At 39.5% G+C, this 57,671-nt stretch carries 59 protein-coding genes (2 of these 59 cut by a window edge); 31 read left to right on the top strand and 28 right to left on the bottom strand.

Annotation, left to right across the window (positions count from 1 at the left end):
• The 3 genes from A7A69_RS13925 to A7A69_RS13915 form a co-directional block, all read right to left on the bottom strand.
• Nucleotides 1-563: the 5' portion of a transporter gene (locus tag A7A69_RS13925; RefSeq protein ID WP_151979841.1), read on the bottom strand. Its footprint begins 205 nt before the window's first position; the window shows 563 of its 768 coding nt (coding positions 1-563); its start codon is at nucleotides 561-563; its stop codon lies off the left edge, out of view.
• A gap of 57 nt (nucleotides 564-620) precedes the next feature.
• Nucleotides 621-1,157, bottom strand: coding sequence for an ankyrin repeat domain-containing protein (locus A7A69_RS13920; RefSeq protein WP_120369859.1), 537 nt, complete (start codon nucleotides 1,155-1,157; stop codon nucleotides 621-623).
• A 151-nt stretch (nucleotides 1,158-1,308) separates the two neighbouring features.
• Nucleotides 1,309-1,659, bottom strand: coding sequence for an HPF/RaiA family ribosome-associated protein (locus A7A69_RS13915; protein WP_120369860.1), 351 nt, complete (start codon nucleotides 1,657-1,659; stop codon nucleotides 1,309-1,311).
• 260 nt (nucleotides 1,660-1,919) lie between these two features.
• Here A7A69_RS13915 and puuE point away from each other — a divergent pair, with 260 nt between their 5' ends.
• From puuE to A7A69_RS13890, 5 genes are all read left to right on the top strand, one after another.
• On the top strand, nucleotides 1,920-2,888 hold the full coding sequence (gene puuE / locus A7A69_RS13910; protein ID WP_187349233.1) for an allantoinase PuuE: 969 nt from the start codon (nucleotides 1,920-1,922) through the stop codon (nucleotides 2,886-2,888).
• A gap of 136 nt (nucleotides 2,889-3,024) precedes the next feature.
• Nucleotides 3,025-3,528, top strand: coding sequence for a 2-oxo-4-hydroxy-4-carboxy-5-ureidoimidazoline decarboxylase (gene uraD, locus A7A69_RS13905; RefSeq protein WP_171406747.1), 504 nt, complete (start codon nucleotides 3,025-3,027; stop codon nucleotides 3,526-3,528).
• Nucleotides 3,525-3,848, top strand: coding sequence for a hydroxyisourate hydrolase (gene uraH / locus A7A69_RS13900; protein WP_120369863.1), 324 nt, complete (start codon nucleotides 3,525-3,527; stop codon nucleotides 3,846-3,848). The genes uraD and uraH overlap by 4 nt, the downstream gene beginning before the upstream one ends.
• A gap of 215 nt (nucleotides 3,849-4,063) precedes the next feature.
• The gene (locus tag A7A69_RS13895) at nucleotides 4,064-4,786 is read left to right on the top strand and encodes an outer membrane protein OmpK (protein ID WP_120369864.1); all 723 of its coding nucleotides are present in this window, start codon (nucleotides 4,064-4,066) and stop codon (nucleotides 4,784-4,786) included.
• A 128-nt stretch (nucleotides 4,787-4,914) separates the two neighbouring features.
• Nucleotides 4,915-5,424: a GNAT family N-acetyltransferase gene (locus A7A69_RS13890; RefSeq protein WP_151979839.1), complete on the top strand. Its 510-nt coding sequence runs from the start codon at nucleotides 4,915-4,917 to the stop codon at nucleotides 5,422-5,424.
• Here the strand turns inward: A7A69_RS13890 and A7A69_RS13885 are convergent.
• Together A7A69_RS13885 and hpxO are read right to left on the bottom strand one after the other, a co-directional pair.
• The gene (locus tag A7A69_RS13885; protein WP_120369866.1) at nucleotides 5,406-5,939 is read right to left on the bottom strand and encodes a DUF1877 family protein; all 534 of its coding nucleotides are present in this window, start codon (nucleotides 5,937-5,939) and stop codon (nucleotides 5,406-5,408) included. The two genes, A7A69_RS13890 and A7A69_RS13885, sit on opposite strands and share 19 nt — an antisense overlap.
• Nucleotides 5,940-6,103: 164 nt before the next feature.
• On the bottom strand, nucleotides 6,104-7,261 hold the full coding sequence (hpxO, locus tag A7A69_RS13880) for an FAD-dependent urate hydroxylase HpxO (protein ID WP_152878162.1): 1,158 nt from the start codon (nucleotides 7,259-7,261) through the stop codon (nucleotides 6,104-6,106).
• 211 nt (nucleotides 7,262-7,472) lie between these two features.
• Here hpxO and alc point away from each other — a divergent pair, with 211 nt between their 5' ends.
• The 4 genes from alc (at nucleotide 7,473) to A7A69_RS13860 (ending at nucleotide 10,585) form a co-directional block, all read left to right on the top strand.
• Nucleotides 7,473-8,477, top strand: coding sequence for an allantoicase (alc, locus tag A7A69_RS13875; protein ID WP_152878160.1), 1,005 nt, complete (start codon nucleotides 7,473-7,475; stop codon nucleotides 8,475-8,477).
• Between the two features lie 12 nt (nucleotides 8,478-8,489).
• Complete coding sequence (locus A7A69_RS13870) at nucleotides 8,490-8,993, top strand: ureidoglycolate lyase (protein ID WP_152878158.1); 504 nt, start codon at nucleotides 8,490-8,492, stop codon at nucleotides 8,991-8,993.
• Between the two features lie 110 nt (nucleotides 8,994-9,103).
• Nucleotides 9,104-9,841 carry a hypothetical protein gene (locus tag A7A69_RS13865; RefSeq protein ID WP_120369870.1) on the top strand — a complete coding sequence of 246 codons (738 nt, stop codon included), beginning with the start codon at nucleotides 9,104-9,106 and terminating at the stop codon, nucleotides 9,839-9,841.
• Nucleotides 9,842-10,051: 210 nt separating this feature from the next.
• On the top strand, nucleotides 10,052-10,585 hold the full coding sequence (locus tag A7A69_RS13860) for a hypothetical protein (RefSeq protein ID WP_152878471.1): 534 nt from the start codon (nucleotides 10,052-10,054) through the stop codon (nucleotides 10,583-10,585).
• A gap of 50 nt (nucleotides 10,586-10,635) precedes the next feature.
• Here the strand turns inward: A7A69_RS13860 and parE are convergent, their stop codons facing one another.
• Nucleotides 10,636-12,516 carry a DNA topoisomerase IV subunit B gene (gene parE, locus A7A69_RS13855; protein WP_151979829.1) on the bottom strand — a complete coding sequence of 627 codons (1,881 nt, stop codon included), beginning with the start codon at nucleotides 12,514-12,516 and terminating at the stop codon, nucleotides 10,636-10,638.
• A gap of 14 nt (nucleotides 12,517-12,530) precedes the next feature.
• Nucleotides 12,531-13,118, bottom strand: a complete 588-nt coding sequence (locus A7A69_RS13850) for a YqiA/YcfP family alpha/beta fold hydrolase (protein ID WP_151979827.1) — start codon at nucleotides 13,116-13,118, stop codon at nucleotides 12,531-12,533.
• A gap of 218 nt (nucleotides 13,119-13,336) precedes the next feature.
• Between A7A69_RS13850 and A7A69_RS13845 the strand changes: the two genes are divergently transcribed.
• Complete coding sequence (locus tag A7A69_RS13845; RefSeq protein ID WP_120369873.1) at nucleotides 13,337-14,686, top strand: alpha/beta fold hydrolase; 1,350 nt, start codon at nucleotides 13,337-13,339, stop codon at nucleotides 14,684-14,686.
• Between the two features lie 56 nt (nucleotides 14,687-14,742).
• Here the strand turns inward: A7A69_RS13845 and A7A69_RS13840 are convergent, their stop codons facing one another.
• Together A7A69_RS13840 and gshA are read right to left on the bottom strand one after the other, a co-directional pair.
• Nucleotides 14,743-15,261, bottom strand: a complete 519-nt coding sequence (locus A7A69_RS13840) for a disulfide bond formation protein B (protein WP_120369874.1) — start codon at nucleotides 15,259-15,261, stop codon at nucleotides 14,743-14,745.
• Nucleotides 15,262-15,278: 17 nt separating this feature from the next.
• The gene (gene gshA, locus A7A69_RS13835; protein ID WP_152878156.1) at nucleotides 15,279-16,856 is read right to left on the bottom strand and encodes a glutamate--cysteine ligase; all 1,578 of its coding nucleotides are present in this window, start codon (nucleotides 16,854-16,856) and stop codon (nucleotides 15,279-15,281) included.
• 204 nt (nucleotides 16,857-17,060) lie between these two features.
• Here gshA and A7A69_RS13830 point away from each other — a divergent pair, with 204 nt between their 5' ends.
• The 5 genes from A7A69_RS13830 to A7A69_RS13810 all read left to right on the top strand — a co-directional run bounded on the left by A7A69_RS13830 (nucleotide 17,061) and on the right by A7A69_RS13810 (nucleotide 22,221).
• Nucleotides 17,061-17,600: a DUF924 family protein gene (locus A7A69_RS13830; protein ID WP_152878155.1), complete on the top strand. Its 540-nt coding sequence runs from the start codon at nucleotides 17,061-17,063 to the stop codon at nucleotides 17,598-17,600.
• A gap of 46 nt (nucleotides 17,601-17,646) precedes the next feature.
• Nucleotides 17,647-18,228: a CC0125/CC1285 family lipoprotein gene (locus A7A69_RS13825; protein ID WP_120369877.1), complete on the top strand. Its 582-nt coding sequence runs from the start codon at nucleotides 17,647-17,649 to the stop codon at nucleotides 18,226-18,228.
• Between the two features lie 14 nt (nucleotides 18,229-18,242).
• Nucleotides 18,243-19,550, top strand: coding sequence for a DUF445 domain-containing protein (locus A7A69_RS13820; RefSeq protein ID WP_120369878.1), 1,308 nt, complete (start codon nucleotides 18,243-18,245; stop codon nucleotides 19,548-19,550).
• A 32-nt stretch (nucleotides 19,551-19,582) separates the two neighbouring features.
• Entirely contained in the window at nucleotides 19,583-20,734 is a 1,152-nt protein-coding gene (locus A7A69_RS13815; protein WP_152878153.1) for a methionine aminotransferase, read from the top strand.
• A 119-nt stretch (nucleotides 20,735-20,853) separates the two neighbouring features.
• Nucleotides 20,854-22,221 carry an MATE family efflux transporter gene (locus tag A7A69_RS13810; RefSeq protein WP_151979818.1) on the top strand — a complete coding sequence of 456 codons (1,368 nt, stop codon included), beginning with the start codon at nucleotides 20,854-20,856 and terminating at the stop codon, nucleotides 22,219-22,221.
• 51 nt (nucleotides 22,222-22,272) lie between these two features.
• Here A7A69_RS13810 and A7A69_RS13805 read toward each other — a convergent pair whose 3' ends face one another.
• Nucleotides 22,273-23,109, bottom strand: coding sequence for an SDR family NAD(P)-dependent oxidoreductase (locus A7A69_RS13805; RefSeq protein ID WP_152878151.1), 837 nt, complete (start codon nucleotides 23,107-23,109; stop codon nucleotides 22,273-22,275).
• A 193-nt stretch (nucleotides 23,110-23,302) separates the two neighbouring features.
• Here A7A69_RS13805 and A7A69_RS13800 point away from each other — a divergent pair, with 193 nt between their 5' ends.
• From A7A69_RS13800 to A7A69_RS13780, 5 genes are all read left to right on the top strand, one after another.
• Nucleotides 23,303-23,989 carry a TetR/AcrR family transcriptional regulator gene (locus A7A69_RS13800; protein WP_152878149.1) on the top strand — a complete coding sequence of 229 codons (687 nt, stop codon included), beginning with the start codon at nucleotides 23,303-23,305 and terminating at the stop codon, nucleotides 23,987-23,989.
• Between the two features lie 200 nt (nucleotides 23,990-24,189).
• On the top strand, nucleotides 24,190-24,900 hold the full coding sequence (gene phoB / locus A7A69_RS13795; RefSeq protein WP_120369883.1) for a phosphate regulon transcriptional regulator PhoB: 711 nt from the start codon (nucleotides 24,190-24,192) through the stop codon (nucleotides 24,898-24,900).
• 10 nt (nucleotides 24,901-24,910) lie between these two features.
• Nucleotides 24,911-26,269 (top strand): phosphate regulon sensor histidine kinase PhoR, encoded by a 1,359-nt coding sequence (phoR, locus tag A7A69_RS13790; RefSeq protein ID WP_151979812.1) that lies wholly within the window; start codon nucleotides 24,911-24,913, stop codon nucleotides 26,267-26,269.
• A 154-nt stretch (nucleotides 26,270-26,423) separates the two neighbouring features.
• Entirely contained in the window at nucleotides 26,424-26,858 is a 435-nt protein-coding gene (locus tag A7A69_RS13785; protein ID WP_152878147.1) for a GlcG/HbpS family heme-binding protein, read from the top strand.
• 13 nt (nucleotides 26,859-26,871) lie between these two features.
• Nucleotides 26,872-27,723 (top strand): SDR family oxidoreductase, encoded by an 852-nt coding sequence (locus tag A7A69_RS13780; protein WP_152878145.1) that lies wholly within the window; start codon nucleotides 26,872-26,874, stop codon nucleotides 27,721-27,723.
• A gap of 89 nt (nucleotides 27,724-27,812) precedes the next feature.
• Here the strand turns inward: A7A69_RS13780 and asd are convergent, their stop codons facing one another.
• The 3 genes from asd to pncB all read right to left on the bottom strand — a co-directional run bounded on the left by asd (nucleotide 27,813) and on the right by pncB (nucleotide 30,823).
• The gene (gene asd / locus A7A69_RS13775) at nucleotides 27,813-28,664 is read right to left on the bottom strand and encodes an archaetidylserine decarboxylase (RefSeq protein ID WP_152878143.1); all 852 of its coding nucleotides are present in this window, start codon (nucleotides 28,662-28,664) and stop codon (nucleotides 27,813-27,815) included.
• Nucleotides 28,661-29,509 (bottom strand): sulfurtransferase, encoded by an 849-nt coding sequence (locus A7A69_RS13770; RefSeq protein WP_152878141.1) that lies wholly within the window; start codon nucleotides 29,507-29,509, stop codon nucleotides 28,661-28,663. Before A7A69_RS13770 ends, asd begins: the two co-directional genes overlap by 4 nt.
• A 105-nt stretch (nucleotides 29,510-29,614) precedes the next feature.
• Nucleotides 29,615-30,823, bottom strand: a complete 1,209-nt coding sequence (pncB, locus tag A7A69_RS13765; protein ID WP_151979805.1) for a nicotinate phosphoribosyltransferase — start codon at nucleotides 30,821-30,823, stop codon at nucleotides 29,615-29,617.
• A gap of 163 nt (nucleotides 30,824-30,986) precedes the next feature.
• Between pncB and dtd the strand changes: the two genes are divergently transcribed.
• Nucleotides 30,987-31,427, top strand: a complete 441-nt coding sequence (gene dtd, locus A7A69_RS13760; protein WP_152878139.1) for a D-aminoacyl-tRNA deacylase — start codon at nucleotides 30,987-30,989, stop codon at nucleotides 31,425-31,427.
• Nucleotides 31,428-31,476: 49 nt separating this feature from the next.
• Here dtd and A7A69_RS13755 read toward each other — a convergent pair whose 3' ends face one another.
• From A7A69_RS13755 to serB, 3 genes are all read right to left on the bottom strand, one after another.
• Nucleotides 31,477-31,956 carry an SCP-2 sterol transfer family protein gene (locus A7A69_RS13755; protein ID WP_152878137.1) on the bottom strand — a complete coding sequence of 160 codons (480 nt, stop codon included), beginning with the start codon at nucleotides 31,954-31,956 and terminating at the stop codon, nucleotides 31,477-31,479.
• Nucleotides 31,957-32,111: 155 nt separating this feature from the next.
• Complete coding sequence (aciT, locus tag A7A69_RS13750) at nucleotides 32,112-32,447, bottom strand: ciprofloxacin tolerance protein AciT (protein ID WP_004995642.1); 336 nt, start codon at nucleotides 32,445-32,447, stop codon at nucleotides 32,112-32,114.
• A gap of 427 nt (nucleotides 32,448-32,874) precedes the next feature.
• Entirely contained in the window at nucleotides 32,875-34,095 is a 1,221-nt protein-coding gene (gene serB / locus A7A69_RS13745; RefSeq protein WP_152878135.1) for a phosphoserine phosphatase SerB, read from the bottom strand.
• Nucleotides 34,096-34,154: 59 nt separating this feature from the next.
• Here serB and A7A69_RS13740 point away from each other — a divergent pair, with 59 nt between their 5' ends.
• From A7A69_RS13740 to glmS, 8 genes are all read left to right on the top strand, one after another.
• The gene (locus A7A69_RS13740; protein WP_120369893.1) at nucleotides 34,155-35,462 is read left to right on the top strand and encodes a hypothetical protein; all 1,308 of its coding nucleotides are present in this window, start codon (nucleotides 34,155-34,157) and stop codon (nucleotides 35,460-35,462) included.
• A gap of 298 nt (nucleotides 35,463-35,760) precedes the next feature.
• Nucleotides 35,761-36,882, top strand: coding sequence for a bifunctional 3,4-dihydroxy-2-butanone-4-phosphate synthase/GTP cyclohydrolase II (gene ribBA, locus A7A69_RS13735; RefSeq protein WP_120369894.1), 1,122 nt, complete (start codon nucleotides 35,761-35,763; stop codon nucleotides 36,880-36,882).
• 11 nt (nucleotides 36,883-36,893) lie between these two features.
• Complete coding sequence (gene ribH / locus A7A69_RS13730) at nucleotides 36,894-37,364, top strand: 6,7-dimethyl-8-ribityllumazine synthase (RefSeq protein ID WP_004986034.1); 471 nt, start codon at nucleotides 36,894-36,896, stop codon at nucleotides 37,362-37,364.
• A gap of 3 nt (nucleotides 37,365-37,367) precedes the next feature.
• Entirely contained in the window at nucleotides 37,368-37,817 is a 450-nt protein-coding gene (gene nusB, locus A7A69_RS13725; RefSeq protein ID WP_152878133.1) for a transcription antitermination factor NusB, read from the top strand.
• Nucleotides 37,818-37,831: 14 nt separating this feature from the next.
• Nucleotides 37,832-38,749, top strand: a complete 918-nt coding sequence (gene thiL, locus A7A69_RS13720; RefSeq protein WP_152878131.1) for a thiamine-phosphate kinase — start codon at nucleotides 37,832-37,834, stop codon at nucleotides 38,747-38,749.
• Nucleotides 38,727-39,251 carry a phosphatidylglycerophosphatase A family protein gene (locus A7A69_RS13715; RefSeq protein WP_152878129.1) on the top strand — a complete coding sequence of 175 codons (525 nt, stop codon included), beginning with the start codon at nucleotides 38,727-38,729 and terminating at the stop codon, nucleotides 39,249-39,251. Before thiL ends, A7A69_RS13715 begins: the two co-directional genes overlap by 23 nt.
• Before the next feature lie 11 nt (nucleotides 39,252-39,262).
• Nucleotides 39,263-40,627, top strand: a complete 1,365-nt coding sequence (gene glmU, locus A7A69_RS13710; RefSeq protein ID WP_152878127.1) for a bifunctional UDP-N-acetylglucosamine diphosphorylase/glucosamine-1-phosphate N-acetyltransferase GlmU — start codon at nucleotides 39,263-39,265, stop codon at nucleotides 40,625-40,627.
• Nucleotides 40,628-40,639: 12 nt separating this feature from the next.
• Nucleotides 40,640-42,478, top strand: coding sequence for a glutamine--fructose-6-phosphate transaminase (isomerizing) (gene glmS, locus A7A69_RS13705; RefSeq protein ID WP_152878125.1), 1,839 nt, complete (start codon nucleotides 40,640-40,642; stop codon nucleotides 42,476-42,478).
• A gap of 58 nt (nucleotides 42,479-42,536) precedes the next feature.
• Here the strand turns inward: glmS and A7A69_RS13700 are convergent, their stop codons facing one another.
• The 10 genes from A7A69_RS13700 to A7A69_RS13655 form a co-directional block, all read right to left on the bottom strand.
• A complete protein-coding gene (locus A7A69_RS13700; protein ID WP_206669016.1) occupies nucleotides 42,537-43,691 on the bottom strand; it encodes a hypothetical protein in 1,155 nt (384 codons plus the stop codon).
• Nucleotides 43,692-43,971: 280 nt separating this feature from the next.
• A complete protein-coding gene (locus A7A69_RS13695) occupies nucleotides 43,972-45,048 on the bottom strand; it encodes a hypothetical protein (protein WP_206669015.1) in 1,077 nt (358 codons plus the stop codon).
• Between the two features lie 362 nt (nucleotides 45,049-45,410).
• Nucleotides 45,411-46,535 carry a hypothetical protein gene (locus A7A69_RS13690; protein WP_206669014.1) on the bottom strand — a complete coding sequence of 375 codons (1,125 nt, stop codon included), beginning with the start codon at nucleotides 46,533-46,535 and terminating at the stop codon, nucleotides 45,411-45,413.
• A 20-nt stretch (nucleotides 46,536-46,555) separates the two neighbouring features.
• Nucleotides 46,556-47,092: a fimbrial protein gene (locus A7A69_RS13685; RefSeq protein ID WP_152878123.1), complete on the bottom strand. Its 537-nt coding sequence runs from the start codon at nucleotides 47,090-47,092 to the stop codon at nucleotides 46,556-46,558.
• Nucleotides 47,092-47,628 carry a fimbrial protein gene (locus A7A69_RS13680; RefSeq protein ID WP_152878121.1) on the bottom strand — a complete coding sequence of 179 codons (537 nt, stop codon included), beginning with the start codon at nucleotides 47,626-47,628 and terminating at the stop codon, nucleotides 47,092-47,094. Before A7A69_RS13680 ends, A7A69_RS13685 begins: the two co-directional genes overlap by 1 nt.
• Complete coding sequence (locus A7A69_RS13675; protein ID WP_206669013.1) at nucleotides 47,621-48,049, bottom strand: hypothetical protein; 429 nt, start codon at nucleotides 48,047-48,049, stop codon at nucleotides 47,621-47,623. The genes A7A69_RS13680 and A7A69_RS13675 overlap by 8 nt, the downstream gene beginning before the upstream one ends.
• A 39-nt stretch (nucleotides 48,050-48,088) precedes the next feature.
• Nucleotides 48,089-48,823: a fimbrial biogenesis chaperone gene (locus A7A69_RS13670; RefSeq protein WP_120369915.1), complete on the bottom strand. Its 735-nt coding sequence runs from the start codon at nucleotides 48,821-48,823 to the stop codon at nucleotides 48,089-48,091.
• Between the two features lie 16 nt (nucleotides 48,824-48,839).
• Nucleotides 48,840-51,389: a fimbria/pilus outer membrane usher protein gene (locus A7A69_RS13665; RefSeq protein ID WP_120369916.1), complete on the bottom strand. Its 2,550-nt coding sequence runs from the start codon at nucleotides 51,387-51,389 to the stop codon at nucleotides 48,840-48,842.
• Nucleotides 51,390-51,461: 72 nt separating this feature from the next.
• Nucleotides 51,462-52,040 (bottom strand): fimbrial protein, encoded by a 579-nt coding sequence (locus A7A69_RS13660; RefSeq protein WP_152878119.1) that lies wholly within the window; start codon nucleotides 52,038-52,040, stop codon nucleotides 51,462-51,464.
• Nucleotides 52,041-52,108: 68 nt separating this feature from the next.
• Nucleotides 52,109-52,645, bottom strand: a complete 537-nt coding sequence (locus tag A7A69_RS13655) for a fimbrial protein (RefSeq protein WP_120369918.1) — start codon at nucleotides 52,643-52,645, stop codon at nucleotides 52,109-52,111.
• Nucleotides 52,646-53,540: 895 nt separating this feature from the next.
• Here A7A69_RS13655 and A7A69_RS13650 point away from each other — a divergent pair.
• The gene (locus tag A7A69_RS13650; protein WP_120369919.1) at nucleotides 53,541-54,566 is read left to right on the top strand and encodes an AraC family transcriptional regulator; all 1,026 of its coding nucleotides are present in this window, start codon (nucleotides 53,541-53,543) and stop codon (nucleotides 54,564-54,566) included.
• A 13-nt stretch (nucleotides 54,567-54,579) separates the two neighbouring features.
• On the opposite strand, the gene A7A69_RS13645 is transcribed toward A7A69_RS13650, so the two are convergent.
• Complete coding sequence (locus A7A69_RS13645) at nucleotides 54,580-55,626, bottom strand: AraC family transcriptional regulator (RefSeq protein ID WP_120369920.1); 1,047 nt, start codon at nucleotides 55,624-55,626, stop codon at nucleotides 54,580-54,582.
• Between the two features lie 1,172 nt (nucleotides 55,627-56,798).
• On the opposite strand from A7A69_RS13645, the gene A7A69_RS13640 reads away from it, so the two are divergent.
• Nucleotides 56,799-57,086, top strand: a complete 288-nt coding sequence (locus A7A69_RS13640; protein WP_120369921.1) for a GNAT family N-acetyltransferase — start codon at nucleotides 56,799-56,801, stop codon at nucleotides 57,084-57,086.
• Nucleotides 57,087-57,129: 43 nt separating this feature from the next.
• On the opposite strand, the gene A7A69_RS13635 is transcribed toward A7A69_RS13640, so the two are convergent.
• Nucleotides 57,130-57,671, bottom strand: partial view of a bile acid:sodium symporter family protein gene (locus A7A69_RS13635; RefSeq protein ID WP_152878117.1) — the 3' portion only. 421 nt of this gene lie beyond the right edge of the window; 542 of the gene's 963 nt are visible here — the last part of the coding sequence; its start codon lies beyond the right edge, outside the window; its stop codon occupies nucleotides 57,130-57,132.

Raw genomic sequence — 57,671 nt, 5'->3', positions numbered from 1 at the left:
ATGGTTGGGATTGCAGTCACTGCCCAATCACTATTTTGTACTTCATATTTCATGGTGATTGAAGTTTGTAGTAAATCATTATACTGATATGCCACTGCCGAACTTAGACTGTAAATATCATCATGTTCGGTAAACTCATCATTACCCGTCGCAATGAGTGCCTGAGCAAGAATAGCCATCGACAAACGATCATCATTTAGATCAATGGCTTTTTTCAAACCCACAGAAATGTCGCCCAAACCATTATCATGGTTTTTTTGGCCTGCGCGTTTGGTTTGATACCATGCAGGACCACCCCAACCTAGTTGTAATTCTAGATCCTTCATCAAACCTGTACGAAACAACATATTTTCATTGAGAGTGACTGTTTTTTCCTTAACACCGTCGACATTGGTTTCGTTGTAGGTGGCATTCGGTAATCCTTGCTCCCACGCCAATTGACCTACAGGTGTAATTCCTGTTCCAAAACCCGACCCAGGACGATCAAAAGAAAATTCGGCAGCAAAGGTGTTTGCTGTTGCACCTGTCGCCAAAATAAAAGTTAGTGTTTTAAACATGTTCATGGATACACTCAAAATTCAGTTCATTTTTAAGTTAACTTGATTCTCGTAAAACCAAGTTTATTCTTTTGACATTTTTGCACCGCGACTACGCAGTAACTCCAGTGTCTGTTTCTCTTCTGGTAGTGCCTCTGCCCAATTAATTTGATCGAACTCACAATCGAAGAATAAATCACTCACAGAAGATAAAATAGTGAGTCCTTCATCATCGCGTGTATTCGGATCAACTTTTTCATCTAGTAAGCGCTGAACCACAGGCACACAGGCTGAACTTGCCGCATCCCAAAGTGGGCCATACAATTCTTCTGAATCCCATAAATGCAAATTGGCTTTGGCTTTTATCAGCGCATCTAAAATATCCAGATGTACTTTTAAGGCTTGTTGCTTTTCATCTTCACTTAGAGGTTGATTGGCTTCATAGGCCTCACAGATCATTTCCCACCATTTAAATAAACCATCACTTAATACTGAAATGGGTGGACCTTTTTCGGGGTCAATAAAATTTGGATCAAGACCTGATGCTAACAGGCGCTTCACCTGTTCAAGGTCTAATTCTTCAATGGCCTGAACAAAGGCTTGTTGTTGGGCTGTTAGCATGGATGATCTCACCACTTTAAAGGGATTTGGCTACTATTATGCCGAAAATTGAACGCAAGTTTGTGTTATTTTGAGGTTAATTCATCTCATTTTTCAGATGACTATTAATAACCAAGCATAAAAAAAGCCCCGCAGGGCTTCTTCCATTACATTATTCTTCGTCGGCAAATTCGACTCGACCACCACGCGATGGTTCCTGTTTCTCAAAAGTATGTTCAAGCGTACGTTTTAGTTTTTCAATCGAACCATGAATCGCTAAATCAATATTGCCTGCTTTATGGCTGACTGCAATCGGCTTTAAGCCTGCTGGACGTGCTTCGATCATGCATCGAATATCATCCTCACCGTTTTTTTTGTCCCCGTTCTCATCACTCAAATGAACCGAAAAGTGAGTAATGCGTTCAGCATAACGCTGAAATTCATCAGAAAGTTCTGCACGAACATATTCAATTAAACGTTCACTATTTTGGATGTTTTTATCTGTGCGGATTTCAATATTCATGATTTCATCCTCTTTGTATCAGTATTTCTATATAACGATCTATGCAAAACTTAATTGGCATACTTTGAGCATGCTGTAATTCGGTGCTGTTGTACATCTCTGTTGTGTAATTGGTTGTTATCTCCTTTTATACTTTATGTTGGTGTTATTTTTTGAGTGCTTGAAAGGCTTCTCTATCTTCAATATCTGTCTATACTCAAAAATATGCAAGCTGATTTTTTAAATTTTTATGACATTTTGATCAAAAAGGATGCAACATTGTGAATTCTTCATATTTACGTGGACAAGATCTGATTGACCAGATCAGAAATGCACCATATTCACGCGATTTAGTCGGTTATCACGGTCAGCCTCCACATCCGCAATGGCCTAATCAGGCACGTGTTGCCGTGCAATTTGTACTGAATTATGAAGAAGGTAGCGAAAATCATATTGAACACGGCGATTTAGGTTCAGAGCAGTTTCTATCCGATATTATTGGTGCCGCAAGTTTTCCAGCCAAACATATGTCGATGGATTCAATGTATGAATATGGTTCCCGTGCAGGTTTCTGGCGTATTCATGAAGAATTTCAGCGTCGTGGTCTACCCATGACTATTTTTGGGGTGGGCATGGCATTGGTACGCAATCCCTATGTCGTCGAAGCGATTAAAAAAGCTCAATATGATGTTGTTTCTCATGGTCAGCGCTGGATTCACTATCAGGATATGGATATTGAAACCGAACGTATGTATACCGATCAGGCAATTTCTGTGCTTGAAGCCTTATTTGGTGAAACCCCGATCGGTTGGTATACAGGTCGTGATAGTCCAAACACACGTCAGATTTTGGCCGAGTTTCCACAGATTAAATATGACTGTGATTATTATGGCGATGATCTTCCATTTTGGACGGCCCTGACGAATAGTAAGGGCGAAACTCGTCCACACCTCATTATTCCCTATACGCTTGAATCCAATGACATGAAGTTTTGCTCTCCAGGCGGCTTTAACAGTGGTGAGCAATTTTATCAATATTTAAAAGATGCTTTTGACGTTCTTTATGCAGAAGGTGAAAATGCACCAAAAATGCTCTCTATTGGTATGCATTGCCGTCTTTTAGGGCGACCTGGACGCTTTAAAGCTTTGCAACGCTTTCTGGATTACATACAATCGCATGATCAAGTCTGGATTTGTCGCCGTAATGATATTGCAGCACACTGGTATCAGCATCATCCTCATAAAGACTGATTTTTTAACCTTAAAGCAGTTTAGGTTAAAATAAACAAACAGATATCTATATTATTTGATTTTTTAGATATCTGTTTCTCTGGCATTGTAATTGCTCGATTTGTTTTATCTTCTGCTTAAATACTGGATGAATATGGTGCGTTTTTCTGAGTTTAATCATGCAGCAACCCATCAAGTAACGCCCTTATTGAGTGCGTGTGTACACATTCCTTCTTGGATTGACACTTTAACTCAACAGCGTCCCTATGCATCTACCCAAACCTTGCTAGATCTTGCTTCACAACAAAGTCAAAGTTGGACATGGGATGAGATCGAAACAGCACTGGCAACCCACCCACGGATTGGTGAAAAAAAAGCCAAAGTAGAACTCAGTGAACGTGAAGCCCAATTTTCAGATCAGGAACAATCGGGCGTAAAACAAGATACTCAAACCCAGCAAGCACTTTTTGAAGGTAATGTTGCCTACGAACAAAAATTTGGCTTCATCTTTTTAATTAAAGCAGCGGGACTGAGCAGTGAACAAATTCTCAGTGCTTTACAACAACGTTTGCAGCATGATCTGGAAACAGAGAAAAAAATTGTTCACGAACAATTGGCTGCCATCGCATTATTACGATTGAGTCAAGGAATTGAAGCATGATTAGTACCCACATCTTAGATACTCATTTAGGTAAACCCGCACCACAGGTTGAAGTGCGTCTGTATGATGCAAAAACCCGTACATTGTTGGGCAATGGTTATACCAATGATGATGGTCGCTTAAAAGATTTTGGTTTGGAAGAATTACAAAGCGGTGCATATTTACTTGAATATGATATTGCCCCTTATTTTGCCAAACATGATTTAAAAACCTTCTTTCCGCAGGTTACTATTCAGTTTTTTATTGAAAATCCAGATGAACATTATCATGTTCCGTTATTGATTAGTCCTTTCGCTTATTCTACTTATCGCGGTAGTTAAAATATAAAAATGCTTTTATGAGGGGGAATCTGACACGATTCCCTAAGTTTGATATAAGCCCATAAAATTAAACAAAAAAATAATTTTTCTCTCAGGTTTATATCTGGTAATCAGACTTTTATCGCATATATTTTTAACCTTTAATCAAATTTGACTTTATTTTTAGCAAAGAGCCTGTATGCTTTACTCGCTTTTTATCTGGGGAGATATTTGCGATGAAATTTAAATTTGGGGTGCTTGCTGCTACACTTTTATCGACGACGATGGTTCAGGCGAAACCAATCTGGCAGGATTTTAGTATCACAGGTTTGTACGGTGAAAATTACGAAGTTGTAGATAAAGAAGAAACAACGATCACTTTAGAGTACGCTGCTAAAGTCAAATATGCAGATGTATTCTTTTTTATGGATCGCATGCGTGGCGGTGATGACCATAAAAGTACTTATTTCGAACTTTCACCACGTTTTAGTTTAAGTGAGATTTCAGGACAAAAGTTGTCTTATGGCCCAATTAAAGATGTATTGATTTCAACCACTTGGGAAAGTAATAACGATGACTTTAGTAGTTTCGATAATTTCCTTTATGGTTTTGCGGTTGATTTAAACGTACCGTATTTTCAGTATTTCAATTTGAACTTTTATCGTGCAAATAACGAAAATACTGACGATGACTACCAAATGACCGCAGCCTATGCATTGCCATTTAAAGTTTCATCAGAAGAATTTCTGGTAGACGGCTTTCTAGACTGGTCAACCGCAGAAGGTGATCATGCCAGTGAACTCAACTGGACGACACAATATAAATGGAATCTGGGTAAACATATTTCACCAGATACCCGCTTATATTTAGGTGTTGAACATTCAGTCTGGAACAACAAATTTGGCATGAAAGGTCGTGATGAACACAATGTCAGCGCTTTGATCAAATATCATTTTTAAAATTGATCATGTTGCATTCAGTGATCTTAAAGCAAGTCTTCGGGCTTGCTTTTTTCATGCCTTATCTATGCCCTATCTATTCATTTCGGCGTATAATTTTTCATGATATTGCAGCAGGTTAGATAGATATGGATTTTCAGTTGCGCCCCGCAACCCAACACGATTTAGAACAGATCCTTGCGATTTATAATCATGAAATTCTAACAGGTACAGCCAACTGGAACGATCAGGCAAAATCTCTTGAAACCTATACACAGTGGTTTGAACAATTACAACAAGATCAATATCCCATGTGGATTGCATACGATCCTATGCTTCAGCGCGTGGCTGGCTATGCGTATTATGCAGCGTTTCGCAGTATCAGTGGCTATAAATATACCGTTGAACATTCAGTCTTTATTTCTTCTGAATATAAACGCCGTGGGTTGGGCAAAACCTTAATGAATCAAATCATTGAGCTTGCCATCGCGCAAGGTTTTCATATCATGTTGGGTGCAATTGACAGTGAAAACAAAGCATCTATTGTCCTACATGAACGTTTGGGCTTTATACAAACAGGTTATCTGCCGCAAGTAGGACAAAAATTTGGACAATGGCGCGATCTGGTGTTTATGCAACGTCAGTTAGATGAAGCCTGAGTCATATAATATACATCTGACATAATTTGTTTGCTTTGTAGCGTAATCACTGCATGGTTATGCTGTTGAGCCAATTCGTAAAAGTTTTTAAGTTGGGCAAAAAGCATCAGCAATTCACGCTGTTCTTTATCGACATCATTGCCCCATTGAAATGGAAACAGTTTATGTTGATTGAGCAGATCAGGGTCATAACGATGTTTAAATTCATCAATTGAAATCTGTTCAAGTGCTTTTGCAATTTCATCTACTTCAATAACAGGGTTATAGCGCACATTGGCAATGCGTAAAGCAGAATGAGAAAATGCGTACTCTGCTTGTATAACGTAATGCAGTGCTTGGTCTTGAGCGGTACTTTCATCTTTTTTTAATAGCAATACTTGGAGCGCCTGCCATGTTTCACCCAAGTTTAATTTGGCGCGAATTGAAGGTGCATGGTAAATTTCGTCGAGTGTCTGAGCCTCGATCATTAAAATTTCCAGATCATTAGGCTCTATTGCAAGCAAAATCGCATTCATTATTATGTACTCATATCATCGTTATTTGTATTTAGCTTAACGCGGCTAAAACGGCAAATGCTTAACGATTTGTCATACGATAATTACCAAATGTAAAAAAGACAGCTCAAGGCTGTCTTCAATGCTAAAACTTACTTTTGGAACAATTTTCTCAGAATAGAATTTTAATCCAGTGGATTACCTACAATATTATTGATAATACCACGCATGATATGCTCGCCTTGTTCACGACGTAGTTCCTCATACCAAGATAACGTAACCTGTTCATCTTTCATATGGGTCACATCACAACGCTTACGTGCACGTAGAACCAGTTCATTGGCTCGTTCATTACGCTTGTCCTGATAACGGCGTAATGAATCTTGAACTCCCAATGTATTGATCTGAAGCGAACGCGCTAGATAAATCGCGTCTTCCATGGCCTGACAACCACCCTGACCAATATCTGGGGTTGTGCTGTGCGCTGCATCACCGACAATCACAACGCGACCTTTATGATACTGAGTAAATGGCTCGATATCACAAATTTCAACACGGTTGGTTTTTTGCGGATCCAAACGGTCAATCAACTGCTGAACAGGCGCACACCATCCTGTAAAATAGCCTTTCAAAGTTTCCTGATACTTGGCTTTATTATTTTCCAGACCTGCTTCCAATGGCACGTCTAAAAAGAAATAAAAACGATTATTTGCCACAGGCATTAAGGATGCACGTTTACCCTCACCCACAAAGGTCGTCCATTGATCCGCAGGTGCAAGTTCTTCAGAAATTTCAACCAAGCCATTCCAGTTGACATAACCTGCATAACGGCGTTCTACCTGATCACCCAGCACATAAGCACGGGTAATCGAATGTGTACCATCTGCCCCCACCAATAAATCTGCATGGGTACTTGAACCATCAGCAAATTGGATTGACACATGTTGACCTTGATCTTCAAGAGCCACCATGCGTTTTCCCAAATGAATATCTTCACGCCCAAATTCATCCATGAGCATATTTTGTAATTCAGCACGAGAAACAGGATAAGGACGCTGCCCAACTTCATCAATCAACGGTTGTAAATTAAACTGGGTCATGACTTCGCCAGTCAACCCATCAACATAAGCCAGTTGATCCATAACGCCCCCGAGCTTGGCAACTTGTTCACCCAATCCCAGATAGTTGAGGCATTTTACCCCATTTGACCACAATGAAATTGCAGCACCGACAGGAAGAATTTGTTCGGCTTGTTCATAAATCGTGACCTGATGCCCAAATTTTTTTAATGCGATCCCTGTGGTCAAACCGCCCATACCTGCACCGATAATAACAATATTCATTGTGTAATCCCCCTTATGAACCCTACAACATTATCCCTGTTATAGCGAAAACCATGCCATGCGTAAGGAAATGCAACCTATTATTAGAATTGGCATATACCCTGCATAGCAAAGTGCAATGATGATGCCCTTTTCTTTCATTCTGAGTTAAAAATGCACCTTTACTCAAGTAAACTTTTATCATCTCACTGCAAATCACGGTATATCACTTATGGCTACGCTTCTCGCTCCAACATTTGAACTTCCTACGCAACTACAGACTTTAACCAATTTAGCAGACAGCCGTATTGGTGCACAAATTGTTGAATGTTCAGATGAATTTTTTGCAGAAGCAAAACGCATGTTGCAATTTGAAGCCCCAATTTTTGTCGAAGATAAATTTGATGATCACGGCAAATGGATGGATGGATGGGAAACACGTCGTAAGCGCCATTCTGGTTATGACTGGTGTATCGTGAAACTGGGCGTTGCAGGCAAAATCAAGGCGGTGGATGTTGATACCACGTTTTTTACAGGTAACTACCCTGCTTCTGCTTCATTAGAAGGCTGCTATGCACCAAATGATGACACACAAAATGCACCATGGCAGCCCATTTTAGCCAACAGCATTTTGGGGCCAAGCCAGCACCATATTTTTGACATTGAGAATCAAACGGTCTTTACCCATATCCGTATTAATATTTTCCCTGATGGTGGTGTAGCTCGTTTACGTGTCTATGGAGAAGTGCAAATTCAAGCAACCAACAGCACTGAAACCCTTGATTTATTGGCCTTACAAAATGGTGGACGGGTCATTGCTTACAGCGATGCGCATTTTGGTCACCCACGTAATTTGATCAATCCAGGGCGTGGTATTAATATGGGCGATGGATGGGAAACCAAACGTCGTCGTGCACCAGGGTTTGACTGGTGTATTTTAGCGCTCGGTCAGGCAGGTAAAATTGATAAAATTGAAATTGATACTGCCCATTTTAAGGGCAACTACCCTGCGCAAGTCTCGATTCAGGCCGTGTATATTGAAGATGCAACCTACCCACAACTGATTCCACAAAGTATGTTCTGGCCATTTCTGCTTGAGGCACAAGATATGCAAATGGATCATATCCATGACTATATCAATGAAATTTTGGCACATGAAAAAATTTCACATATTCGTGTCAATATGATTCCAGATGGTGGTATTAGTCGCATTCGAATTTGGGGAAAACAGGCTTAAGCCGAGAACAATATGTCAAAAACTGTCATTAAAAACCAACTACTGACCAATGAAAACTTCGCCCCTTTCGGCGAAGTAATTGGCTGTACAGGGCATGATTTTTTTCATATCAATGATGCACATACGGAACGTTATCATGGTTTGGTCGAAACTGAAATTCAAGGTGAAGCCAAAACAGGAATTAGTATTTTCAGGAATATTAAAACGACCACACTGCCATTATCGATTCATATGTTAGAGCGTCATCCTCGTGGTTCTCAGGCATTTATTCCAATGCAGGGTCAAGAGTTTCTAATTGTGGTTGCGCCGAGCCTAAATGCAGAGCAGCCTGACCTTGAACAGATTCATGCTTTTATCAGCGATGGTACTCAAGGTGTCAATTATCGAGCAGGTACGTGGCATCATCCCTTGCTGACGCTTGAATCTCCAAGCGATTTTGCTGTGGTGGATCGTATTGGTACAGGACCCAATTGTGATGTTTATACCTTCCCTTATCCCATCATGATCGAAGCTTAATCGAGCGTTATAAAATATCGTTCAACTGCTGTGTACTTGTTTACAGAGCAGTTGTTTTCTTTATATGAGATGACTTTTAAAATAAAAATTTAAACGACATTTGATCGACAATGAAAATAAAATATTCAGTTTTGATGCTCTTGGGTAGCATCTCTCTTACTTCACCGCTTGCCTTTGCCGAACTCAGTTTTGAACAAGAATTGCAACAAGGGTGCGCCAAAGTAAAAAGCGACGCTCTACTAGGCAAAAAATATTATGATCAAAAACAATACGCCAAAGCAGTTCAATATTTTGAGCATCAGGCAGCATGGACAGCCTTTTGCCAGTTAAATGCAGAAGATAGTAAAACCACGTTTAATGAGCGCGATGTTGAGCTTGCCAATAATAATGTCGGTTTAAGTTATGCCAAACTAGGTAAACCCTTATGGGCCAGAGCATGGTTTTTGTTGACACCAGACTCCAAAGTCAGTCAATACAATTTAAAACAACTCACCTTGCCGAAAGTAACCAATAAAATTGAAGGAGAATATGTCACATCGGCAGGCTTTGGCCAGTGGAGTACCATCACCGTTTCAAAAACCGCCAAAACTTATAAAATAGCATTCGATGGTTATTATTTTGGTTTACGTGGTCTAATTTATGGACCGAATATGGGGTCTTTTGAAACCAGTATGCCTGTTTCGGCGAACCAGGCTCAGTTTCGTTATGAAGATTGTAAGATTGACCTCAAATTCGGTCAGGATCAATATGGTCGAAAAATGATTGTTAAGCAAAATGACAATACTTCTGGCTGTGGTTTTGGACATAATGTTTATGCAGGTGGAACTTATTATCAAGTCGAAAACTAATTCATATTCAGATCGTAAGTTCAAATCTTGGTGACTTAAATCACGCAAGTGACATTGGTTGGCTCGCTTAAAATGAGATCTTGTTATAGATATTCGTCTGAAACTGAGCGACAGTCAGCCATGTTTGTTGCATAATTTTTTCAGTAGCCTACACAATCAAAATATTGAGCTGCTGTATTTATAACAATGACTCAAGATGAGAATAACGATATGGATATACGCTTTATTCCTGTGCTGGATTTGGATGTCCGTCAGCAAACCTATCAGATCTACGGCTTTAAAGATCCATTTATGTCCTTAACACCCGATTGTTGTTTCTATGCCATTCAAGATATTTCTGATGCCAATCTCAGTAAAATTCTTAAAGATACCGTCTTTAAGAATACCTCTTTAAATGGGGGCTATGTCCTGCTAGATGCCGAGCAACAACCTATCCTTTTACCGCGCTGCTGTTCAGATTTAAATGATATTCATGCATGGGAACAACTGGCTCAGGGCAATCTAAAACAGTTCTGGATCGGGCATCCTCAAGTATTATGTGAATATGAAGGAGATTTCATCAAATTTAAGCCAGATGCCAGTCAAGATCATACTGGCTTTGAAGTGCCTGTTTCATCTTTTAAACAAGCACTTCAATGCTTAAAAGATGAGTTAAGAAAAATCCATAACCGTTTTCAAACACTTGCACAGATTGACAAGCTCAAAGTCGAAAAAGTTCTGAAACTTATCCCGCAATTGCATTAATCTGAATTAAATATGACCTGTATAAATTTAAATACAGGTCTTACTGAAGCTTAAACTGGGATATCTGCCAAATTACCCTTTTGCTCAAGCCAATGTTTACGATCGCCAGAACGTTTTTTGGCAAGTAGTTTATCTAGTAAACCTGCGGTGAGATGTGCATCATCCAAATCAAGTTGCACCAAACGACGGGTATTTGGATCCATTGTTGTTTCACGCAATTGACCTGCGTTCATTTCTCCCAAACCTTTAAATCGGGTAATTTGCGGATTTTTGGTTTTGACTTTAGACAGAATCGCCTCTAATTCAGCTTCATCTAGGGCGTAAAATACATCTTTGCCCGCATCAATACGAAATAGCGGCGGCATTGCCACAAACAAATGTCCTTCTTCGACCAATGCAGGGAAATGTTTAACAAACAAGGCGCATAGCAAGGTCGCAATATGCAGACCATCCGAATCCGCATCGGCCAGAATACAGATTTTTCCATAACGAAGTTCTGATAAATCATCACTTCCCGGATCGACGCCAATCGCGATGGCAATATCATGTACCTCTTGCGAAGCCAAAACTTCATCAGAGGAAACTTCCCAAGTATTTAAAATTTTACCGCGAATCGGCATGATTGCCTGAAAGTTCTTGTCGCGTGCCTGTTTGGCACTTCCACCCGCAGAATCGCCCTCGACAATAAATAATTCAGATTCTTCACGAGTTTGTCCAACACAATCTGCCAGTTTTCCAGGCAAGGCTGGCCCCGACACAATTTTTTTACGTTCGACTTTTTTGGCTGCCTTTAAACGTCGTCCTGCTTTGGAAATCGCCATTTCTGCCAGTTGCATGGCAATTTCTGAATTTTGATTCAGCCACAAAGCAAATGCATCTTTGGCTATATTCAGCACGACAGCCGAAGCTTCACGACTGGACAAACGTTCTTTGGTTTGACCTGAAAATTGGGGTTCCTGAAACTTCAGCGAAAGTATGTAGTTCACGCCATCCCAGACATCTTCAGCCGAGAGTTTTAAGTTACGGGGTAATAAATTACGTAATTCACAAAATTCACGTAAGGCTTCTGTCACACCTGAACGTAATCCATTGACATGGGTTCCGCCTTGCGCGGTTGGAATCAGGTTGACATAACTTTCCTGAATTTGCTCGCCACCTTCCACATTCCAGCAGATTGCAAACTCACAACTGGCGCGTTCGGCTTGACCGTTACTTACAAAAGCAGGCATCGGCAAGATTTCACGATCTTCCAGTTCATCCATTAAATAATCGACCAGACCATTTTCAAATTGCCATTCGATTTTTTCATCATTGATTTGGTCGATATAGCTGATTTTAAGTCCAGCTGCTAACACCGCTTTGGCTTTTAAATTATGCTTAAGTGCTTTTAATGCAAATTTTGGACTATCAAAATATTTGGTTTCTGGCCAAAAATGTACGGTAGTGCCTGTTGCTCGTTTTGCGACTTTACCTTCAAGTACTTCTAACGGTGCAACAGGTTCGCCCTGCTCAAAGGCCATTTTATATAAATTACCCTGACGCTGTACTTCAACCTCAACCCGACTGGACAAAGCATTCACGACCGAAATCCCGACCCCATGCAAACCACCTGAAAATTGGTAGTTATCGGTGCTGAATTTACCGCCTGCATGCAGTTTGGTCAGAATAATTTCAATACCGCTTTGACCGTATTCAGGATGAATATCAACTGGCATACCACGACCATTGTCTTCAACCGACAATGAGCCATCTTTATACACTGTGACCGTGATTTTATTGGCATGTCCAGCCAGCGCTTCATCGACGGCGTTATCAATCACTTCCTGTGCAAGATGGTTTGGACGTGTTGTATCGGTGTACATGCCCGGACGACGACGCACAGGATCTAAACCCGATAAAACTTCAAGTGATTGAGCCGTATATTGTGACACCTTGTACGATTTCCTTATTTAAGCGAATAGGTTAAAAACTCAAGAATCAACGGTATTTTTTGTTCAAAATCATCCATTGCATGGTTACCATGCGCATCCGATAAAATCAAGGCGCTATGCGATGGCTGACTATAATAACGCTGTGCTTCACGATAATCCAAAGTTTCATCGCCCTGCTGTAGCAACACGAGTATTTTCTCGGCGGCATTTGCATAAGGTACAGCCAATTGTTCAAGCTGATCCAGATGTTGTTCGGTCAATATCCAACGATCACCCACCCTGTAGGGAATTTGATCTACGCCAAATAAATCGCGAAACAGTTGCCATGGTCGCACAGCAGGATTCACCAATACAGCAGGTAAAGCGTATTTAGCGACAAATTGAGTCGCATAAAAACCACCGAAGCTACTGCCCACCAACACAACCCGATCTAGTTCTTCAACTAACTGTTGAATCACATCCATCACCACCAATGGCGGTAAATTTAAATCAGGTAAATGTACCTGTATTTCGGGACGATTTATCTGACAATATTGCTTGAGCTGTTGCCCTTTAATTGAGAAAGGACTACTTTGGAAGCCATGTAAATAAATCAGATTCATGGGGGAGCATCACCATCAATAACGTGATATTCATCACAGATATGTTTTAATTTGTATGTGTGACTGAATTGTTAGACAAAAAAATAAAAATAACTGGTCATTCATCAGTATTTTTAATGTGTTGTGAATGCAACACCTAAGATGAATATAATCGTTTTATAACCTGAAGCAAATGAAAAATAAAGTATCAGGTGCGTGCATGAATCAAGGATTTGGAAATGCCAAGTTTAACGCCATTACACGAAACCTATTGTAAATGGGATCGTACGCCACCGAGTCAGGCCGATGTGCTTGAAGGTTTGGCACAACTGGTCAGCACCAGTTTATTGGGGGTTCACGATGTTGTTCAGATTATCCATCGTGAAGTATTACAAAGCACTTTTGGTATGAGTGACCAACAGTCATATCGATTTTTAAAAATTCCGCGAATTGAGCGTTTACAACAATGGTCATATCGCACCTTACAAAAATATGGTCGTTATTTTCTAGCGCCTAGTTTACGTCGCATTATTGAACAATTTCCGACCCTACACGACAAACCCTTAACGCCAACATTGCATTTTCTCGTGGGCGCATTAAATGGGGTGTTGGGCGATTATCTGCTCAAACATCAAAATCCAATGGCACTGCCAATGGTACTATATGATCACTACGGGGCATTACAACAAGGTGATATTGCAGGTCGTGTGGTAATTTTCGTACATGGATTATGTATGAATCACACTGACTGGACCAATCGTAATTTTGGGGGAATTGGTGAGCGTCTACTGGCGCAACGTGATCATAATATTATGCTGTACCTCAACTACAACACAGGTCGGCGTATTTCAGCCAATGGCCGTAGTTTAGCAAATACACTCGAAGATTTGATTATCCGTAATCCTCGCATTACCAGTATTGACCTGATCGGACATAGCATGGGTGGCTTGGTTTCGCGTAGTGCATTATTTTATGGCAAACAAAATATACACCAGTGGACACATATGGTAGGCAATCTGGTTTGTATCGGTTCGCCGCATCATGGTGCAGTGTTAGAACGCTTTGGCTTTGCACTTCAAGAAAGATTGGGAAGCTTTCCATTCGTCAAGTTGATTGGACACTTGGTCAATATTCGTAGTAACGGTATTTTGGACTTACGTCATGGCAGTGTACGGGATGATGACTGGGAACATCTGGAAGCACGAATTGGTCAGATGGATGACAATCGTAAACCCGCCCCTTTACCATCACATATCAATGCTTTCTTCGTCGCAGGAACGGTTGAACATCAAAATCAGAAAAAGAGCCTGAAAGCACTGTCTATCATTGGTGATTATTTGGTCAGTGTGAAAAGCGCATTGGGGGAACATCCAAACCCACGTTTTCAGCTCAAATTACCCGATTCACATAAAGCCGTGTTTCATGGATTAAATCACTTTGAAATTCAGTATCATTCCAGTGTCTCTGAACAAATCACACGCTGGTTTTATCCTGAACATGATGATTATGCATGTCTGGGCGTGCAAACCCATATGATTAATATGCACAATGATGAGTTGACTGATCTCACTGGAATTGTGGAAACCTGATCAATCCATCTAAATAAATAAAGCCAGCATTTGCTGGCTTTATTATTGAAGAGTCATTACTTCTTTGCTTTTCTGGAAGTCGGATAGGTTCTCAATAACTGCCACAAACAGATCAGCAATAACACACTGAAAAAAGCCAGTGACCAAACAGGCAAAGAAAATCCTAAAAAAGTCCAGTCAATCGCTGCACATTCACCAGAACCTGAAAGCACTTCATTCAATACCGTTTTTAAAGGTAAGGCATCCAGTAAATAGTTAAGACCTGGCCCACAACTCGGAACTTTATCTGGTGGTAAAGTTTGCAACCAGACATGGCGTGTCGCCACGCCAACTGACCATAAAATTCCTAAAGTCGCAAGTAAGCTATAAAAACGTTTCATTAGGTTAGAAACAGGATTATGCAAAAATGCAATCAGGGCAAAAATTCCCATAACCATTAAGCCAACACGCTGAAATATACATAAAGGACAAGGATCTAGCCCTTTTACATGTTCCAAATACAGCGCAAATGACATGCCAACAATGCTGGCAAGTACCAATAATCCATTGATAAAGCGATAATTACGCCATTGCATGGATATACCTCTTGTTTTTATCTAAATTGGGCAAGATAGCCATCAAAACTCATTGTACTTTCTTGCTCTAGTTGATGTTGTTGTTGCAAAGACTGTTGAGCTAACTGCTCAAAATAAGTCGCTTTTTCAACACTTAATTCATACTCATTGTACATTTTGGCATAGTCATGTGCCAGAACACTGCCAAAACTCCACGTACCACCATGCGTTAAAGTATCCTCAATCACCTGAGCAGAAAGCGTTTGCTCAATCTTTTGGGCACGTTGCTGCATGATATCCAGGGCATCACTGTACAGGGCGGTATGATAAAGTTCATCGAGCAAATTTGCACATTTTTGTATCCGCTCAAGATGATGCATCACCCAATTTTGTACAGACTGTTCTCCTGTCTGACTCATAATTTTAGCATCAGGTGAACGCCCTTCATTTACCACAGTATTCTGATTTTTTTCGATTAAATCCTGTTCATCGTCATGAATTGTAGGACTCTCTGATAATAAACAATACAACGCCAATGCTTCCAAAAAGCCCGCAGTGGTTTCATCAATCCCAATTGGACTATAAGGATTGACATCAACTGCACGAAGTTCAACATAACCAACACCACGGTTTTGCAAAGCCTGTGAAGGTGTTTCGCCATTTTGCGGAACTTGCTTTGGACGGACCAGACTGTAGTATTCATTTTCAATTTGCAAGACATGATCATTGATCTGAATCGGTTCACCTTGCTCATCATTTAAACCGAGCTGGGTAAATGGTGGATATGGCGTTTTGACTGCTTTTTGCAAACCTTCGAGATAAGCTTGAATATCGTTATAATGAATACCCAATTGCTTCTGTGCCGAATTTTGATACCCCAAACGTCCCATGCGTAATGCTGTCGCATCAGGCAAATACATGGTTCCTTTGACTAAAGGCTGTAAATGATGCTCACGATTGGTAAGAAAACAGCGACATACTGATGGGCTAGCGCCAACCAAAAAAATAACCAAAGGCGTTAAACGAATAAAATTACGAATTAGACCAAAATAACGATGGCTACGATAATCCTGTGCACTCAGTTGTTTTAAGGCAGGATCTGCTTCATGTTGTTGTAACGCAGCAAACAGCGACTCAGGGAACGATAAATTATAATGAACGCCCGAAATCGTTTGCATACGACGACCATAACGTACTCCCAGACCTCGGCGATATAGCGTTTTAAAACGACCAATATTCGATGTTCCATAATCTGCTAAAGGAATATTTTCTTCTTTGTCATCGAGCATACAAGGCATAGACAAAGGCCATAGTTTTTCACCCTCATTTAGATGACGATGAACCACTGCATGAATATCTTTAAGGTCTTGTAAAACCGCAGGAATCGTTTCTTTAGGCGGCGTGATAAACTCCATCAACGCTTCAGAATAGTCCGTCGTAATCCGTGGATGAGTTAAAGCAGAACCTAGCGCTTTGGGGTGAGGATTTTGCGATAGAAAACCATTGCTCTGCATACGCAAACTTTCGCGCTCAATACCACGCAACATCCCTTTTAAGAGTGAAGAATCTACCCACGTCGGCACGACAGTTGGAGAAGCTGATTTGGGTTGACTCATGTACACCTGCTCGCTGCTTTAAAGAACGATGAAAAAAATCATGACTTTAGTATAACGTGAAATCTGCCAGACAGCGCAGCACCCGAATATGATTTATGAAAATTAGCCATTTCAGTTTGGCAATTTTTTATCACAAACTTGGTCTATAAGACATGCTTGTTTTGTGATTTTATTGAAGAATAAATAGGAAAAGAGTCGTTTACAATGAATCCACAAGATATTCTAAACTTTTGGTTTAATCCTGAACAAGAACCTTTATGGTTTAAAAAAAGTGATGAATTTGATGCAAAAATTCGCAGCCAATTTGCCGAAGTTCATCGTCAAGCGACGCAGGCAGAGTTATGGTCATGGCGTCAGGATGCTGAAGGCCGTCTGGCAGAAATCATTGTACTGGATCAATTTTCCAGAAATTTATATCGGGATCAGGCGCAGGCCTTTGCCCATGATGCTATGGCACTTACATTGGCTCAGGAAGCTCTTCATCTGAAACTAGATGCAGAACTCAGTCCGCCACAGCGTTCTTTTCTCTACATGCCATTTATGCACAGTGAATCTAAACTCATCCATGAGTTTGCACTAAAACTATTTCAACGTTTAGGTAATCCTGTCAATCTAGACTTTGAAAAAAAACATAAAGCGATTATTGATCGTTTTGGACGCTATCCACATCGTAATGAAGTTTTGGGCCGCGAATCAACTGCTGAAGAACGCGAATTTTTAACACAGCCCAACAGCAGTTTTTAAGTATTATTTGTTTTACTCCGTGTATGTCTTATAAAAGGAGTCCGTGATGAAATCTCTCACTCTTAGTGTTGCACTGGCAAGTCTGTTATTGCTTGCAGGATGTGCTACTACACCGCAAAAGCCAAGAACTTTTAATCAGCTTGGACATTTTGAAACCTATCCATTGAATAACCAGATTTACCGTATCAGTTTTAAAGCTGATCCAGACATGAGTTATGGTACGGCTGAAGAAATCACTCTCGTTAAAGCCGCACAAACCACGATTCAGAACGGTTTTCGTTATTTTAAAGTGATGGATGATCCAAGCAATCAAACCCAGAAACCACCCCGCCAAGCAGTGGTCTATTCATCACCGAACTATTATCCATACGGTTATTATCGCCGTTATCCGGGTTTTTGGCCGGATCCATTCTATGATTCACCACGTGTGGTCAATATCGACCCGGTCGAAGTATCGTATAGTATAGAATGTTATAAAGATCAAAAAACTGCATCTCAAGATGCATTTGATGCGACCTTGATTTTACAGTCATTAGGGAAAAAATATGGCTTAAGTCCGTCTGGTGAAGTGTTATTGCCCCAACCAGTAAACACTCAACCCACGGGCAGCAGCAACAACAAAAATTAAGACAGGATGCTTGCATGCAGGTTGAAGAAACATCTCATTCTCCGAGCTTAAGTCGGAGTAAACGCTATGCCACAATTGCGCTACTCAGCGCGGTTGCGGCATGGGTTGTACTCATGGTATTGGCAAAATTTTGGCCTGAATATGCATGGATCATTCATATTTTGATGCTTTCTGCCGAAGCTGGCGTGGTCGGAGGGCTAGCCGATTGGTACGCCATTACCGTGCTGTTTCGTAATCCTTTTGGCAAGATCCCCATTCCCAAATTTTTGCTGGATCATACCGAAATTATTCCGCGTAATAAAACGCGTATCGCCGAATCTATGGGTCGTTTTGTGCAGGAAAATTTCCTGTCACCACAGGTGGTAGAGCGTAGTTTAAACAATACAGATTTGAGTCTGGCGATTGGACAATGGCTTGCCAATCCCAAAAATAATACGCAAATCGTGCAATTGATTCAACAAACCGTTCCCAAACTATTTGAGTTTATTAGTCAGGAACAAATTGCACGTTTTATCCAGACCAATAGTGTGCAATGGGTTAAAAATACCCAGATCAACTCTCTCGCCAGTGAAATGTTACGTGCTGTACTGGAAAATGACTTCCATCAGGATGTACTGCAACGTGGACTTGATCTCGCCCATGAATGGATAGTGACCCATCCTGATCAAGCACGAGAATTAACACGCATCTTATTTAAAGAGCTTGGCGTGTGGAAACTCGCTAAAGGCGCAAGCTGGATTGGGATTGATGTACAACAGCGCACCATTGACTCGCTGATTGAAAAAGTCGAGTCGATGCTAGCAGACCCCGAACATCCGTGGCGACAAGGCATTGAACAAGGCGCACAAAGCATGATGCTACAACTGGCAGACGCAGACAGTGATGCTAGCCGCCGATTAAATGAAGGTAAAAATGCCCTTCTTGATAGCCCACAAGTTCTAAACTTTATCAGTGGCGCAGTGGTCATTTTATGTAATGCGATTAAACAAGATTTACTTAAAGATGATTCAGGAATTGCCCAAAACTTACGTGTTGCAATTGAACAAGTGGGTCAAAACCTGATGCAAAATAGAGCTGTGCGTGAAGTTCTAAATGAAAAAATGACTGGACTTGCAATTGCGTTTAGCGACCAATATAGCGATAAAATTATTCGTTATATCAGTGAGCGGATTCATGAATGGGATTCACGTGAAATGATTGCCAAAATTGAAAATGAAGTCGGTGGTGATCTGCATATGATCCGCGTTAATGGCGTGGTGGTGGGTGCGTTTATTGGTCTAGTATTAGGCATCATCCGCGCACTGGTCGATTATATGCTATAAGATTATTTTCCCAAATGAGAAGCGTTTGAGCCATGCAACTGTCATCCAAATTACCTGATCAAGGTGTGACCATTTTCAGTACCATGTCTGCGTTGGCTCAACGTTTAAATGCCCTGAATCTTTCTCAGGGTTTTCCAGATTTTGCTGCACCGCCTGATTTGATTGAAGCGTTATGTGAAGCCACCAGAAATGGACATAATCAATATGCCGCAGGGGATGGCTATTTACCGTTACGCCAACAAGTTGCCATACAATTTCAACAACGTGATCAGGTTGCGCTTGATCCTTTAACCGAGATCACCATAACACCTGGCGCGACTATTGGTTTATTTGCAGCGATTCAAGCCACCATTGATACGGGCGATGAAGTCATTATTTTTGACCCAAGTTACGACAGTTATGATCCTGCGGTACGGGTTGCAGGCGGTGTGCCTGTACATATTGCGTTAGATGCCCCTGAGTTTAATGTGAATTGGGACAAAGTTGCAGCGCATATTAGCTCACGTACCCGTATGATTATCGTCAATACACCACATAATCCAACGGGTACAATCTGGTCACATCAGGACTGGCAACAGTTAATCAAACTGGTCGAAAAACATGATTTACTCGTGCTATCAGATGAAGTGTACGAACATTTAGTATTTGATGGCGCTAGGCATTGGAGTGCATTACATTTTCCTGAATTACGCGAGCGTAGTTTTGTGGTGGGTTCATTTGGTAAAACTTTTCATGTGACAGGCTGGAAAACAGGTTATTGTGTTGCTGCTGCGCCCCTCATGCAGCTATTTCGACAGATTTATCAATACGCCAATTTCTGTGGCAACACGCCTGCGCAAATTGCCCTCACCCAATATATGCAGCAACACCCAGAACATATTGTTGGACTGGCAGACTTTTATCAAACTAAACGTGATGCGTTTAATTTAGGCTTAAAACAGTCTCGCTTTCAATTCACGCCGTGTCAGGGCACTTATTTCCAAACGGTCGATTACACCGCAATTCGTCCAGATTTAAATGATATTGAAATGTGCTATTTTCTGGCTGAAGAAAAAGGTATTGTCGCTATTCCACTCTCTGTATTTTATAAACAACCACCTTCCGATTTACGTTTAATCCGTTTCTGTTTTGCCAAAACAGAACAAACCCTACAACGCGCAGTACATTTACTGAATGCTTGTTAATATCTGTTATGCCTACTAAGTAAGTCTTTGCGTAAAATAACAATTTTTTTAAAGCAACGTGTTATTTTGTCAGTCAGGGAAATCCATCACAATAACACTTGCAAATTCATGGAGAATGAATGCCCCCTCACCGCCCACTGATTCAACAACAAAAACTCTGGAAAACCTTTCTGGTATTTTTATTGCCGTTGATTGCCACCAATATCCTGCAAAATCTATCAGGTACGATTAATACCGTATTTGTTGGGCAAATGATGGGTGTCAATGCGATTGCTGCCGTTGCTGTTTTTTTTCCTATTCTGTTTTGCTTGATGGCATTTGTGATTGGATTATCTGCGGGTTCTACGGTGTTAGTGGGTCAAGCATGGGGTGCGCAGAATATTGAAAAAGTACGCAGTGTAGTGGGTTCCACCCTATTTATGACCATAATTGGCGGTTGTATTATCGCGGCTTTAGGTGCTTTTTTTGCCCCACATATTTTATTGGCTTTAGGAACAGATCCTAACGTTTTGCATCTCTCTTTACCTTATGCACGATGGATGTTGGCAGGTAGCCCCTTATTATTTGTATATATCATTTACACCTCTATTTTACGTGGAGTGGGCGATAGTATTACACCCTTGGTTGCGTTGTCTTTAACCAGTTTAATTGGTTTGGTGATTACGCCTGTGCTGATTGCAGGCTATTTTGGCTTTCCTAAACTCGGAATTATTGCGCCTGCCATTGCGACAATTTCAGGTAATGCATTGGTTATTTTATTTTTAATTATTTACTTAAATAAAAAAAATCATCCGCTTAGGCCTGATTTAGCCTTGCTCAAGCATATTCGTTATGATGCCGAGTTAACTCGTCTGATTTTGCGGTTGGGTATTCCCACTGGCATTCAAATGGTGACAACCTCGGTGGCTGGACTGGTGGTGGTGGGCTTGGTCAATCGCTTTGGCGCACATGCAACGGCTGCCTATGGCGCGGTAAATCAGGTCTTGAACTATATTCAGTTTCCAGCCCTTTCAATTGCGATTGCCGCGTCTATTTTTGGTGCGCAGGCGATTGGGATGGGTAAATCAGATTTATTGGCTCGTGTTACTCGTACAGCGCTGTGGATGAATATCATCATTACTGGAACATTGGTCATTTTGGCCTATTTATTTTCAAAATATCTAATGGCGTTATTTATTACAGATGACAGTGTGGTTCAACTCGGACAACAGCTCTTATTTATTGTGTTGTGGTCAATTTTATTTTTTGGCGCCAGTGCTATTTTCGCCTCGATTATGCGCGCTAGTGGCACAGTAACCATGCCTATGCTAATTAATATTGCCGCAATTTTATGTATTGAAGTGCCATGTGCCTATTGGTTTAGTACGATTTGGGGGCTCAAAGGAATCTGGTATGCCTATGCATTGGCTTTTGTCAGCCTATGTATCTTACAGGCAAGCTATTATCAATTTTTCTGGAAGAAAAAAGCCATTAAAGCGCTCATTTAATGGTATAAAAAAGCCCACTTTATTTTTAGTGGGCTTTTAAGTGTATTTGTATTACAGTTTTTTGGTCAGTTTAGTGCCAAACTCACTGACACGCTGATAACCTGTCGGTAGAAAACGCTGTATAAGATCCAACACTTTTGCATCATTGCCAATCAACAAACGACGTTTATCTTTACAAACTGCCTCTAAAATCTGGCGAGCCGCTTCTTCAGGTGGGCAACGCAATAATTTATTAAATGCTTTGATCGATTTTTCAGGGTTCATACCTAGTGTCTTCAGGCTATCATCCATTTTTGCTGAATTGGCAATATTGGTACGAATTCCACCAGGATGTACACACAATGCGCTTACACCACAATTTTGCATATCAAGCTCTTGACGCAAAGACTCAGTAAAGCCACGTACCGCAAATTTGGTCGCATTATAAGCAGATTGAGTAGGTTGTGAAATCAAACCAAATAGACTTGAAATATTGACGATGTGACCTTCTTTAGTTTGCTTGATAAACGGTAAAAATTCTTTAGTACCGTAAACGACGCCCCAGAAGTTAATATTCACGATCCATTCCAGATCTTCATAGCTCGCACCATCAACAGTCGAACCTAACGCCACGCCTGCATTGTTAAAAATCATATTAACAAAACCATGATCTTGGACTGTTTTTTCAGCCCATGCCTTTACAGCATTACGGTCTGATACATCCAGTTTTTGCGTGGTGACACGAATATTATAAGATTTAAGCAGGTCTTCAGTTGCTGCTAAACCTTGTTGATTAATATCACTCAGTGACAAATGACAACCTTGTTTTGCCAATAAAATAGCAAGTTGCTGCCCGATACCTGAACCTGCACCTGTCACTGCAGCAACTTTATTTTTAAAATTCTTCATGCCTGACCTTTTCCTTAAATACGCGTACACAAACCCATGCCGATGTACCTGATTCAATCACTATATTTTTGACAATACATATTGTCAATATAATCTACCTGATCTAGAGTAAATACTCAAACAAATGACTGACGCGGTTATTTTGGGTAAAACTTGCTACACTCTGCATAGCCAATGAGGACAGCGGATATCAATGACCATACAAGAATCTGATTTAAATGCGAAACAGAACAAAAAAACAGTCAATAAAGAACGTCAATTTAAAGGCTTGTCTTTGACTGAACGTAAGCATGCACGTCGTGAAAAACTCATTGAAGCAGGGATAGAAACCTATGGAACACAGGGATTTTTTTCGGTCACTGTAAAAGATGTCTGCAATGAAGCCAAGCTGACCGAACGTTATTTTTATGAATCATTTAAAAAAAGTGAGGATTTATTTCAAACCATTTTCTTAAAACTCATTGAAACCTTACAACAAAATGTGATGCAGGGCGTCATGCAGGCTGCACCTGATCCAGCCAAAATGATTGATGCTGGTCTGGGCTCATTATTACGCACATTAAAAGATGATCCACGTTTAGCCCGTATTATTTATATTGATGCAATGTTGGTTCAAGAGTTACATAATCAGGCTACTATTCAAGAAACCATGCTGCGCTTTGACCGTATGATACAAGCCTTTGTAATGTTGATGATGCCGCATTTACAACGCTCAGAACAGGAAGTTTCTTTAATCGCGACAGGACTTAATGGCTATGTCACTCAAATTGCGATTCGTTGGGTAATGGGTGGGTTTAAACAGTCTCAGGAAGATGTCCTATTTGCTTGTCGCACCGTATTTTTATCGCTTGTACAAACATTTTCCGAGAAAGAAAAATAAATTGAATGCTCATCTTGATTGTGAAAAATTAACTTTTTTCATGAATTGATCATCATACATGCAATTTTTTGTCACAATTCATGCTAAAAAAACACGTCCTGATGAATTTTGCAATGATACTGTCATAATTAATCTTTGTAATAAGCCTGTCATAAATAAAACGGTACGCCGTTCAATAAACTAAATAGGGTAATTGCGTTGTGAAAGATGACTATATTTTAATCGTCGATGACGAACTTCCCATCCGTGAAATGATTCATACCTCACTGGATATGGCAGGCTTTCAATGTTTACAGGCCGAAGATGCCAAACAAGCACACCAAATGATTGTCGATCAACGTCCTGCCCTGATTTTACTGGACTGGATGTTACCAGGTGGTGTCAGCGGAGTTGATTTATGTCGTCGTTTAAAACGCGATGAGACATTATCTGAGATTCCTGTCATTATGCTGACTGCCCGTGGTGAAGAAGACCATAAAGTACAAGGTCTAGATGCGGGTGCAGACGATTATATGACCAAACCTTTTTCGACACGTGAATTGGTCTCGCGGATTAAGGCCGTATTACGTCGTGCAAATGCTTTAAATGGTGAAAAAGCCATTGACGCCAATGGACTTATTCTAGATCCTGTAAGCCAGCGCGTGAGTTTTGGAAGTAATATTCTAGAGATGGGACCGACTGAGTACCGTTTATTGGCCTTTTTCATGACGCATCCTGAACGTGCCTATACCCGTGCGCAATTACTCGATCAGGTTTGGGGCGGTAATGTTTATATTGAAGATCGTACCATTGATGTGCACATTCGTCGTTTACGTAAAGTATTAGAACCTTTTGGCGCAGATCGATTTGTACAAACAGTACGTGGTACAGGCTATCGTTTTTCAACACGTGCGGATTTAGCAGTAGGTTAAAATACCCTCTATGTACGAACCTTATCCCGTTCCAGATCTTGCCCGTGAACATAAACGTTTTCGTTACAGTAGTTTATGGACTTTTGCCAAGCAAGATTTAAGAGTGCTGGCTTTTTTGCTGATTATTGCAGCTTTTGTGGGATTTGGTCTCGACCATTTAGGTATTTGTATTCTCACCGCATTTTTCATCTTCTTTGTGCTGCAACTACGTTCGCTGTACATCGTCAACGAATGGATTTCCAATCGTCCCTACGACACCCCACCTAACCTCAATGGTATTTGGGGAGCTTTATTGTTTAACGTTTATCGTGCCCAACGGCAGGAACGCGTAGTTCAGGCAGAAATGGTGGGGCTTATCGATCGTGCCCAATCTTCACTGGTTGCTTTGAATGAAGCTGTCGTTTTGATTGATGATTTACAACAAATCGAATGGTGTAACCCTGCGGCGCAGCATTTACTTGGCATCAGTCTGTTAGATCGCGGAACCAATGTGTTAGGGATTTTAAGACAGCCCAGTTTTATTGAATACTTTAATCATATTGATCAGGCGCCAGATGGTATCAAGCTCAAATCCTCGATACTAGACGATCATTATGTACAAATTAAACTCACGCCCTTTGGTGGTGATAGTGTACTTTTGGTCGCTTACGATGTGACGCGCATGCATAATCTGGAACAAATGCGTAAAGACTTTGTGGATAATATTTCACATGAGCTACGCACTCCACTAACCGTCCTCAGTGGGTATATTGAAACTTTTACAGATCAGGAAGATTTGAATCCGCGTTGGAAACGTGCATTTGACCAAATGCAATCGCAGACCAAACGTATGAATGCGTTAGTCAATGATTTACTCTTGCTTTCAAATCTGGAAAATAACAAAAAAATTGCCAAAAACCAGATTATTGAGATGCCAAGTTTAATGAATCAGCTTTTTGATGATGCACAGGCTTATAATGCCGATTATGGGCATACGCTCAATCTGGATATCGATAGTCACTGTGATTTGATTGGTTCAGATATGGAAATTGCCAGTGCGTTTAGTAATCTGATTACCAATGCCATCAAATATACCCCCAAAGGCGGCATCATTACCATTGGTTGGCATGATGATGGTGAACATGGTTATTTTACGGTTCAGGACAATGGTATCGGTATCGATCCCAAACATTTACCACGTTTAACCGAACGTTTTTATCGTGTAGATAGTGCACGAAGCCGTGCCACAGGCGGAACAGGTCTCGGACTTGCGATTGTTAAACATGTCTTGATGCAACATGGTGCTTATCTGGATGTAGTATCTAAAGAAAATGATGGCTCTTTATTTAAAGCTGTTTTCCCTAAAGAACGCTTGTATCAAATGGTCTAAATTTAGCCAAAAAAACAAGATTACAATGAACTTAACGCATCAACACCAAAAACATTTAAACAAATAAGAATGTACCTGAAAGGCACTACATAACAACTGCCAATTCTTTTTTATATTAAAACTCCAACTTAATAAAACAAATCGCAAAGTCCATATGAATACGATTAAAACGGTGAATCTGGATATTGCACAGCAATTACTGGATATCGGCATATCTAAAGCAAAAGAGCTTCAATCTCCATCTAATATCGCAATTGCGGATGCTTATGGCTATCTTCTCGCACATGTTCGTATGGATCAGGCTCAACTCCCTAGCATCGAGCATAGTATTAATAAAGCTTATACCAGTGCATTATTTCAAAAGCCGACGCACGAATTAAAAGAACCAAGTGAACCCAAAGGTGAACTTTATGGCTTAAACCAAACTTTAAATCAAAGAGTGATTGTTTTTGCAGGTGGTGTTCCACTCTTTTTGAATGAGCAAGTCGTGGGTGCTGTCGGTGTCAGTGGCGGTACAGCCGAGCAAGATCAAAGCATTGCTCAGGCAATTGCAGATCATTTTAATCAAACCAAAGAAAAATCTATTTAAAAGGTCTAAACATATGAGTAAAAAGATATTAATCACAGGCGCAGGTTCAGGTTTTGGCAAATCAGTTGCTTTTAAATTAGCAAAAATTGGTTATGAGGTGATCGCAACAGTTGAAGCAGTTGCACAGATTCAGACCTTAAAAGAAGAAGCTAAACAACAAGGGTTAAATATACAGTTTGAAAAACTGGATATCACCAATGATATTGACCGTGAGTTTATTTCTAGTTTCGAAATTGACATTTTACTCAATAATGCAGGAATTTCAGAAGGTGGTGCTGTTGTTGATATTCCAGAATACCGATTGCGTGAACAGTTTGAGGTAAATGTTTTTGGGACAATTTTGCTTACTCAGAAATTTGCAAAGCAGTTTGTTGAGCGCAAATCAGGAAAGATTATTTTTATTTCTTCTGTCGCTGGCTTGACCACCGATCCATTTACAGGTGCATATTCTGCTTCTAAACATGCTATTGAGGCTTTTGCAGAAGCTCTAAATAAAGAATTACATGAATACAATGTCAAAATTGCCACTGTGAATCCTGGCCCAATCTTAACTGGATTTAATGACCGTATGTTCGAGACATGGAAACATTGGTACCCCGAAGATCAAGCCAATACAGTATTTGACTATAGCAAACTTGCTTTTCCGCATAAACAATACGATCCAGAACAGGTATCTGAGATTATTGTTAAGGTTGTAACCGAAGAGCAAAAAACCTATCGTAATTTGGCACCCAAAGAGATTGAAGCAGATGCCAAAAAACAAATGGCTGAAAAATGGGATCGACTGATCCACACAGATGCAAAACGTGATCCTTTGGTTGAAGATGCTTATCAATTTGAACCAGAAACACCAAATGGAAAATAGTTTTAACTAAAGATTTATTAGACTGAAATCATTCATCATTAAAAAGCCGATTTTTTCAAATCGGCTTTTTTGTACAAAATATTTTGAGATTAAACCGAATGCCCTAGTTTTTCACCCATTACCACGACAGAATTGGCTTTAAACTGCTTTTCCCATGCGATTTTATCTTTTTCAAATAATACGACAGCCGTTGATCCTAAATAAAAACGTCCCAACTCTGCACCTTTTTCAAGCTTCATCTGGTGTTGCTCTAACTCTAAACGCCCAGTCGGTTTGACTTTACCCGTTGCCACCGTTTCAATACCAGCAACAATCATGGCACCGACTAAAACCACTGCCATACGACCCAGTTCAGTGTCAAATAAACAGACCATACGTTCATTACGGGCAAATAAACCTGGAATATTTTCAGCTGTGACCTGATTGACTGAAAATAATTCGCCAGGAATATATAACGTCTCGGTCAATGTTCCTGAAAATGGCATATGTACCCGATGATAATCACGTGGTGATAAATACACTGTGGCAAATTGACCATTTTTAAAAGGCTCTGCCAATTGCGGATCGCCAATTAATTTTTCGACTGAAAAGCTTTGACCTTTGGCTTGAAAAATATCGCCATCCTGAATGGTTCCAATCTGGGAAATTGCGCCATCCGCAGGAGAAACAACACTATCCGAAGAAGCATCAACCACACGCACCCCATCTTTTAAGGCACGCGTAAAAAATTCATTAAAGGATTTGTATTTTAAGGCATCACCCTGCTGAGCAATCGAAAGATCAATGCCGTATTTTGCCTTAAATGCCTGAATCACTGCGGTTCTAACGACCACATTTTCACTGGCAGCCACTTTACCCACCACACGGCTAAGCTGATGCTGAGGAACAAGGGATTGAGCTTTAATAAATAAGTCTTTTTTTAATCGTGATACAAAACTCAAAGCGGATTCTCTCCAGTAATAATCGGACTATCGAGGCGATTGCCCCATTCACTCCACGCCCCATCATAAGCGCGAATTGGCCATTCCAATAAACGACCGACAATATAAGCCAGTCCTGAACGGTGATGCGATTGGCAATATACCACTACGGGTTGATCAAACTGAAAACCTAAGTGTTCCAATCGGGCTCGCGTGCGTTCAAGCGGATGCAATTTTAGATGATTTTGGCGATCAAGGGCAGTACTCCATTCAAAATGAATGGCGGCAGGAATGTGACCTCCGCGACGTGCAGCCAAACGTAATCCAGTGTACTCATCTGTGGTTCGACAGTCCCATAACTGGATATTTTCCGACTCGACCTGCTGTTTTAACTCTTCATAATCAATTTTATATTGAGCAACGCGCGATAAATCGATGTGTACCAGATTCCGAACTGCGTCTATTTTTTCAATTTCTGACGTTGTCGGAAAACCTGCACCGAGCCATGCATGAATCCCACCATTGAGCAAACTGGTTCGAGTAAAACCCAGACAATGCAAGTTCCAGATCAAACGTCCCGCCCATGCCCCACCTTCATCGTCATACACGACGACATGATGTTCAGGTGAGATATTTAAATATTCTATGAGTTGCTGAAGTTGCTCTATAGATGGTAAAACACCCGTTGCCTCGTCATGCTGTGCAACCAATTGCTTTGGTTTAAGCTGAATCGCATGGGGAATATGAAGTTGTTCATAGACCGAGTTACGACTCAAATCGACGATTCGCAAATATTCATGTCCCAGATAAGGAACTAAATCTTCTGCTTCTATCAGTAAGCCAAAGCCAAATTCAGATGCCGTCATTGCAAATCATCGCGTTGCATTAATAGGTAAGTCGATCTTAACATAAGCATTTTCACGATTTTGCTGATTTTTTACCAATGATTAGCAGAAAATCAGCTAAAAAAATCATTCAGCTTCTTCAGGAATTTCAAAAACCTGACGCAGATAAGCCAAGAATGTATCGTTATCGGTCATGGTTTTACCTGGACTATCCGAGATTTTTGCTACAGATTGACCATTACATTCCACCAGTTTTAACACAATATTCAGTGGTGTTTGTCCCATGTCATTGGTCAGGTTAGTTCCAATACCGAAACTCACTTTAAAACGATCTTTAAAGTATTGATGCAATTCCCATGCCTTTTCCAGATTTAACCCATCACTAAAGGTCAACATCTTGGTTTTGGTATCTATTTTGAGAAGACGATAATGTTCATAAGCCTTATCGCCCCATTCATAAGGATCGCCACTATCATGGCGTAAGCCATCAAACAGCTTGGCAAAATACAAATCAAAATCACGCAAGAAAGCATCCATTCCCACAACATCCGTCAATGCAATCCCCAAGTCACCACGATATTCCTGTACCCACATTTCCAGTGCTGCTTTCTGAAAGTCGCGCAAACGAACGTCCAATGCTTGAAAAGCCTGTAAAAATTCGTGTGCCATGGTTCCAATTGGACTAATTCCAAGCTCTTTGGCAAGCAATACATTACTGGTTCCACGAAAAATATCAGGAGCAGCATGATGTAGTTCTTCAACGATATGCTTTTGCCATTCAAAACTATAACGACGACGAGTACCGAAGTCTGAAACCAAAAAGGGTGGATCACTTGGGTGTTGTTGTGCCGCATATTGCTGCATTAACTGAAGTTTAGCCTGTAAACGACGTTCGCCTTCCACCAGTACATCATCGCTTCTAATACGACGAAAATAGAGTTCATTCACAATCGCCAAAACAAAGATTTCAAACATCATGGCTTGAACCATTGGGCCTTCGACCCAGATGTCCAACCGACCTTCTTCATCTACGCCTGTTTTAATAAAGCGACGTTTAAGCTGAAATAATTCCAGATAATCGACAAAGTCACTTTTGATGAAACGAAAATGACGCAAATATTGCAGTTCATCATCCTTAAATTTCAAAGTGCATAAATGATCTAACTGCTCATTCAATTCGGGCAAAATGTCTGTTAAAGGATAAACCGTATCTTCCAGATTACGGCAGCGAAAATGGTAGACGCTATGTGTTTGCGGAAATTTGTGTAACACCACCTGCAACATGGTGAATTTATATAAATCTGTATCCAACAATGAATGAATAATAGGTGACATAGACGTGTCAGTTTTAGAATAAGCTTATTGTATTAAAGCATATTTTAGTCTTTAAAATCGCAAGGATTTGTATAAAGCACTGGCACTTTAGTGGAACATGAATTTTGTTTAGAAAAAATAATTTCTGTTAAAATCACCGCGTTTTAAGTCAATGATGATGATTATGCGCGCACTCATACAACGAGTTTTACAAGCCAAAGTTGTGGTCGATCAACAAACCACTGGTGAAATCCAAAAGGGTCTATTGGTTTTTTTAGGACTAGGGCGTGAAGATACACTGGAAAAAGGTCAAAAACTAATTGATAAAATTTTGAAATATCGCATTTTTGATGATGAAAATGGCAAAATGGGCTGGAATCTTGCTCAAGCTCAAGGCGGGCTACTTCTCGTTTCCCAATTTACCTTAATGGCACAAACTCAAAAGGGGCTACGTCCTGATTTTGGTCCTGCCATGCCGCCAAACGAGGCTAAAGAATTATATGAGCAACTCGTTATCTACGCGCAACGTCAATTCCCCACAGTACAAACAGGTATTTTTGCGGCAGATATGAAAGTGCATTTAGTCAATGACGGACCCGTGACTTTTCAACTGGAAGTGGAATAAAAAAATCCTCACTTCATTGTGTGAGGATTTTCTTGCAAGGGCGATCTTACTAATTACCTGTTTTTTGCTTAATAAACAAACGTGCTTGCTTAATCTTTTCTTTAACTGGTTTTGGAAGCTTTGGCGGGATCAATTTCGCCGCCTGATTAAACCAAACCAGTAAGCCAAAATCACCTTCCATTTTAATACTGCCGTTTTGCATACCAGTCATAAATGCAGTCGGATCACCTTTCATCAAGGTTTTTACTGCTTGTTCGCTATCCGCAAATTGCAAAATAAAATCAGCCTGCTCTGGATGACCTGCAACTGTTTCAATTTGACCATGATTGACAATAATCTGTCTTGCAAAGCCTAAATCTGTTCCAATCTGGATACGAAACGCACGATCATGTGTCATTTCAATAAATTTGGGACTGGTACGTGCCAATTGCTTCATACGTAAAGCCAAACCTACAACCAGCAAATCCAATGGATCTGTGCTGACATCAACCAATGGTAACTTTACAACAGGTAGAGCAGAAAGTTTCATGACAATTCAAGCCTATTCGTATTCTTATGGAACTAAAGGCGATCATCCTAGCATAAATGTAAGTACTTAAATAAAAGCTTTGTATTACAAAAAATTATAAAAACGTAAAAAGCGCAGGATAACCTACGCTTTCTAATTCTATCTTTTAGTCTATTTTAGCGACTAGAGCATTGTTGCTGATCATCCTCATAGACTGGTGTATGCTCAATATATTGCCGATTTGCTAATGCTTTTTGCGCCAAACGGTCTTCTCTTAACAACACCAAGGTAACAGCAACCATCGCCAGACTTAAAGCGGTTAAATAACTATAGGTGACAGGCATCTCAAAAAGTGTTTGTACGCCATAACGGACGACTTCCAAAAGTCCCCAAAAAAACATGCCTGCCAACATAAAACCAAGCCAGCGACGGTAAGGTGAAAAGAAAACAACAGCAAGTGCAAGTGCAATCAAACCAAACCCTGACAGTGTGGCGAAATTCGCTGTTACCATACTAAACCTCCGTCTAAGATCATTCTCTGGGCCATAATGACCTTGAGTTCATCCCCGAAACCGTAATCAAATCAACACAGATGTGTGTCGACGAAAAATATCTGTTTTAACGTGTTAGATGCATTATGGAGAGTTTTATAAAGAAAAAAAGACCTGTTTTTTTCTTATACGACACATGTTGTCGCAACATTATTTTGTCATTACATTTTGAATACTTAAAAAAAACACGAAGTGCCTGAGCATGTCATCGCTCGCGTGTCATTACAAAAAAATCTCCCCAAAATTTGATGCTTTCTAAAAATTTTTATGTAGAGTTATTTCAAAATTTAACAGCCGATAAACGGTACAAAAGCACTTGATTCCAGATGGAATATTCATAAAAAAACGCCACATTTATAGGCAGCGTCTTTTAAGAAGAATAATCAGTTTAAGCGCGGTTTAAATCTTTATCGTGCATTCCAAGTAAATATAGCACCCCATCTAAACCTACACTCGAAATGGCTTGATTGGCATTTTGACGCACCAGTGGTTTAGCACGAAATGCAACGCCTAATCCTGCAATCGACAGCATGGGTAAATCATTGGCTCCGTCACCAACAGCCATTGCCTGCTCTAGTGAAATTCCCATTTTATCTGCTAGTTGCGTCAAAAGCTCTGCTTTACGTGCACCATCTACAATCGCACCTTTCACTTCACCTGTAACTCGCCCATCCTGTACATCCAGAATATTGGCATGTACTTCATCGATACCCAATTTTTGCTGTAGATATTCGGCAAAATATTGAAACCCGCCAGATAGAATGGCTGTTTTATACCCCAGTGACTTGAGCGTTGAAATCAGACGCTCTGCTCCTTCTGTAATGGTAAGTCGTTCCGCAATTTTAGGTAAAACTGAGGCATCTAAACCTTTCAGTAAGGCCACACGTGCGCGAAAACTTTGTTGAAAATCAAGTTCACCCTGCATGGCACGTTCGGTAATTTCAGCGACCTGCTCACCAACACCTGCCTCTAAAGCCAGCTCATCAATCACTTCCTGTTCAATAAGGGTCGAATCCATATCAAAACAAACTAGACGGCGGTTACGACGATAGGCATTGTCCTCTTGAACCGCAACATCGATACTGAGTTCACCCGACAAGCTTAAACAAGCGGCGCGCATCGCTTGTGCATCTAGCATTTGTCCACTTAAACCAAACTGCACACAGGCGCGGCGTGGTGCATTGCTTTCTACATCAAGTGCTAAACGACCTGACAAGCGTGTCACCGTTTCGATATTAAAACCTTGAGCAGATACAATTTTTGTGACTGCCTGCAAATGTGAAGCGGTAAGTTCTGGTGCCAGAGCCGTCACAATATAACGGGTACGTCCACCTTCGCTTACCCATTGATCGTATTCTGCACTTGAAATCGGTTTAAAGCGCACAGTCAAACCAATATCATGTGCTAAAATCAGGATTTCCTTCATCGCAAGTGCGGTTGCGGTTTCATCATCAGATGCCACAACAATACCGAGGGTCAATTGGTTATGGATTACCGCTTGTCCTACGTCCAGTATTTGCAATGAATGTACAGATAAAACCTGCATTAATCGGGTAAACTGATTCGGTTGATCAGGTCCTAAAAAAGAGATAAGAATGATTTCTCGCATGAATTGACTCGGGTCTGAGCTGCAACTATTGTTAGAATGATAATCGAATTTGAATCTATTTGCCTTGGAAGTTTACGTTGAACGCACCTAGACAGGGGCTATTTGCTAGCCTATTAATCGTAAGTTTTGCTTTGCATACCTTTTTACTGGTGATTGCAACGACGCATCAGCTCAATGAAAACCGTGCCAGTCAAGGTCAACTCATGACCAGTCAACTGGTGACGGACAGTTTAACCGAGCTAGAACCAGCCAACACGGTTTCTTTGGCACTTCTGGCAAATCGCTACGCAACTAATCCTAGCGTTGCCTCGATTCGGATTTTAGATGCCAACAAACAGGTTTTAGCGACCAGTGGCATGTCACAAACCCGCCAAGGTGAAGTTTTTGTTCGTGATGCGCTGCAAAATGAAAAGAAAGTCGGCAGTATTGAAATTACCCTGATTCAGCCAAGTATTGGTGAAATTTTAAGAACCCAATGGTTGGCGATTTTGGTGTCATTTCTGATTCATGGCTTATTGTGGCTCGCTTACCGTGCGATTGCCCGCCCAAGCCGCAGTGAATATTTGGCACGTATTAATAACGAATCACGCCTGAAACATGAAATTCAACAGCTTACTCAAGCACTTGAGCTTGAAAAGCAAAACACCGTGACACTCGTTTCACAGGCAAAACAACAGCCTAAACCCAAAGCCGCACCCATTATAGAATCAATCAATCAGGATCAGACCGATCATACTCTAGCACTGAACATTCAGTTCTATGACCCTAAACAATTGTTAAATAGTGTCAACCAATCCGTTTCTTTGCCTTATTTTAAACTGTGCCAAATCTTTCTAAATAAAAGCATTGAACTGTGTACTAAACATTATCAACTCAGCCCGTCCAGTATCAATGTTATAAATGAGTTTGATGCAAATGGCGCAAATTTAACTATTTCAGATCAGGAAGTGAATGCGATTGATTGTTTACTGATGATTGGCGCAGTATTTCAGTTATTGTCAGATGTTCTATATAAACGCTATCGTGAAGATAAACGTTTTGCCTTACAAACTCGCTCTGCGGTTTCCACTGCGGTGGCTGCGATGCAACTGGATGCTGTACAAGCAGCACAACGCCTCACCAGTCATTTACATGCCAAAGAGTCAGCTTTACATTTAAATAATGAACAACTCAAAGCGATTAGTGAATGCTATCAACTTGTCGCGATGCCAAATCCAGCCAATGTTTTAACGCGTCACGCCTTTATGCAAAATGGCATGAATACAGAATGCGCAGAGCTTGCCCAACATATTCGCACTGAAATTTTGATGGGGAAAAAAGCCAAAACTTCAATTGAAAATCAGACAGACCCACAATCAGAACGATAAAATCAAAAACTCTGAAACTCCCCTTTCTGGGGAGTTTTTATATTTAGACCGATTTGATTTACCTTAAGTGATTGAATTTATATTTTATCTTAATATACGCAAAGCCTTTGTCTAGAAAGCAAACAAAATTTCAGCATTTAAGAATTACAGTACTTTTCAAGTGAATTCACTTATGTGTATAAAGAGAACTCAAGAACTAAATCAGAGAAGCATAGGCAAATCTGCCCAAAACACGGTAGACTATGCAGCACATTGTGAACGTAACTGTCTTTTGGACATCATCAAAAGGTGAAGGCTCATGCCGTTAAGTAATGTTGAAGAACTGGTCGCGGACATCCGTGCTGGCAAAATGGTCATCTTAATGGATGATGAAGATCGCGAAAATGAAGGTGATTTAGTCATTGCCGCTACACACGTGCGTCCAGAAGATATCAACTTTATGATTACCCATGCCCGTGGTCTGGTATGTTTAACCTTAAGTCGCGAACGTTGCCAACAGCTTAATTTACCGCTAATGGTCGATCAAAACGGCGCACAACACGCGACGAATTTTACCCTGTCGATCGAAGCTGCTGAAGGTATTACCACAGGAATCTCTGCGGCTGAACGTGCGCATACGATTCATGCCGCAGTCGCAGCACATGCCAAACCAGCAGATATTGTGCAGCCAGGTCATATTTTTCCACTGATGGCACAACCAGGTGGAGTACTACACCGTGCGGGACACACCGAAGCAGGCTGTGACCTGACGCGCCTTGCTGGTTTGGAACCTGCTTCTGTCATTTGTGAAATCATTAATGAAGATGGCACGATGGCACGTCGTCCAGATTTAGAAGTTTTTGCCGAAAAACATGGTTTAAAGATTGGAACCATTGCTGACCTTATTCATTACCGCATGACCAATGAACAAACCGTTGAACGTTTGGGACAACAAACCATTGAAACCGAGTATGGTTCATTTGAACTGTATCGTTATCGTGAAATTGGCAATCCCGATATTCATCTGGCGTTGGTGAAAGGTGAACCTAAAGATGGCGTGACGACTGTTCGTGTCCATGGTTTTAATCCAGTCCGTGATTTACTCAAAATCAATAAACAAGATGGCGAACCTGCATGGAATTTAGATCGTGCACTCAGCACCATCGCTGCGGCTGAACGTGGAGTTTTGGTCTGGATTGGGCAGGATCATTTACAGGATTTAGGGCCAGCGCTTGAAAGCATGAATAAGCCAAAACCAGTAAAGTCCAATGCAGCACTGTCACACCAATATCAGACCATTGGTGTCGGCGCACAGATTTTACGTGATTTGGGTGTAGAGAAAATGAAGCTCCTTAGCTCGCCTTTACGCTTTAATGCACTGTCAGGCTTTAATTTAGAAGTGGTAGAATATATTTCTGCTGATCAAACGATAGAAAATTAATCGAGGTTATTATGGCAATTCGCCGAATTGAAGGTTTATTACATCTCGCGAGCGAAGGCCGTTACGCGATTTTAGTGGGTCGTTTTAACAGCTTTGTGGTTGAGCATTTGCTTGAAGGTGCAATTGACACCTTAAAACGTCATGGCGTGAGTGAAGACAATATCACTGTAGCTTATGCACCAGGTGCATGGGAACTTCCAATTGTCGCGAAAAAATTAGCAGCATCAGATAAATTTGATGCCATCATTGCACTTGGCGCAGTGATTCGTGGCAGCACACCGCATTTTGATTTTGTCGCTGGTGAATGTGCCAAAGGCTTGGGCGTAGTTGCACTTGAAAGCACACTTCCTGTCATCAATGGCGTACTGACCACAGATAGCATTGAACAGGCGATTGAACGCTCTGGTACAAAAGCAGGCAATAAAGGCTCAGAAGCTGCATTGACTGCAATTGAAATGGTTAATTTGTTAAAGGCAATCTAAGGCATGTCTCAAACACTTCAAGCCGTATATGCGGCAAAACGTAAAGCACGTCGTTTTGCGGTACAAGGTATTTATGAATGGCAAATGAGCCACAATCCTGTACATGAAATTGAAGCGCGTACTCGTGCCGAAAATGCCATGCATAAGGTTGATCTTGGCTATTATCATGAATTGCTAACCCAAGTCATTGCAGATCATGACCATCTGGATACCTTGCTAATTCCTGTACTTGACCGTGAGCTTAAAGCACTGGATGGTGTCGAGTTGGCAACTTTACGTTTAGGTGCATATGAACTGCGCGATCATATGGAAATTCCTTACCGTGTGGTACTGGATGAAGCCATTGAGTTAGCTAAACATTTTGGTGGTGCAGACAGCCATAAATACATCAATGGTGTATTAGATCGTTTAGCTTCCACACTACGTGAAGCAGAAAAACAGCAAGCTCAATAAGCAGCTTTTAAGTCATGGCTGAGTTTTCAATTATCGATCAATACTTTACTCGTCCTTTTAAACAACAGGACGATATTGGCATCGGTGATGACTCAGCTATTTTGACCCCTCCTACCAATCAACAATTGGTGATTTGTACCGATACACTGGTTGCAGGTCGACATTTTCCACTTGAAACCTCCCCCCATGCAATTGGATGGAAAAGTGTGGCTGTGAATTTGTCTGACATTGCGGCTATGGGTGCAATACCTCATAGTATTTTATTAGCATTGAGTCTACCCAACATCGACCATGACTGGCTACAAGGCTTTAGTCAGGGACTTTTCGATTGTTGCGATCGATTTGATGTCGCACTGATTGGTGGAGATACCACCCAAAGTCCACACCTCACCATTACCGTCACAGCACTCGGTTATATTGAATCAGGTCAGGCGATTTGTCGCTCAGGCGCTCAGGCAGGCGATTATATTGTGGTGAGTGGGCAGGTTGGCGATGCTGCCTACGGTTTGCAACATTTAGGTGAAGCCTTACAATCCAGATTAGACTATCCAACCCCACGCTGTGAACTCGGTCAAACCCTTAAGGGATTAGCCTCTAGCATGATCGATGTTTCAGATGGCTTGGCACAGGATTTAGGTCACATTCTTAAGGCATCCAATGTGGGCGCTAAGATCTTTCTCGATCAACTGCCTCTTGACCCTGCGCTGCAAATACTGCCAGATCAACAAAAATGGCAATATGCGTTGGCGGGTGGCGATGATTATGAACTTTGTTTTACAATAAGCCCGCAAAATTACGAAAAACTTTTGCAACAACAATTAAATGTCAAGATTACAATGATTGGCCTGATTACACAGGACACAAAATTAATATTTGAGCATAATGGTCAAGACCATCCTGTTCAGTTTCATGGATATCAACATTTTGCCTAAAATCCCCATTTCTTTTCAGAGTATGCGCTGGTCAGACCGTTTCATCACCTTTTGTGGTGTTGGTTTTGGCTCAGGACTACTGCCGAAAGCTCCAGGAACATTCGGTTCAGCGTTTGCATTGTTATTTATTCCGATTTGGGTATCTCTCGGTTTTTATCCATCCCTGCTTGTGATTATTATCATGAGTCTGGTTGGAATCTATATTTGCGGTAAAACTGCAGATTTGATGGGCGTACATGATGATGGACGTATTGTTTGGGATGAATTTGCAGGTCAATCCATTACTGTTTTGCCTTTAATCTTTTTTAATCTAATGAATATACAATGGGCACTCATCAGCTTTCTGCTATTTCGACTGTTTGATGTCTGGAAACCATGGCCAATTCGCGTGATTGATCGACGCGTAGAGGGTGGTTTTGGTATCATGCTTGACGATATTATCGCAGGAATCTGGGCTGCGCTCTGTATCTTCATTTATTTATTGTTTGGTCTAAGCCGTTAAGTAGGTTATTCATGTCAACGACCGTTATTATTCTTGCAGCAGGTAAAGGAACGCGGATGCGCTCCCAACTTCCAAAAGTATTACAACCCCTTGCTGGACAACCTTTATTGGGTCATGTCATTCGCACTGCAAAGAAACTCAACGCCAGTAATATTATTACAATTTATGGTCACGGCGGTGATCTGGTACAACAACAATTTGCACAAGAAAAAATTCAATGGGTTGAACAAGCCGAGCAACTTGGCACAGGGCATGCCGTACAAATGACCTTGTCAGTTTTACCTAAAGACGGTATTTCACTCATTCTATATGGCGATGTGCCATTGGTACGAGAGCAGACACTCGAACAACTGCTCGAAGCTTCTACGCCTTCTGGTATTGGGATGATCACCTTAAATGTCGAAAACCCAACAGGTTATGGTCGTATTGTTCGCCAAAACAATCTGATTCAGGCGATTGTAGAACATAAAGATGCTAGCGAAGAACAGCGTAAAATTCAGGAAATCAACACAGGAATTTACTGTGTCAACAATCAAAAACTACATGAATGGCTGCCTAAACTTTCCAATCAGAATGCTCAAGGTGAATATTACCTGACTGATATTGTGGCAATGGCAGTTGCAGATGGTCTTGAAATTGCTTCTATTCAACCCCAACTTGCCTATGAAGTTGAAGGTGTAAATGATCGCCTGCAACTGTCGGCTTTGGAACGCGAATTTCAACAGCAAAAAGCCATTGAATTGATGCAACAAGGTGTTACCTTGAGTGATCCTGCTCGTTTTGATTTGCGTGGTTCACTTAAAGTCGGTCAGGATGTTCGCATTGATATCAATGTGATTATTGAAGGTGAATGCGAACTCGGTAACGGTGTTGAAATTGGAGCTGGATGTATTCTCAAAAATACCTCTATCGCCGCAGGCACAAAAGTTCAGCCGTATAGCGTGTTTGAAAATGCCATTGTTGGTGAAAACACCCTCATTGGACCTTTTGCGCGTTTACGTCCGGGTGCAGTATTGGCCAACGAAGTACATATTGGTAACTTTGTGGAAGTTAAAAACACCCGTATCGGTTTAGGTTCCAAAGCCAACCATTTTACCTATCTGGGTGATGCCGAAGTTGGTGAGGGTTCCAATATTGGTGCAGGAACAATTACCTGTAATTATGATGGTGCCAACAAGCATAAAACCGTAATCGGCGATGCTGCGTTTATTGGCTCAAATAGTTCATTGGTCGCTCCGATCACGATTGGCAATGGCGCAACAGTGGGTGCAGGCTCAGTCATTACCCGCAATGTCGCAGAAAATACATTGGCCTTTGAACGTGCCGAACAATTTGAAAAATCAAACTATCAACGTCCCCAAAAGTTGAAGAAATAAGAGGATTAACCTATGTGTGGTATTGTCGGCGGCGTTGCTGAACGTAGTATTACCGATATTTTAATTGAAGGCTTAAAACGCCTTGAATACCGTGGTTATGACTCTGCGGGCGTTGCATTGGTAAATAACCAACAAATTCTTCGCGAACGTCGTGTGGGTAAAGTTGCCAATTTGGCAGAAGCAGTGAATGAACATCATTTGACAGGTTCTCTAGGGATTGCCCATACCCGTTGGGCAACACATGGTAAACCGACTGAAAATAATGCTCATCCCCATGTGTCTGGCAATGTCGCTGTAGTCCATAACGGTATTATTGAAAACTATCAGGAACTTAAAGATCAACTTCAGGCAGAGGGTTATGTGTTCACATCACAAACCGATACTGAAGTTGTTGCACATCTGGTCAATGATGCCCTAAAACATACGGATAGTTTGCTCGATGCAGTACGTCAAGTGGTGCCAAAACTTAAAGGCGCCTATGCACTTGGGATTGTACATACCCAACACCCAGATGAATTAATCACAGTACGCGAAGGTTCACCACTGGTGATCGGTGTCGGAATTGGTGAAAACTTCATCAGCTCAGATCAATTAGCACTTTTACCCGTGACTAACCGTTTTGTATATCTGGAAGAAGGTGATATTGCTCGTTTAACCCGTGACAGTATTGATATTTATGCGCATGGTGAACGTATTGAGCGTCCGATTAAAGAACTAGATGCTGCGGTGAGTAATGCTTCTAAAGGTGAATATAAGCATTATATGCTCAAAGAAATCTACGAGCAGCCAGATGCGATTCAGCAAACCATTTCTCAGGCGTTAAATAACAATGCGCTACGTGAAGATTTCCTGAAAAATGCAGAAATCGATTTCAGCAAAATTCAAAGCGTTCAAATTATTGCCTGTGGTACCAGTTACCATTCGGGCATGATTGCAAAATACTGGTTCGAGCAGTTGATTGGGGTTCCGTGTCAGATCGAAATTGCCAGTGAATTCCGTTATCGCTCACCTGTGATTGTGGCCAATACCTTATATGTGTGTATTTCTCAGTCAGGTGAAACGGCAGATACTTTGGCAGCTTTGCGTGAAACTCAAAAACGCGCCAAGACCAATGCACTAGATATCGTGACTTTAAGCATTTGTAATGTCGCAACATCTTCAATGGTACGCGAAACAGATCATCACTTATTAACTTTGGCTGGCCCTGAAATTGGCGTTGCCTCAACCAAAGCGTTCACTACACAGCTTGCCGCTTTAATGCTGTTGATTTTGAAAATTGGTCAGGTGAAGCAACAAATTTCTGATACTCAAATTGCAGAGATTGCAACACAACTTTGGCATTGCCCTAAAGTTATGCTAGATACATTGCAGCAAAATGATCAAATTTTACGCCTTTCAGAACTTTTTGTTGAAAAACAACATTGTTTATTTTTAGGACGTGGAACTCATTTTCCAATCGCTTTGGAAGGTGCGCTTAAGCTCAAAGAAATTTCTTATATTCATGCTGAAGGTTATGCAGCAGGCGAACTCAAACATGGCCCATTGGCTCTGGTTGACAATGAAATGCCTGTCGTTATTTTGGCACCAAATGATGACATGCTGGATAAATTAAAATCCAATATGGAAGAAGTTCAGGCACGGGGTGGTGAGCTTTTTGTCTTTGCCGATGAAAATAGTGGGATTGTGGAAAAAGACCGTCAACACGTGGTTTATATTCCCAAAGTCAATGCATGGCTGGCACCGATTATTTATAGTGTCCCTGTGCAGTTACTTTCTTATCACGTTGCAGTATTACGTGGAACAGATGTCGATCAGCCGAGAAACTTGGCAAAATCGGTTACTGTTGAATAATAAAAAAACGCCTGTTCTAAAAACAGGCGTTTTTTCAATGTGTTATAAAATCTAAAATTTAATCAAATGTCGCAATCAACCATGCAGAACCTTGATAATCCCCTGCAACAGCACTATTTCCCTGTATATGGCTAGTGATAGTGATGTTTTTTGATTTTTCGATAATGGTCTGAATTTCTGCTCCTGCCTCACCAGTAATTTCATCACGCAGGATAAGCTCGCTATAGATTTTGTCAGTGCTACCAATCAAGGTGTTTTTCAGTGGTAACCGCTTTTGGGGATCATCATCTTTGACATAATCTAGCCTTAATTTCACAGGTGTAGATTTTGAAAACGTACAATTATAATTCACATGTCCACTAACACGACTGTCATAACTTGTACTACTTAACATTCCATGATTTAAATTTAAGGTTCCCGTTCCTGTTCCCCCTGACCCAGAGTTCGTCTCTGTCGAACATGAAGAAACTAAATTCAACTGTGAAGCTTTTAATCTCATGGGTGCAGTAGTTTGATCAATAGGAAGCGATTTCGGCATTGAAGGTCTACCCACTGGATTCGTGTAAGTACGTAGATACCCAGCTAGATCTAAGCCATTTATGACAATTTGACCATCAATAATCTTTTCATTTAAATAAAAAGTGACTACGATTGGAAACTGTGCAGTAAAATTATCAACTTTATCCGTCGTATTAGGACTAGTTGCAGGAATGTTTGCACACACGACTGCATTTCCTTTTTGTACCCAAGAATTTGTCATATCTGACTTAAGTGTCATGACTACATTGGAATTAATTCGATAGGCTGGTACACCATTAATAGTAACACCCGCTCTGGGTACGTACATAAATAGAAGGTGATAAGCATTATTTGCTGGAATATCCCAATTACTTCCCGGTCCCCATGTTTTTCCTAAACACTTTACATTTCCTGACACGCGTACAGATTTAGAGGTATCCCTAATATCTATTGCCTCACCCACTTGGTAATAATTCTGTCCATCACTTCCAGTTACAGAAGTTGTTGCCACTGGTGTATTACTATCGAGTGAAATTGTGTATCCATCACTTGGATTTATAATAATTGGTGAATAGCCTGCTTGTGCTTCAAAGCCCAATAAGCTTAAACCCATCAAAGATGATATTGCGGTTGCTTGTCGAAATTGAAGATTACTATAACTACTTATAAAATCTTTAAATTTAGAACTAAACATAATTAAATCTCTTTATAAATACGTTACAGTAATGGTTACGCTAGAGCTAAAGGGTCCTGATTTTAACTCTTAGGCGGGAATATTCATGAATCAATCTTGCTATAAATAAAAACAGTATTTTAAGTTGTTTAATTTATACAGACGTAATATCTCTATTTTCCAAAGTCTGCTTATTACTGTGGCTAAATGTAATTAAGCCAAGTTACTAAAATCATTCATGCAAACATTGATAGAAGGAACAGGCATTTTTCCAACATTTTAAAAGCAGAATCTCTAGATTTTAATCAAAAGTTGTAATCACCCATGCAGAACCTTGATAGTTCCCTGCAACAGCATTACTTCCCTGAAGATGGCTAGTGATGGTAACGGTTTTTAGCTTTTCAATACTTGTCCGAATATCTGTACCTATTCCCCCTGTCTGACCAGTAGTTTCATCACGCAGGGTAAGCTTGCTATAGACTTTGTCCGTTCTATCAATCGCTGTATTTTTCAATGGCAAACGCTTTTGAGCGTCGCTATCAATGACATAGTCAAGTTTTATTCGCACAGGCGTTAATTCTGAAAATGTACAGTTATAATTAACTTGTCCAGTTACACGACTATCATAATTTGTATTAAATAATGCACCATGATCTAAATTTAAGGTTCCTGTCCCAGTTCCATCTGTCCCTGAAACTGTCTGCGTTGAACATGAAGAAACCAAATTCAATTGCGAAGCTTTCAACCTTATTGGAGCAGTAGTCTCTTCAATAGGCCAAGAATTTTGAGTAGGGGGAGTGAATGGGTTCATAAAAGCACGCACATATCCACCCAAATCTTGTGCATTTACAACAATCTGACCATCAATAATTTTTTCATTTAAATAAAAAGTGACTGTAATTGGAAAGTGTGAAGTGAAACTTGGTACATGTCCTAAACTGTCGGTATCATTCTCTGCAATATTTGAACATACTGTAGAACCTCCTTTGTGCACCCAATTCATTATATCTGTGTGAACTGTCATGAACAAATTGGAGTTAATACGATAAGCTGAAGAACCTTTAATACTAATACCAGCGCTGGGTACATACATAAATAGACGATGATATGCGCTATTTGAAGATACATTCCAATTACTTTCTGTCCCCCATGTTGTGCCTAAACACCAGACTGCCCCGAACGCACTGACAGATGCAGAATTACTTTGAAGTTCTATTGGATCACCCACTTGATAATAATTATTTCCATCGCCTCCAATGATAGGCTTTGAGTTAACAGGGGTATTAACATCAAGTAAAATAGTATATCCATTGCTTACACGTGTGACCTTTGGTGCATAGTTTGCTTGCGCTTCAAGGCCCAATAAGCTTAAACCCATTAAAGATGATATTGCTGTTACTTGTCGAAACCGAAGATTACTATAACTTTTTATAGAATCTTTAAATTTAGAACTAAACATAATTAAAATCTCGTTATAAATACGTTACAGTAATGGTTACGCTAAAGCTAAAAGGCCCTGATTTTAACTCTTAGACAGGAATATCCATGAATCAATCTTGCTATAAATAAAAACAGTATTTTAAGCTGTTTAATTTATAAAGATGTAATATCTCTAATTTGCAAAATCTGCTTATTACTGTGGCTAAATGTAATTAAGCCAAGTTACTAAAATCATTCATGCAAACATTAATAGAAGAAACAGGCTTTTTTCCAACATTTTAAAAGCAGAATCTTTAGATTTTAATTAAATGTCGCAATCAACCATGCAGAACCTTGATAGTTCCCTGTAGCAGCATTACTACCCTGTATATGGCTAGTAATAGTGATGGTTTTTGATTTTTCGATATTGGTTGTAATTTCTGTTCCTGCCTGTCCAGTACTTTCATCATGCATGGTAAGTTCGCTGTAGATTTTGTCAGTACTACCAATCAAGGTATTTTTTAGTGGCAAGCGCTTTTGAAGATCATCATCTTTGAGATAGTCCAGCCTTAATTTCACAGACGTTGATTCTGAAAATGCACAACTATAATTCACTTGTCCACTCACATAACTATCGTAGTCTCTACTATTTAATGCATCATGCTTTAAATTCAATGTGGAGGCCTGCCCTGTACTCGTCTGAGTAGTACACGATGCAGGGATATTAATAGTTGAAACACCTAGGCGAAGTGGAACAGTCGTATCTCCGATTGACCAACTGTTTTGAGGAGGAACTTTACCTGTCGATGTAAAAGCACGAACATATCCCCCAAGATCACCACTATTAATTACGACCTGACCATCTATCACTTTTTCATTAATATAAAAAGTCAGAAAAATTGGGAACTGTGCGGTAAATTGATCAGTCGAATAACGTGCAGGATCCCATTTCTCGCATGCGCTAGTTCCTGCAATATATGTCCAATTAAATACATAGCTTTCCACCTTCATAAACAAATTACTATTTATCTTAAATAGTGGTGAACCCCCAATTGTTTCATTAGTAGAAGGAACATATATAAATAATCTATGAAAAGCATTTTCACCGCTAAGAGACGTATTTTTAGAAACATCACCCCAAGTGAGTCCTTGGCAAGCAACGTGTCCAGTTATCTTAACATTTGCAGTATTACTGTTATTTTGATTTATCTCAATGGGATTACCTACTTTATAATATTTTGTTCCGCTAGAACTAGCTGTTGCTTTAGTTTCTACTGTTGCAGAATTAGATAAAGCTACTGTATAGCCATCAGATGGATATAAAATCCTGCCTGAATAATCAGCATAAGTAACACCGCTAGAAAACATGAATCCAGTATAAAAGAGACCTGAGATAACTCTATTCAGATGGAAATAAGATTTTCTTAAAAACTCGGAACTAAACATTATATTTTCCCCAAACCATATTATAAATAAGTTACGGTAATGGTTACGCTAGAGCTAAAAGGTCCTGCCTTTAACTGATCGAGAGGGACACTGCTGACTAAATCTGCTTTTAATTGAATACCATATTTCGACCCATCTATTGCGGTAGGCGTAATTTTTTGCTTCTTACTCACTTCTAAAGCCTGTATGGTATTATTATTCATTACGCTCAAATCTATACCAAGACCATCGATCGTGGTCGCCAGAATATTTCTACCGTTATAAAGCAAAACTCCACTGCTCTTTGGGCTTAATACTATTGACAAATCTTTTGCGAAATCACAGCCCTCAATTATGAGGGAAAAATTTTTAGAACTGTCTGCTTCACCTACAGATTTAAGCTGAACATTCCCAAAATCTAATTTGAGCGGTGAAGTTTGATCTGCACTGTAAAGAACACAAGCAGGGCTGATCATCTGTGCGGTCACATTGACTAAAACATCGGCATGCGTGGTACATGCTGGAATAAATAGCAAAACAGGGCTTATGTATTTTAAAATCTGATTTATCTTATTCATTAGAAATACTCCACTGCAAATGTAACAGTGCTAATGAAATCACCGATGTTGGCTTCTCCAGCAGCAGGCTTTCGAACAAATGCACCAAAATTGATTTGTTGTAATCCATTCACAACTGAAACTTCCGCAACGGACATCGGGCTATTCCAGATAATTGGATGGTTATCCTGATCAACCAGCCCGAGCAGCACTCCACTCGTGCCTTGTGTTTTCACAAAATTTTCTCCAACTATCTCAACGAGTTGACTACTTTGCCATGTCAATTTAATCGTTTTATTCAAATCTGTATCACTACACTTATTAATCCCGATTGAAAAGGGAGTTACAGGACTTGATCCCTCTTGATTAATCGAACGCCAATTCAGATTTTGAAGTGTAACTTTCTGATTAAGCGAGTTACTATCAATTTGACAGGCCACATTCCCTAATAACACTCCGCTAAATTCAACATCAACCGAATTTGCACTATATGCATTTGGTGCGCTTAAAAGAAATGACATCGGCATCGCTAACCAAAGTGTTCTTATGCTATTCATAACTGACCTCTAAACGAAGGTTATTTTGATCTTCCATCAATGACGGCATAAGAATATGGTTAATGCCATTTAATAAAGAGATAGGAGTACTTGCCAGCGCTTGCCTATGTTCGGCATCATAAAAACGTAACTTTGCAGGCGTATCTGCTGTGACATTGGAAATATGCATTTCACTATAATCATTTCCTGCGCCACAGCCCGTTAGCATTAGCTTTTCATCAAACTGTAAATCGCATGGTGCATTAAAAATGATAGCATTGACTCGTACCAAGCCCTGATGGATAGGTTCGTAATTAGACTGTTTTAAAGATGTAATGGTTATAGGGGTTTGCGCCACCACAGATTGACTCAATGCATTGCCAACAATGAGTAATATCAACCATAGTCTTTTTGGATCTTTCATTACTTTTTGTTCGCTCACAGTCACTCCCCTATTACCAATAATGGTTTAATAAAAATATTATTCGCCTTTAACCGTACAAGTTTCACCCTGACAGTTAAAAGACATGGTTGGTTTACCGCCGTAGTCATTGATGTATGTCAAATGTGGTGTTGTCAAAGCAGCAGACGTAAGTTCTTGTGTCGATTTTGGTGGTATCATGACTGCATTAAAGGCATTTTTTTCTGCCTGCTCTTTGCTATTTCCAAATCCAATCACTGTTAAGTTAAAAGGTGTAGGGTTATTTAAAAGATAGCCTTTTGCGGTTTTAGTCAACGTGACTTTATGAGACCACTGAGTATCTGCTTCAGCCAAAATACTTGTTGGTCGATAAAACAATTTCACCCTTGACTGCAACGCAATTTGTAAAGTGTTTCCACCTGTTGGTTTAGGAGGAACTTCTCGCAAATTATAGAAAAATACAGATTCTCTATCCTGTGGCAACTTAGCGACTTCGGCAGTAGTACTCAAACGTACTAGACTCTTTTTATTCGCTTCAATACGTTGCAAAGGCGGCGTTGCTAAAATTGCACCTTTAGTTAGCTTGTTGCCCTGCAAATCTTCAATCCAGCTCTGAGCAAGATAGGCTTCTTGCGGATTGTCATTTGAAATAGTCACATTAATTGATTTTTCTGTACCTGGAAAAACAATACGTGTTCGGTCAAGTGTGACAGCACTTTGAGCACTCATAGAAATTAGGGCGGTCGTACAAAAAAGCTTAGTAAGCAATCCACCTCGTAGAGTTGAATTCAACATAAATTACCTCGTAAAACTAATTAATTGATTGGCTTGACGATATCGAACTAGCTACAGGTGCTGTTTCTTTGCCAGATATACATGACAGATCTAACATGCTCGATGATGACTCTATCTTTTCAGGTAACCACAGTTCACACTGCACTTTACCACCCCAATAAACCGATAACTTCTCTTTTGGTGCAATGCCAATTAGCCATGTAACACCATCCTCACCAACAATCCCCAACTCACGGTTATTTGTATTACGTACACTGGCACCAAAAGGTGGATTTTTCCCATTGTCTAATGATAAAACCGCGAATAATTTATCCCCTTTCATCACGGATAAACTACGGTAACCAATAGCCCCTTTAGTTAGAGTAATGTCTGTCGTTGATATCAAAGCCTCAACATTGTCTGGTAATTTACTGGTGTTAATAGAGGCTGTAGCTTGACGATAACTACTAATATTTGGGAGTACTGCCAGTCCAGCAGAATTGGTTTTAGTCACCCCATTTTCAAGTGGAATAGCGCTTGCACCCGGTGTTTCAATCATTAATCGAGTATCACCATTCGCTGAACGGTGCGAAGCAACGCCCTTTGAAGTTACGGTAAGACCACTTCTAATCGATGCGCCGACGCTACTATATTGTTCAGGCACATAACTCGCATTTACCGATATATTTGCCTGTGACAAATCACGTGAGTAATAACCGCTGATACTTGATTGACTATTCACGTTTTCGCCATGATTGTAGCCAGCGTTTACACTGTAGTTATCGCGATCGTTATAAGCACTATAGCCTACGCTATGATTGAACTGATTATTGCCCCCAGTTTTTGAATACAATTCTGAAAGTGAAATACTACGTCCACTTGAAAGTGGTAAAGTTAAATATAGATTGATAGAGTCATCTTTAAGACCTGTATCACGCTCAGCTCTTGTTGCAGAGAGTGAAACACTTGCTTTTTCTTTAGATGCTCCCGGCATCTTGAAATAAGTACTGGCATATAGACCATATTGTGTTTGTGGTTTATTTTGCCAATAGGTACTGTATTGGTAATTTAAAGAAAGGTTAAATTTATCAAAGTATTTATTTAGATAAATCTGATAGTTTTCTTTTTGTCCACCACTTTCAATACCTGTACGATCCTGACTCATAAACTGGTTTAAAGTCCGATATTCCTGATCGGCAAAACGGTATCCCGCAAAAGTAATATCTGTACGCAAGTCATTAAAAGATTTTGCATAACTCAAACGATATGAGCGTCCTTGCAAGGTTTGATCTTCAAAATTTGAAACAGATTGAGCAATATCCAGTGACAATGCACCAAAGGAAAAAAGATCCCGACCAATACCTACCGCCAGAGTTTGATAATCCCCATTCAGTTGCGAACCACCATATAGCGACCATGCATTTGACAATCCATAGGAAAACTCACCGCTTAATACCGCTCTACCCGTAACAGAGTGCGCGTCATAACGTGTTTTACCTGCGGCAAGCTTATAAACCATTCGCCCAGGCCGTGTTAAATAAGGAAGTGAAGCTGTATTAATACTAAATTTCTTTTCTTCACCATTTTCTTCACGTACTGTAACGTCCAATACACCACGCACACCACTATCAAGGGTTTGAATACGGAACGGCCCTGGTGGAACAGTGGTTTCTAAAACGATACGATCTTGACTACGAACAGTGACCGTTGCATTCGTATTGGCAACACCAATAATCTCTGGCGCATAACCTACAAGCTTTGGGGGCAACATTCGATCGTCACTTTCTAGCGAAACACCGCTGTACTGCCACGATTCAAATACATCTGAATAAAAATAATTTTCCCCAACTGTTAAGACTGACGATATATCCTTCAGCGAAGTAAAAGCATAAAATCGATTAAAATCAAAGTTATGTTGCTCTTTATTACTACCATCATCCTCACGCTTTTGATAAATTGCATTAAAGTCACCACGGACACGCCATGCGCCTAAATTGACTCCGACTGTTCCATTAGTTGATAAGTAGGTACGTTTAGTCGAGTCATCTTCATCTGTAAAAGAAAAGTTGGCACTATAGTCAATAAATCCACCGTTTACACCTTCTTCCCAAAGCGCGGGCGGAATCCAATAAGGGTCACGATATTCCATCCATGTTTGTGGAATGGTGATATTGAGTGATAATGTCGGCAACTCGACTTTAGTTTGAATACCAGACAGTGCAGACAGATCAAGACATTGCCCCTGTTGGGTAGTGGTTACTTTTTCTTTACCTGATGCATTAAGCCCAATAATTTCAAGCATATCTAAAGGAATACATATCAATTGGGCAGCTGTATTTTCTGTATTTTCTAATTTTATTATTGAAATATCGCGTGGTGCACCTAAACGCTGACCATTCACGAATGTAGTTAGAACATATTGTCCAGGCGGAACGTAGCCAGCAATGGAAAACTGGCTCATATCAACGTTTTCAATGTCTTCCGCATCTAGGACATTTAGGTTAAATTCGGTAGCATAAGTCGAGCATGTGCTGAAGCTGAACGCCAACAAAATGGCTTGCGTTACCTTGTTAAGTTTAAGCTTCATACTACGGCACCTTTAAAAACAACAAAAATACCTCTCTCAATATTTTGTATATCGAGAAAATTTATCTTTGCCTCATTGATAATCAATAAAAAAGCGGACTAAACCTTGATAGCTTCCTGCTTGTAACGGTTTTCCAGTGGGTTCTAATCTCAAAAAATAGCGTAAAAAAATAACTTGGCCATCCTTGTCATACCGCGACAAGCTTTCAAATAAGGAATAGCTTTCTCCCATTTTTAACGTATTCATTTCGTTATCAAGTAGAGAGACACCTAAGCCTTGAGACGGCCCTTGAAGCACAAAAGCGTTTATATTATTTGCGTTATAACCATCAAAACGGATCGACCATGTTTTAGTATCAATAGCGTTGTAAGCACTACCACAATCTCGAAGTTCGATCTCGAATGACTGGGTTTGTTGCTCACGCACTAATGCATTCGACAATATCGGAAGTGTTGAAGGCAAAAAGTTTACCGTTTGGTCACGATTCGGCATAACAATTGAGCACGGTGTTGAAATTACACTACCTATTAGCTCTGCTTTACCAAGATTGCGAAGCCCAATTTCTTTTGCATTAAGAGCAGGAGAAATAGCTAGAAAGAGTGAAAATGAGATTCCAACAAGATAATCTTTATTACACTGATCAATCACCATAAAAAACCTCCTCTTACAGACTTAAGATAACCACCAGTCCATTGACTGGTGGTTGATCTGATTACTTATTACTGATAAGAAATACGGAAGTTAGAAACAGCGCTGAATTTACCTTCAGTGACTGGTTTAGCTACGTCAACAGCTGAAGCCAATGCTTTGAAAGTTAAAGTGTTTTCGCCTTTTTCATTTACAATGCTAGACTTTACATCTTTTGACGTACCGAATACAAAACCGTTGATTGATACGCCAAGGTTATTTGTGTTGCCAGTAGATGTTGCAAGTAAAGTGTGACCTGCATCAGCATAGTCCTGACCAGTGAACGTGACATCCATAGAGTTTACAGGGCCATTACCTGCAAAGTTAGTTAAGTCACAACCCGTAACTTTGATATCAAAATCTGCTTCCGCTGCTTGACCAGCTTCAAGTGCTTTACGAGACAATTGACCAAAATCAACAGTTTGATTTAGAGAAGATTGTTCAATATTACATGGAGAATCAACAACTTGACCTTCAAATTTAACAACACCAGTATTGTCAGCCATTGCAGCAATTGGAGCCAAAGAAGCGATAAGTACAGATGCCGTTGCTAATTTCGCTAATTTCATTTATTTCACCTTTGAGTTCAAAAATTAAAAGTCGTCATCATCAAAATAATGATCACAATTTATTTAGTGCTGCCAACAAAGTGTTAGGCAAACAAAAACACCACCTTGGTAATGTTTATTCCTAAAATATTTAAAGCGTTATGCTAAAATAATAAACACTGAGATAAGGTATGAACCAACTTCACACAAAGACATCATGTAAAATTGACATCAAATAGACCTTGAGATTTTTTAAAATAAAATTTTTATTTTAAAAAAGCTTATTTACCCAATGTCATCTTTAAAACTCGTTACTTCTATCAAGAAGTTTCGATGAATTTATAATAATTATTTTCTCAAAATATAACCTGTCTAAAAAAACACAAATTTTTATCATTTTTTACAAATTTAAACGTTTAATCCGACTATTTTAATATGAATTTCAATAAAAATTTATCTTTTAAAATACAAAGAATAATCACAAGTTATTGATATAGTTATTTTTAATATAAATTAAAAGTTTTTGTATCCGTTTTTTAAATTTAAATACTAAATTTATTTCTACTTATTTTAAAAATTTTATCTAAAAAAAATTAATAAAAACTATTATTGAGAAAAACTTTAAGATTAATAATTTTTTCTCATATATCTTAAAATTAACCTTTGTGCATGCTTAATTTTATCTACATAATTTTCATAGAAAGTCTTTTTATAAATATAGTAAATATTTAAAACAAGCGTCTATATTCAAAATAAAGATTAATGCTTTTCTTTTAAAACCATTCAATACGAATTTAAGGTCATTTCTCAACCTAATTTATTCTTTTTCCCAATTTTATTGACTTGGTATAAAATTTTTTTATAGTGTTATAACATCATTAGAAAAATCACATTAGAAAGGAGGGAGATAGATCATATGCGAACAGTCATCGATACAAGAGGTGTAAGTAGCGGCCTGGTAAATTTAGTCAATAAATTTTGTGATCTTCACACGATTCCTTCGCCAATCACCAAAAAATATGACGTCAATGAACGCCTTCCACTTACAGAATGGTATCGAATCCTGAATTACTTAGATCAACATTATCCAAAAGATGATCTGGGAATTGAGCTTGGTAAACTATGTGAACCTGCTGATATAGGAATTGTTGCTTACTTATGTATGACCTGTGAAACAACAGGAGAAGTCGTTCGCCTTTTCGAGCGTTATCAACGCATTTGGTATCATATGGCTCCTGTATGTATGGAAACTTTTAATCATGAAGTCACTTTCACATGGCAAAGTCCCGCTTATGTGAAAGCAGGTCAATTTGTTAAAGAAACACGTTTAGCAAATGATGTTGCTTTTACCATGATGCAAGTTTTTATGAATAGTCTTATTTATCCGAATACTTTCAAAATTAAAAAGATGGAATTCAGTACTCCACGTCCCAATAAAGTCATATTTCATGAGCGTTTTTTCGGCTGCCCTGTGCTCTTTGATCGTCCTATTAATAAACTTTCATATTCTGAAGACGTGTTTAATATAAAAATAAATCAGAGCTATCCAGATTATGTATTAAAACGCATATTAGAAAAGAATGCTGATTATCTACTGACTAAGTATCCTCAAGACCTTTCATTTAATGAACTTATTTATAGGATTATTGTAGATGCTCTCCAAAACAATCGCTGTGATATTCAATATGTAGCAGAGCAGATCGGAATGACTCCTCGATTGCTTCAGCATCGTCTTAAATCAAATGGAACTTCTTTTTCTGATAAATTAAACACAATACGAAAAAGTCTTGCTTTTCAATATTTAGAAGATAAATCATTAACAATTAATGAGATTTCTGCATTGCTCGCCTATCATCAACAGACATCATTTAATCGAGCTTTCAAATTATGGACTGGAATGAGTCCACTACAATGGCGAAACGAGAACTCTTCTGGACTCTAGTCCATTGAAGAGTTTACATTAAGATATTCCACTCTGACTCTTGCTCTATTTCAAAGAAATTATTCAAGATTTTTCTTCTGTATTGTAAAGGACTTACCCCCATCCAGCTTTTAAATGACCTGTTAAAAGAAGTCTGTTCTTTGTAAGATAACAAAAGTGAAATATCCAAGATGCTTAAACTTGCATCACCAAGATAAATAATTGCAAGCTCTTTACGAACCTCATTTAAACATTGCTTAAATGAGTATCCTTTTTTTTTCAATTTATATTGAAAAATACGAGCACTACAACCTAATTGCTGAGCTACATAATCAATAGAAATTTTGCCTTGATTAATCGCACTTATAATTGCACGTCGAACTTCTTCATCAAAAGAATTCCCTTTAGGAAGTTCCGCTAAAAGATTTTCTGCTTGTTGATGCAGAATATTATTCAGTACGGCATCATGAGTTGGAACCTTAAAATTAAGATTTGTTAAGGGTAAATATATACTAGTTTTGCTTTGATTAAACTGGACTGTACAATCAAAATAATCTTCATAAAATTTTACTCTTTTAGGCGTTACTGAAGAAAATTCAATACGATTAACTTTAATCTTTTCAGGGAAAATAAGTTTATTGGCAAGATTAAAGATCACACCGACCATAAGCTCATCTGCCAGATCACTTGCCTTAAAAGAAGAATCTCCGCCCCAACTGATCATGAGTTCATTATTCACACATCCCACATGAACTTCGATAAAGTCGTAACTTAAGCGATTGTATTTTGAAAAAACTGACAGGACATGTCCTAAATTTTCACAAGTCGAGCTGAGATAACCCAGAATTCCTAAATGTTCGGGTTTAACAAAGTTTGCTATTTTCACACCCAAAGCAAAAATGGGACATTGTTGTGAAATATAGTCTAATACTAACAACCATTCAGAAAATGGCGTTCTTTCTGTATTTGCATAATTTTTCATAAAATCTGGAAACTTAACTTGATGCTCAATACAAAATAACTCCAACATCCGTATAAGATTGCTATCTACCGATTTTATATGATAGAAAGTAGTTTGCATTTCTAGGTTTCACCATATGAATTATTAAAAAGCAATTACGACTAGCCAAAGCTTATGATTAAAAGCTTCAACATAAAGATAAAATTAGAAGAAGATTAAAAAATCCATGAGACTTCTTCCAGCTCAAAGAAATTAAGAATTCATTGTTGCAACTTAATTTCTTCTAATAAGCCAGTGTCAAAAAATGATGTACCCTGATTGTCTAATCAAAACCAGTCGACTTGGCATAAAGAATTTCTTGAAATGTGAAATATTTCACCTTTCAAGCCGCATATTGTTGTTGAAATTAATGAGTGTTTCTTATCTATTTATACAAAAAAAATTTTCATTACAGACAAATTTATAAATATGAGGTTAAAAAATTTTTTAAAATTATAGTATTAAAACACATTAACAATCAGACACAAAAATATAATTTTCAACAACTTAAAATCAAAAAACACCACACAATTATAGAGTTTATTTACACACTAAATGACATCAACCACACTTAAAAACAAAACCATATCAATATTATTTTCAAAAAAATATTCATAAAATATTTAAATTCACCATTATTTTAACAATAAAATTCGTTAAATGATAAAAAAATTAGTGTTTTATGATAATACAAATCAAAGATTAATTTATAATTAAAATTTGATAATTTTTACTTTTAAAAATTTAAATTCAATGTTTTATAGAGCGGTTAAATAAAAATTGTTTTAACCATATAGCGGCCTAACTAAAAACCTCTATTTAAAATCTGCTTATCATCAAATATGGAAAAACTTAAGATAAATTTAATATTTTGTGGATAGCCTTAAAATTAAATCATTTAAACTTTAAATTAAGCTTAAATGATAAAAAAATATGTGTTTAATGGTAAGCTTTTATTTTTTCTTACTCATATAATGATTTTCGAAATGTGAGATCTTTATCGAGCGTTTCATAACCGCCAGTAGCATTTGCCCCAAACCCTTAGCAAATGCTACCTTTTATACCTATATACCAATTCTACTGTGGTATATAGGTCTTTTTATTTTCTTATATAATAAAATTTTTCTATTTCAGAATATTTGTATATTAATGAATAACAAATTTTTCATCTACTTTTATTGAATTTACTGACACAATCATATCCTTAGTTAAAACTCTTTCATACAATATCAATTCCCCAAAGGAGTCCTCTTTTGAACATTCAACAAAAAGATGATGGAAAACATGGTGCGTTTGAACTACACGATGGTGAAAAGCTAGCAGGTGAAATGGTCTATACATGGGCTGGTGATCAATTATTTATTATTGATCATACCGATGTTGCTGATGATTATCGTGGGCAAGGTGTAGGACGTAAACTTTTAGATGCTGTAGTCGATTTTGCCCGAAAAAATCAGATTAAAATTATTCCTTTATGTCCTTATGCAAAATCAGTATTTGATAAAGATCCATCTATTCGTGATGTGTTAAGAGATGCCTGATCTTTAAGTTATTCGAGGCATCTCATCCGATGATGCTTTGAATTTATAAACTTTCACCTGACAAGCGCGCTTTTTTGTCTGCTTGACGTGCCCAATACGTCGCTAGCGCTGCACCCGAAATATTGTGCCATAAACTGAAAATTGCACTTGGTACAGCCGTGATTGGAGATGCAGCGAAATGTACTGCTGCCAATGCCACGCCTAAACCCGAATTTTGCATACCGACCTCAATTGAAATAGCTTTACTGTCATAATGTGAAAGTTTTAGCCAGCGACTTGCCCAATAACCGATCAAGAAACCCAAGCCGTTATGGAGCATTACCACAGCGAGTATTAATAGTCCAGATTGTAAAATTGATGCCTTACTGGCACCAATAATCGCTGCCACAATCATCACAATCGCAACGACTGAAACTAAGGGCATTACACGAATATAAGCATCGACTTGTCGAGTAAAATAATGGCGAATGATAATGCCTAAAATAATCGGAACAATCACCACCTGTAAGATCGAAATAAACATGGAACTGACATTGATATGAATCCATTGACTCGCCAATAGATAAAATATCGATGGGGTTAATA

The organism is Acinetobacter guerrae (assembly GCF_009372255.1).
GTDB lineage: Bacteria > Pseudomonadota > Gammaproteobacteria > Pseudomonadales > Moraxellaceae > Acinetobacter > Acinetobacter guerrae.
This window is presented reverse-complemented; position numbering and strand designations above follow the sequence as displayed.

What these genes read in the sequence shown, in the direction of transcription:
- A7A69_RS13920 (WP_120369859.1), bottom strand. Translation starts at nt 1,157, where the DNA reads ATGCTAACAGCCCAACAACAAGCCTTTGTTCAGGCCATTGAAGAATTA.
- A7A69_RS13915 (WP_120369860.1), bottom strand. Translation starts at nt 1,659, where the DNA reads ATGAATATTGAAATCCGCACAGATAAAAACATCCAAAATAGTGAACGT.
- uraH (WP_120369863.1), top strand. Translation starts at nt 3,525, where the DNA reads ATGATTAGTACCCACATCTTAGATACTCATTTAGGTAAACCCGCACCA.
- A7A69_RS13895 (WP_120369864.1), top strand. Translation starts at nt 4,064, where the DNA reads ATGAAATTTAAATTTGGGGTGCTTGCTGCTACACTTTTATCGACGACG.
- A7A69_RS13890 (WP_151979839.1), top strand. Translation starts at nt 4,915, where the DNA reads ATGGATTTTCAGTTGCGCCCCGCAACCCAACACGATTTAGAACAGATC.
- A7A69_RS13885 (WP_120369866.1), bottom strand. Translation starts at nt 5,939, where the DNA reads ATGAATGCGATTTTGCTTGCAATAGAGCCTAATGATCTGGAAATTTTA.
- hpxO (WP_152878162.1), bottom strand. Translation starts at nt 7,261, where the DNA reads ATGAATATTGTTATTATCGGTGCAGGTATGGGCGGTTTGACCACAGGG.
- alc (WP_152878160.1), top strand. Translation starts at nt 7,473, where the DNA reads ATGGCTACGCTTCTCGCTCCAACATTTGAACTTCCTACGCAACTACAG.
- A7A69_RS13870 (WP_152878158.1), top strand. Translation starts at nt 8,490, where the DNA reads ATGTCAAAAACTGTCATTAAAAACCAACTACTGACCAATGAAAACTTC.
- A7A69_RS13865 (WP_120369870.1), top strand. Translation starts at nt 9,104, where the DNA reads ATGAAAATAAAATATTCAGTTTTGATGCTCTTGGGTAGCATCTCTCTT.
- A7A69_RS13860 (WP_152878471.1), top strand. Translation starts at nt 10,052, where the DNA reads ATGGATATACGCTTTATTCCTGTGCTGGATTTGGATGTCCGTCAGCAA.
- A7A69_RS13850 (WP_151979827.1), bottom strand. Translation starts at nt 13,118, where the DNA reads ATGAATCTGATTTATTTACATGGCTTCCAAAGTAGTCCTTTCTCAATT.
- A7A69_RS13845 (WP_120369873.1), top strand. Translation starts at nt 13,337, where the DNA reads ATGCCAAGTTTAACGCCATTACACGAAACCTATTGTAAATGGGATCGT.
- A7A69_RS13840 (WP_120369874.1), bottom strand. Translation starts at nt 15,261, where the DNA reads ATGCAATGGCGTAATTATCGCTTTATCAATGGATTATTGGTACTTGCC.
- gshA (WP_152878156.1), bottom strand. Translation starts at nt 16,856, where the DNA reads ATGAGTCAACCCAAATCAGCTTCTCCAACTGTCGTGCCGACGTGGGTA.
- A7A69_RS13830 (WP_152878155.1), top strand. Translation starts at nt 17,061, where the DNA reads ATGAATCCACAAGATATTCTAAACTTTTGGTTTAATCCTGAACAAGAA.
- A7A69_RS13825 (WP_120369877.1), top strand. Translation starts at nt 17,647, where the DNA reads ATGAAATCTCTCACTCTTAGTGTTGCACTGGCAAGTCTGTTATTGCTT.
- A7A69_RS13820 (WP_120369878.1), top strand. Translation starts at nt 18,243, where the DNA reads ATGCAGGTTGAAGAAACATCTCATTCTCCGAGCTTAAGTCGGAGTAAA.
- A7A69_RS13815 (WP_152878153.1), top strand. Translation starts at nt 19,583, where the DNA reads ATGCAACTGTCATCCAAATTACCTGATCAAGGTGTGACCATTTTCAGT.
- A7A69_RS13810 (WP_151979818.1), top strand. Translation starts at nt 20,854, where the DNA reads ATGCCCCCTCACCGCCCACTGATTCAACAACAAAAACTCTGGAAAACC.
- A7A69_RS13805 (WP_152878151.1), bottom strand. Translation starts at nt 23,109, where the DNA reads ATGAAGAATTTTAAAAATAAAGTTGCTGCAGTGACAGGTGCAGGTTCA.
- A7A69_RS13800 (WP_152878149.1), top strand. Translation starts at nt 23,303, where the DNA reads ATGACCATACAAGAATCTGATTTAAATGCGAAACAGAACAAAAAAACA.
- phoR (WP_151979812.1), top strand. Translation starts at nt 24,911, where the DNA reads ATGTACGAACCTTATCCCGTTCCAGATCTTGCCCGTGAACATAAACGT.
- A7A69_RS13785 (WP_152878147.1), top strand. Translation starts at nt 26,424, where the DNA reads ATGAATACGATTAAAACGGTGAATCTGGATATTGCACAGCAATTACTG.
- A7A69_RS13780 (WP_152878145.1), top strand. Translation starts at nt 26,872, where the DNA reads ATGAGTAAAAAGATATTAATCACAGGCGCAGGTTCAGGTTTTGGCAAA.
- A7A69_RS13770 (WP_152878141.1), bottom strand. Translation starts at nt 29,509, where the DNA reads ATGACGGCATCTGAATTTGGCTTTGGCTTACTGATAGAAGCAGAAGAT.
- pncB (WP_151979805.1), bottom strand. Translation starts at nt 30,823, where the DNA reads ATGTCACCTATTATTCATTCATTGTTGGATACAGATTTATATAAATTC.
- dtd (WP_152878139.1), top strand. Translation starts at nt 30,987, where the DNA reads ATGCGCGCACTCATACAACGAGTTTTACAAGCCAAAGTTGTGGTCGAT.
- A7A69_RS13755 (WP_152878137.1), bottom strand. Translation starts at nt 31,956, where the DNA reads ATGAAACTTTCTGCTCTACCTGTTGTAAAGTTACCATTGGTTGATGTC.
- aciT (WP_004995642.1), bottom strand. Translation starts at nt 32,447, where the DNA reads ATGGTAACAGCGAATTTCGCCACACTGTCAGGGTTTGGTTTGATTGCA.
- serB (WP_152878135.1), bottom strand. Translation starts at nt 34,095, where the DNA reads ATGCGAGAAATCATTCTTATCTCTTTTTTAGGACCTGATCAACCGAAT.
- ribBA (WP_120369894.1), top strand. Translation starts at nt 35,761, where the DNA reads ATGCCGTTAAGTAATGTTGAAGAACTGGTCGCGGACATCCGTGCTGGC.
- ribH (WP_004986034.1), top strand. Translation starts at nt 36,894, where the DNA reads ATGGCAATTCGCCGAATTGAAGGTTTATTACATCTCGCGAGCGAAGGC.
- nusB (WP_152878133.1), top strand. Translation starts at nt 37,368, where the DNA reads ATGTCTCAAACACTTCAAGCCGTATATGCGGCAAAACGTAAAGCACGT.
- thiL (WP_152878131.1), top strand. Translation starts at nt 37,832, where the DNA reads ATGGCTGAGTTTTCAATTATCGATCAATACTTTACTCGTCCTTTTAAA.
- A7A69_RS13715 (WP_152878129.1), top strand. Translation starts at nt 38,727, where the DNA reads ATGGATATCAACATTTTGCCTAAAATCCCCATTTCTTTTCAGAGTATG.
- glmU (WP_152878127.1), top strand. Translation starts at nt 39,263, where the DNA reads ATGTCAACGACCGTTATTATTCTTGCAGCAGGTAAAGGAACGCGGATG.
- glmS (WP_152878125.1), top strand. Translation starts at nt 40,640, where the DNA reads ATGTGTGGTATTGTCGGCGGCGTTGCTGAACGTAGTATTACCGATATT.
- A7A69_RS13700 (WP_206669016.1), bottom strand. Translation starts at nt 43,691, where the DNA reads ATGTTTAGTTCTAAATTTAAAGATTTTATAAGTAGTTATAGTAATCTT.
- A7A69_RS13695 (WP_206669015.1), bottom strand. Translation starts at nt 45,048, where the DNA reads ATGGGTTTAAGCTTATTGGGCCTTGAAGCGCAAGCAAACTATGCACCA.
- A7A69_RS13690 (WP_206669014.1), bottom strand. Translation starts at nt 46,535, where the DNA reads ATGTTTAGTTCCGAGTTTTTAAGAAAATCTTATTTCCATCTGAATAGA.
- A7A69_RS13685 (WP_152878123.1), bottom strand. Translation starts at nt 47,092, where the DNA reads ATGAATAAGATAAATCAGATTTTAAAATACATAAGCCCTGTTTTGCTA.
- A7A69_RS13680 (WP_152878121.1), bottom strand. Translation starts at nt 47,628, where the DNA reads ATGAATAGCATAAGAACACTTTGGTTAGCGATGCCGATGTCATTTCTT.
- A7A69_RS13670 (WP_120369915.1), bottom strand. Translation starts at nt 48,823, where the DNA reads ATGTTGAATTCAACTCTACGAGGTGGATTGCTTACTAAGCTTTTTTGT.
- A7A69_RS13665 (WP_120369916.1), bottom strand. Translation starts at nt 51,389, where the DNA reads ATGAAGCTTAAACTTAACAAGGTAACGCAAGCCATTTTGTTGGCGTTC.
- A7A69_RS13660 (WP_152878119.1), bottom strand. Translation starts at nt 52,040, where the DNA reads ATGGTGATTGATCAGTGTAATAAAGATTATCTTGTTGGAATCTCATTT.
- A7A69_RS13655 (WP_120369918.1), bottom strand. Translation starts at nt 52,645, where the DNA reads ATGAAATTAGCGAAATTAGCAACGGCATCTGTACTTATCGCTTCTTTG.
- A7A69_RS13650 (WP_120369919.1), top strand. Translation starts at nt 53,541, where the DNA reads ATGCGAACAGTCATCGATACAAGAGGTGTAAGTAGCGGCCTGGTAAAT.
- A7A69_RS13645 (WP_120369920.1), bottom strand. Translation starts at nt 55,626, where the DNA reads ATGCAAACTACTTTCTATCATATAAAATCGGTAGATAGCAATCTTATA.